Raw genomic sequence first — 55488 nt, 5'->3', positions numbered from 1 at the left:
GGTGAGGGGCGGGCGGGTGCCGAGGAAGTCGCCGACGACGGTGGGCGGGATGCCCAGGGCGTCGAAGAGGGTGCCGAAGCGCGGCCGGTGGGGGCGGTGGACCCGGTGTTCCGTGAAGTCGGCCAGGAAGCGCAGGAAGCCCGCGCTGTCGCCGCTGCCGGGCCAGCCCTCGGGGCGCGGCGGCAGGGCCTCGGCCGGTACGGCGGCCAGCCGGGCGAAGAAGCCGGCCAGTTCCGCGATCCGCGCCTCGTCCAGCGGATGCCCGCCGGGCTCCTCGGACAGGGCCCAGCCCGTGACGTAGGCGTGCAGTGACCAGGCCCCGAAGTCCCGCAGACAGCGCGGTACGTCGTCCAGCCAGGGGCGCACCGCGTGCAGCACCTCGGACTCCCGCCAGATCCGGGGCACGACCTCGACCGTCTCGCACGGCACCCGGAACTTGGCCCGCGCCCGCCCGGAGTCCAGCCCCAGCAGATAGGCGAGGGGCTGGCCCAGCGGGAGGACCCGGTTGCTGTTGTGGTGGCCGGCCACCACGTCCCCGACGGCCCGCTCGCGGCGGCGCTCGGCGAAGAAGCGCACCAGCGCTTCCTGTGCTTCGTGTGCCCGGGGTGACAGACGGGACAGTCCGGCCTGAGGGGACAGCCGCGACTGATAGCACTGATGGGGCTGATGGGACTGATGGGACAGGGGGTGCCGCATGGGCGCAGAGCGTACTGAACACCGTGCCGGCTCCCTCCGGTCCGCCCGCCATGCGGACACCGGACACCGCACAGGGGCGTGGAGGGGCCGTGAGCTGAGGGTTCTTCGGTCTTCTCAGCCGGTCCGTACGGCGTGCAGGAGGGGTTCCAGCGAGCGCAGGATGCGGCGCTCCGGCACCCCGTCCGCCAGCAGCCGCCGGAGCACCGCGTCGTTGCCCGCGTACCCGAGGAAGGGGACACCGGCGGTGCGCGCGGCGGTGTAGTCGGTCTGGCTGTCGCCGATCATCAGGGAGGTCCGGGGGGCCGCCCCCATCGCGCGCAGGGCCTTCAGCAGCAGGTCGGGGTTGGGTTTCAGCAGCCGCAGATCGGCGGTACGGCCGTAGATGTGGGGGGCGAAGCAGGCGTACAGGTCCCTGCCGCGGAGGTATTTCTCCACGGAGCGCGCGGAGTTGTTGGTGACGATGGCGAGGCGGGCGCCGACCGCCACCCAGGTCCGGACAAGGGCGTCCGCGTAGGCCGTCGGCCAGGCGTCGGGGGCGGCTTCCAGTTCGGCGCGGGTGAGCCGCTCCTCCAGGTCGAGGACCAGGTCGCTGCCGGGGTGGCGGGCGGCGAAGGCCATCAGCACCCCGTGCGGGTCGGGGCTGGCCCGCTCCGCCTCGGTGAGCAGCCCGGCGAGGCCCTGCTCCTCCAGCCACAGCACCTGTTCCCTGGCTATGCGCACGGCCGGGTGGCCGGCGAACAGACGGCAGATGGGTCCGTCGAAGTCGAAGAGGACATTCCTCGTGCCCGCGACCAGTCGGGCAAGTTCCTCGGCGTCTCGCGCCACCAGGTCGGTCCGTCCCGTCTCAGGAGTCACGAGCCGAGTGTCGACCTCGGCGGGCACAATTCCCAGAGGGCCTCGAAGCATTTCCTGGTGTCGTCGACGAGCGCCTCGTCCTGTCCGCCCCGGTCCCGGCGGAATTCGAACAGCGAGGAGGCGAACCCGCTGACGTCCATGACCTGGATCTCTCCGGCGCCCGGCGCGACCTCGTAGGGGCGCAGACCGACCCGGTAGTTGCCCTGGAGGACCAGCGTGCCGTTGAGCACGTACTGCTTCACCGACGGCACGAACGGCAGGGCCCTGAAGACGACCTTCGCGTCGATGCCGTAGCCGGCCATCATCTGGGCCAGGGAGGCCATGACCTCCATCTGGTTCGTTATCTGCCGCTTGATCCGCTGGTCGATCCGCTGCCGCAGCGCCGGTTCGTCGTCGGCCGGGACGGGGACCGGGTAGGGCAGCGCGACCCCGGGTCCGGGCAGCAGGCAGCGCACCTCCACGGTGTCCGGGCGCACATCGCCCTGGGCGACCAGCCGGCACACCTCGCCGATCGCCCACAGCAGGGTCTCGGCGGTGAAGCAGACGGCGTCGATGCGTACGTCGGGTTCCCGGAACGCCTCGGCCAGATAGGAGCTGAGCACCACCCGTGCGGCCCGGGAGCGCCCGGGGTCGGGGCGGGACCCGGCCACCCGGGGCGGGCTGCCCTTGCTCACATGGGTGAGCAGCCCGTCGGCCTGGAGGGCGCGCAGCGCCTCGCGCACGGTGCCGCGCTCCACCCCGTAGGTCTCGGCGAGGACGGCCTGGGTGGGCAGCCGCTCGCCCGCCTTCAGCTCGCCGGCGCGGATCCGCTCCCGCAGCGTGTCCGCGATCTCGCCGGACGACTTCTTGTTGCCGTTCACTGCTTCTTCCTGCCGTTCACTGCCACGCTCTCCTGGTTCGCGGCCACGCTTCGAGTGATGCGGGGGGCCGTGGGGCATTCGGTCAGCCGAGGGTCAGGTCCGTCGTGATGGTCCCCCACAGGGCGTCGAACCACTTCTGGGACTCGTGGACGAACGTGGCGTCGCGGTGGCCCGTCCGTTCGGCGGAGGGGGCCGCGGAGTCGAAGGAGAAGAGGAGGGACTCGGTGCCGACGGTGTCGTACAGGTCCCGGGTGCCGGACGCGGTGGGTTCCTCGCGGCGGGTGATGGTGTAGTACGCGATCAGCGCCTCGGTGCCGTTGAGGAGGTACAGCTTGACGGGCGGGGTGAAGGGCAGGGCGCGGAAGCGGACGGTGACGTCGATGCCGTGGGAGGCGCGCAGGGCGCGCAGATTGTGCCGCAGCACCTGGCCCTGGGCGTTGCGCCGGTCCAGCCAGCGGCGGTGCACGTCGTCGTCGTCGCCCTGGACCGGGACGGGGAAGGCGAGGGCGATGTCCCGGGAGGGCAGCAGGACCCGTACGTCGATGGACTCGGGGCGCAGGGTGCCGTCGTGGATCCGGCGCAGCGGCTCGCCCAGGGCCAGCATCAGGGTGCCGGAGGTGAGACAGGCGGCGTCGATGTGGACGTGCGGCGCGCGGAAGGCTTCGGTGAGGCGGGGGGCGAGGCCGACCATGGCCGACTGGGGTTCGTCGCCGGGGAGCGCGGGGCGGGCGACCCGGGGCGGGCTGCCCTTGCTGACGTTGCTGAGCAGGCCGTCCTGCTGGAGCGAGCGCAGCGCCTGGCGCACGGTGCCGCGTTCGACGCCGAACTGGTCGGCGAGTTCGGCCTGGGTGGGCAGGCGGTCGCCCGCCCTCAGCTCACCGCGCTGGATGCGCTCGCGCAGGGCGTGGGCGATGGACTCGGCTGTGGGTCTTCCGCCGTCGTTCACTGCCACGTTCTCCCGGGTCACGACCAAACGCTACAACTTCATTCCATCTCATGGGGGTTGCCGAGAAGTTGTTGATGACCATTCGCCAAGCGAGGACATCATAGCCAGAGTTGGCAACCAACTTGAGGGAGTTGGACGAGGTGATCAGTTCGCCAGGACCAGCTCCGAGCTGATCGTCCCCCACAGGGCGTCGAACCACAGGTACGACTGTTCCACGAAGGTGGTGTCCCGCAGCCCGGCGCCCTGCTCGAAGGGGAACAGCATCGAGCGGGTGCCCTCGGTGTCGTACAGCTCCAACCGCTCGTCGTCGATCTCCTCCGCGTGCCGCCGCAGGGTGTAGAAGGCGAACAGCGCCTCGGTCCCGTTGAGGAGGTACAGCTTGACGGGCGGGGTGAAGGGCAGGGCCCGGAACGAGACCCGGACGTCGATGCCGTGCGTGGAGCGCAGGGTGAGCAGATTGTGCCGGAGCACCTGGCCCTGGGCGTTGCGCTGGGCCAGCCAGCGCGGATGGACCGGGTCGGCGGCGCCCCGGCCCCGCACCGGCCGCGGAAAGGCCAGCGTGATGTCCCGCGACGGCAGCAGCACCCGTACGTCGACCTTGGCCGGTTTCAGCTCACCGGCGTGGATCCGGCGCAGCGGCTCACCGATGGCGAGGGTCAGGGAGATCGAGGTCAGGCACAGTGCGTCGATGGCCACATGGGGTGCGGCGAACGCGTCCGCGATCCTCGGCGCGAGGGACACCGTCGTCGGCTGCGGCTCGGTGGACGGGACCGCCGGTCTTCCGTGGCGGTCGGGGGCGACGGTCGCCGGAGCCCCCTTGGACACATTGGTCAGCAGCCCTTCCGCCTGGAGCGCGCGCAGTGCCTCGCGCACCGCGCCCCGCTCCACCCCGAACTCCTGCGCGAGCCGGGCCTGGGTGGGCATGCGCTGCCCCGGCCGCAGCTCCCCGGAGCTGATCCGGGCCCGCAGTTCCTCGGCCACCTGGCGGTGCGTCCGACGGGTCACAACCAAAACGGTACAACTTCCCGCCATCTCCGGGCAGTTCATGGGCAGGTGGTTATAAGACTCATCCAAGTGGAGATAAGTACTGTGAAGTTGGTCGCCAACTTCTACAACCGACCATAAGCTGGTCAGGCTTTCTGGGCGTTGGCCACAGGGGGGTCACCGCCCAGTACACCGACCGGGCTTCCTTCCGGAGGGGAGCCGGAGGTCCGGCGGACCGCACAGCCACAACCGAATCGCACAGCCACAACTGAACATCCACAACTGAACATCGACAACTGAACATCGACAACTGAACATCGACAACCGCATAGCTGCTACGGACGCACAGCCACAACTGAACAGCAGACAGCTGGACAACAGACAGCTGGACAACAGACAGCTGGACAACAGACAGCTGGACAACAGACAACTGAACAGCTGGACAACTGAACAACACGCCACGGATGCGTGGTCCACCGTCACCGGCAGGAGGGATCCCTCAGAAGATGTCCGGGCACCAGGCCCGCCCGGACGTGCGCAGCAGGGCGTCGGCCGACCGGGCGGCGCCCTGTCGTTCTTCCCGGACCCGGCCGAGCGCCGCCAGCCGGACCGCCGAGGTCTCGCCCGTCCACAGCGGGGCCAGGTCGGCGATGTCCAGGGCGAGGTCGGCGCGCTCGGTGGTCGGCGCGCACGACGCCCCGTCCGCCGACGCCTCCAGCCGGAACCGCCCGCCCGCGAGCCCGGCCCGGTCGGCCACCTCCAGGACCAGCGCGCCCTCGGTGTCGTACGTCCGCGCTTCGAAGGCCCGTACGACGTCCAGGATCCGCACCCACAGCCAGTCGGAGTGACTGACCAGCTGGGCCGCGCGGGCGTCGGGGACGAGGTCGGGGAACAGGTCGTCGGGGGCCCGGCCGCCGCTCTTCACCTGGGTGACCCAGTCGATGGAGAAGAGGTGCCGCCACAGCGCGCGCTCGGCGTCCGGGGTCACCGCGATCAGATCGCGCACCGAGACCGTGTTCCGCGGCTGCAGATTGTCGCCCCAGGTGCCGTCGAAATCGTAGGAGGCGTACCCCTCCACCTCGCCGTCCGGCGAGCGGTACACGGCGTAGTAGGGCATCTTCCAGTCGGCTTCGGGCCGGACCGCGCCCGTGGCCACCCGCCACCAGCGCTCGTTGCGGTCGATCACCCCGTGCCGCTGCCGGCGCAGCCGCTCGTGCAGTTCGGGGCCGAGCTTGCGGACGTCCTCGCCTTCGACCAGGTCGATCCGGCCGCCGATCCCGTCCAGCGGCGACTGCCGCTTGTCCAGTCCGGAGCGGGTCAGGTCGAGCTTCCACTCCGAGCGCCAGGTGGCGGGGCCGAAGCCGAAGCGGCCGTAGATCGGGTACTCGGCGGCGATCAGGGTCGCCACCACGTCGCCGCGCTCCTTCGCGTCCGTCAGGTCCTGCCGCATCATCCGGCTGAGCAGACCGCGGCGGCGGTGGGTGGCCGTGACGGTGACGTTGGAGATGGCGTCGGCGGGGACGGACCGGCCGCCGACCGCCGTGACCTGCTGGTCGAAGGAGCGGAAGGTGGCCACGCACCGCCCCGCGTCGTACGCCCCGAAGGCGCGGTCCTGGTCGATGTACGAGGCCCGGTGGGCGATCTCCGCCTCGGAGACCTCGGGGCCGCGCAGGAATCCGGCGGCCAGGGCACGGGACCATTCGGCGGAGTCGGCGGAGGTGATCGGGCGTATGGCGATGTCGTCGCTGAAGCTGCTCATGACGCCACGGTAAAGGGCGGGCGCGCAGGTGTCCCCTTCCTTTTCCGAAAGCCCTGCTCCCGCCCCACACCCCTTACATCAGCAGGTCGTCGACCTGTGCCTCCCCGTCCCGGTAGCGGCGGCCGATCTCCGCGCTACATCCGTCCGCGGTCCGCTGCAACCGCTGGCGGCGCCGGGAGACCTGCTGCTCGTAGCGGACCAGGCGGACCATCGCCTGGGTCAGCTCCGGATCCGTCCGGGCGTCCAGCGCGGACAGCTCGACCTCGGCGAGCATCTCCGCGGCCAGCCGCCGGTACTCCTCGCCGCGCGGGATGCCCAGCGTGACATGGCGGGCGGAGGAGCGCTGGCGGGCGGGCGCGTCGGCGAGGATCTCGGAGAGCCGCGCCACCATCGACGCCTCTCCCCCCGGCTCGGCCACCACGGAGGCGGCACCGCGCCGGGCCAGTTCGGCGCGCAGGATGTCGATCCGGCCCTGGAGCAGCCGTCGTACGTAACTCAGATCCGCCTCGTCCCGCTGGGCGTCCCGCCGCAGCGTGCGCAGCTCGGGCAGGCTCAGCGCGGTCAGCTCGGGCCCGGGCGGTTTCAGCCGGGCCGGCTCGGGCTCGGCCGGGGCCGGGCGCAGGGCCGGGCTGTCGGTGCGCTGTGCGGGTGGCGGTGCCGCGCGGGTCAGTGAGACTGGCCCGGGCGGCTGCCCTGTACTCGGTGTGCTCATGTGCCTCAACCGTCCCCTCGACCGGCGTGTGGCAGCATCGTGCCACCCCCGGGGACCGCTATGTGACCGAGTGCCCCGATCGACCCCGGATGGGGGGTTGGTGAGAGCCCCGTGAAGGTACCGGCATGATGGTCGTATGCGAGCGGTGGTGCAGCGGGTGGACGGCGCGAGTGTCGTCGTGGACGGCGAGACGGTCGGCGGGATCAGCGGGGAGGGCCTGTGTGTGCTGGTCGGTGTCACGCATGACGACACCCCGCAGAAGGCGGCGCGGCTGGCCCGCAAGCTCTGGTCGATCCGGATGCTGGAGGACGAGCGGTCGTGCAGCGAGGTGAACGCCCCGCTCCTGGTCGTCAGCCAGTTCACCCTCTACGGCGACGCCCGCAAGGGCCGCCGCCCCACCTGGAACGCGGCGGCCCCGGGCGAGGTCGCCGAGCCCCTGGTGGACGAGGTGGTGTCCCAGTTGCGCGCACTCGGCGCGACGGTGGCGACGGGCCGCTTCGGCGCGAAGATGCGGGTGTCGCTGACCAATGACGGCCCGTTCACGGTCCTGCTGGAGATGTGAGAGCCGGGCGGACCCCTTGCCCGGGGCGCCCGGATGACCCTAGGGCTCGACCACGATCTCCTGGGCCGCCGCCGTGTCCCCCGCCAGCAGCGGGGCGTCCACCGGCACGTTCCGCTTCACCAGGGCCAGTGCCACCGGCCCCAGCTCGTGGTGGCGTACGGCGGTGGTGATGAAGCCGATCTTCCGGCCGTCGTCCCCGTCCGCCGCGAGCCGCAGTTCGGTGCCTGCCGCCGGGAGATGCACCTCGCTGCCGTCGAGGTGGAGGAAGACCAGCCGCCGGGGCGGCTTGCCGAGGTTCTGGACCCGGGCCACGGTCTCCTGCCCCCGATAGCAGCCCTTCTGCAAGTGCACGGCGCTGCCGATCAGGCCCAGCTCGTGCGGGATGGTGCGGTGGTCGGTCTCGAAACCGAGCCGGGGGCGGTGCTGCTCGACGCGCAGCGCCTCGTAGGCGAGCAGCCCGGCCGCCGGGCCGTACCGCTCGGCGTACGCCTCCAGCTCCGCGCGCGGGAGGAAGAGGTCACGGCCGTACGGGGTCTCGCGGACGGCCACGCCTTCCGGGGCCTCGGCGATGGAGCCGGCCGGGAGGTGGATCACCGCGAAGTCGTCCGTGCGGTCCTCGACCTCGACCCGGTAGAAGAACCGCATGGACTCCAGGTACGCGATCAACGCGCCCTCGGTGCCGGGCTCGACATGGGCCCAGACGGTCGTACCGTCATCGACCAGATACAGGGCGTGTTCGATATGGCCGTTGGCGGACAGGACCAGCGCCTCGGTCGCCTCTCCGGCGGGCAGGTCGGCGACATGCTGGGTCAGCAGCAGATGCAGCCAGCTCAGCCGGTCCGCGCCGGACACGGCGACGATCCCGCGATGGGAGAGGTCCACGAATCCCGCGCCGTCGGCCAGGGCGCGCTGCTCACGGAAGAGGTCGCCGTAGTGGGCGGCCACGCCTTCGTCCACACCCTCGGCGGGCACGGCACCGGGAAGGCTCAGCAAGGGGCTCTTCATATGCCTAGCCTACGACTCGGTACTTGAAGTCTTGGTGGTTGAAGACTTGGTAGTTGAATCTTTGAGCGTGCAGTCCTGGCAGCGGCCGAAGATCGCGAAGTGCTTCAGGTCGGTGTCGAACCCGAACTGATCGCGCAGCTTCGCCGTGAAGTCGGCGGCCACCTCGACCTCCGCCTCGATCACATTCGTGCAGTCCCGGCACACCAGGTGCAGATGGTGGTGCCGGTCGGCGAGGTGGTACGTCGGCGAGCCGTGCCCCAGATGGGCATGGCTGACCAGCCCCAGCTCCTCCAGCAGCTCAAGGGTCCGGTAGACGGTGGAGATGTTGATCCCCGACGCCGTCCTGCGCACCTCGCACAGGATGTCGTCCGGGGTCGCGTGCTCCAGGGTGTCCACGGCTTCGAGCACGAGTTGCCGCTGCGGGGTCAGCCGGTAGCCGCGCTGCCGCAGATCGCTCTTCCAGTCGGTGCTCACCACACCGGCAAGTGTATGACTACTTGAAAAACGCGATCCCGTCGTCAGGCATGTCGTCCGGCAGGGCCTTGGCCCAGCGCTCGACCTCTTCCGGCGTGACGACCTTCTTCAGGTGCGCCGACATGTAGGGGCGCAGCTCGACCTCCGGGGTCTGCTTCTCGCCGACCCACATCAGGTCGCTCTTCACATACCCGTACAGCCGCTTGCCGCCGGTGTAGGGGCGGGAGCCCGGCGTCCGCGCCACCGCGTCCGTGACCAGGTCGATCTGCGGCTTCTGGTGGGCCAGCTCGCCGTACCAGATCTCGATGACACCGTCGTCGCGGGTCATCGTCACCTCGATCTTGCGGGTGTCCTCGATCCGCCAGAAGCCGTGCTCGGTCTCCAGCGGGCGCACCTTGTTGCCGTCGTCGTCCAGCACCCAGGTGTGCGACTGGTACTCCAGGAAGTCCCTGCCGTCGTGGGTGAAGGTGACCTCCTGGCCGAAGTTGCACTTCTCGGAGCCGGGGAAGTCGTGCACACCCGCGCCCGCCCAGTTGCCGAGCAGGAAGGCGAGCGGGACGAGGTCCTTGTGGAGGTCGGACGGGATCTCGATCATGAGTGGCAGGTCCTCAGGAGGGGGGTCAGCGCTGGCCCTGGTACAGCTTCTTCACGGCCAGGCCGGTGAAGGCGAGAACGCCGACGCAGACCAGGACCAGCAGGGCTTCGAAGAAGATGATCACGGGGTGCTCCTCGGTGAGCGGAGTACGACGTAGTACGACTACGCAACAGGGCCGGGCCCCAGCTTACGCGGGCGGGGCCCGGCCTTCCTTACGAGGTCACCCCAGCAGCTGGCTCTGGAGCACCACCGTCTGCCGGAAGGGGACGGCGGGCACGCCGCCCGCACGGGACTGCACGATCACCGCGTAGACGTTCCCGGCGGACACGTACGCCGGCCGGACCTGCTCGGCACCGCAGGGCTCGGGCTCGGCGTAGGCGGTGCGCTCGATGCCGGAGACGGTGGCGGCATCTGACATCACCGGCTGGGACAGCGGCGGCGACGGATATCAGCAGGGTGGAACGCCGAAGCGACCGGTGTCCCACCCGTCTTTCAGAGTCTTCCATGAGGCGCGGATTCCGTTCACGCGCTTCACAGGTGACTCACGGGTCACACGGGGGGTGCGGAGAAGTCGATCACGATTCAGACATGACTTTCACCGAATCCACGAAGATGGCCCAGGCGGACGCGTCGAAGAGCAGGGCTCCGCGAGCGGTGTCCTTGCTGTCCCGCACGGGGACGACGGAGGGGAGGGCGGCGACCTCTACACACTGGCCGCCGTCCTGGTTGCTGTAGCTGCTCTTACGCCAGTCGGCGGTGCGGAGGAGGTCGTCGGAGACCTCCACGCATTCGCCGCCGTCCTGGTTGCTGTAGCTGCTCTTACGCCAGTCGGTGACGCGAAGGAGGTCGTCGGAGACCTCCACGCACGCGCCGCCGTCCTGGTTGCTGTAGCTGCTCTTACGCCAGGTGATGGCGCTCAGGTCGATGGCTCGCATGGCGCTTCCTCCAGCATCCGCTCGATGAACTGCCGCGATTTTTCTGGGGATAGGGCTAGATCGCGCACTCGATCGTACCGGAGCTGAAGTCGGTCGACAGCTGTTGGTTCCTGGACTAGTTCGCCCGAGTATCCCGTCTCGACCCAGGCCACGGTCTGACCATCTACGACCCGAAGAAAGATGGTGTCGGTGTTGGTGAGGGCGTGGAGTCCAGCGGACTGCGGCAGCACCTGCATGGTGACGTTGGAGTAGAGCCCCACTGTGTTGAGGTGCTCCAACTGTTCACGCCAGCTCTCCGACTTCTGAAGAGGCGTGCTCAACGCCGTCTCAGACACAATGACGCGGAGTTGGAGGGGAGACTCCCGCGTGAGCAGCCCTTGCCGTCCGATTCGCGCCTCGACCTGCGTCCTCAGCTCTTCTGCTGAGAGACCACCCTGTGCGAGCAGTTCCCCTGCATAGTCGCGAGTTTGCAGCAGGCCAGGAAGAACGCCCGCCGAGTACTGCCACATACTCAAGGCGCCCGCCTCCAGCGTCATGTACCGCCGATACCGCTCCCGGAACTGCGTTGGGTCCGACACCGCCAGTTCCCAGAGGGCGAGCAACAGTCCCGGTGTCGTGTCGTAGAACTGCTCCAGCGCCTCCACGACCTCCGGGCCGCCCAGCGTCTCGCCGCTCTCCATCTTGGCGAACTGGCTGCGGTCCCAGCCGAGCCGTTCGCCCAGTTCCCTGAAGGTCACCCTCTTCTGCGCCCTCAGCAACCTCAGTTCCTCCGCGAACCGACGCCTCGGCTCCTGGCTCCGGCCTGACACCACCCGCCTGTGCGGCATCCAGTCCTCCCTCGGGGAGTTGTTGAATTTACGCCGCGAGACGGGAAGCAGCGTCCGCCACCCGCCCGCCGGCCCACCCTTCCGGGCCATGCTCGCAGCACCTTCACCACGCAGAGTAGCCACAACTGCCGCTTTGCGTAGGAAACTTGGGAATTCTCGGCATATATCAGCAAAGACAGCCATACCTCCCTACACCGCCCGCGCAGCTACCATGCGGGCATGGCGAAGAAGCTCGTGATCAAGGTGACGGCGGGGGCGGACGCCCCCGAACGCTGCTCGCAGGCGTTCACGGTGGCGGCGGTGGCCGTGGCCAGTGGTGTGGACGTCTCCGTCTGGCTGACCGGCGAATCGGCGTGGTTCGCGTTGCCTGGGCGGGCGGCGGAGTTCGAGTTGGCGCACGCGGCGCCGCTGGACCAGCTCGTCGACGCGATCCTCGCCGACGGCAGGCTCACCCTGTGCACCCAGTGCGCGGCCCGGCGCGACATCACCGAGAAGGACGTCATCGAGGGCGTCCGGATCGCGGGCGCCCAGGTCTTCGTGCAGGAGGCCCTCGGCGAGGACACGCAGGCGCTCGTCTACTAGAACCCGCGCGCTACTCCGGGGTCTCCACCCACAGGCAGAACGGGTGCCCGGCCAGGTCGAACAGGACGCGGACGTCGTCCTGCGGCTGGTGGTCGGCCGGGCGCGCGCCCTCCGCCACCGCCCGCGCGGTCTCCGCCGCCAGGTCGTCCACCTGGATGTCGAGGTGGAGCATCATCCGCTGCTCGCCGGGCGACCGGGAGGGCCAGGCCGGGGGCACGTACTCCGGCTCGGCCTGGAAGGCGAGGGCGATGCCGGGGGTGCCCTCGGGGGGTCCGGTCAGGACCCAGTCGGGCTCCTCGGCGCGGACGACGTAGCCGAGGAGGCGGACGTAGAAACCGGCGAGTTCATGGGCGTCGGAGCAGTCGAGGACGACGGTGGAGAGTCTCGTGGGCGACATGGGGACTTTCTATTGATGCCGCTTCTTGCCGTCCAGCTCGTCCCACCACTCGTCGGACTTCGGATCCCCTGACGGGTCGTCCCACCAGCGGTCCTCGGGACCCCGGCGATTGGCGACGATCGCGGCGAGCGGCGGGATCACCATGGCGACCACGCACAGGCCCACGGCGGCCGGTACCGACCAGATGCGCACGACACCCCAGGCCAGCACGAAGAGGCCGATGCACGTACCCATCATCGCGAAGTAGAGGTGACGCCTGCGCGCGTACATATGTCCAGCTTAGGCCCGTACGAGCACAAGGGCCGCGTCCCGGGAGTCCAACCCGTGGGACGCGGCCCTTGTCACCGCACACCGTCCGTCACAGCGCGGCGCGCGGTCCGTCACACACCTCGCGCGGCCGTCAGACCGCGATCGCGACCTCCGCGAGACCGCCCTGCTGGGCGACGACCGTGCGGTCGGCGGTGCTGCCGCCCGGCACCAGCGCACGGACGGTCCAGGTGCCCTCGGCCGCGTAGAACCGGAACTGGCCCGTCGCGGACGTGGGGACCTCGGCGGTGAACTCACCCGTCGAGTCCAGCAGCCGGACATAACCCTGGACGGGCTCGCCGTCGCGGGTCACCTGGCCCTGGATCGTGGTCTCACCGGGCTTGATCGTCGAGGCGTCGGGGCCGCCGGCCTTCGCTCCACACATACTGTCTCTCCAGAAAGGTCGGTCGGGAGGGTCGGAAAAGGGTTGGTTCGGTCGCTCGGGTCGCTTACTTGTTGGCGCCCAGCTCGATCGGCACGCCGACGAGGGAGCCGTACTCGGTCCACGAGCCGTCGTAGTTCTTGACGTTCTCGACACCGAGCAGCTCGTGCAGCACGAACCAGGTCAGGGCCGAGCGCTCACCGATGCGGCAGTACGCGATGGTGTCCTTGGCGAGGTCGACGCTCTCCTCGACGTACAGCTCCTTCAGCTCGTCGTCCGACTTGAAGGTGCCGTCGTCGTTGGCGTTCTTCGACCACGGGATGTTGCGGGCGCTCGGCACGTGGCCGGGGCGCTGGGACTGCTCCTGCGGCAGGTGGGCCGGGGCGAGCAGCTTGCCGGAGAACTCGTCGGGCGAGCGGACGTCGACCAGGTTCTGGGAGCCGATGGCCGCCACGACGTCGTCGCGGAACGCGCGGATCGAGGCGTCCTGGGGCTTGGCCTTGTACGCGGTCGCGGCGCGCTGCGGCACCTCGTCACCGGCGACCAGCTCGCGGGCGTCCAGCTCCCACTTCTTGCGACCGCCGTCGAGCAGCTTGACGCTGTCGTGGCCGTAGAGCTTGAAGTACCAGTAGGCGTAGGACGCGAACCAGTTGTTGTTGCCGCCGTAGAGGATCACCGTGTGGTCGTTGGCGATGCCCTTCTCCGACAGCAGCTTCTCGAAGCCGGCCTGGTCGACGAAGTCACGGCGGACCGGGTCCTGGAGGTCCTTGGTCCAGTCGATGCGAACCGCGTTCTTGATGTGGTTCTTCTCGTAGGCGGACGTGTCCTCGTCCACCTCCACGATGACGATGGACGAGTCATCGAGGTGCTCCTGAAGCCAATCGGCGTCGACCAGGACGTCGCTGCGGCTCATGGTTCTCTCCTCCGGGGCAGTTACGGCGGGATGTGTGCGTGGTGCGGTGCGTACGCGGTGCGCTCGGGACGGCGCACGAATGCCCTGAGCAGGGCGGTGCGGGAAAGACGGAAGGGGTCAGGGCTTCCGGTCAGAACGAGCGACAGAGCATGGCGGCAACGCGGCAGAGGTCCACTGCCCGCCGCTTGGTGAGATCCGCCTGTCGCTTCATGCGGTCGATCGTAGGGACGGCAGGGCGCGCATGTCACCGGCGTGTCGGATTATGAGACGCGATCGTCCGTATTGTGGGAAGGGGGAAGGGTGGGTCGGTCCCTCCCGGGGGTTCCGCGCGGGGGGTGGCGGTGCATATCTGCGGTACGGACTGCGCCGTCTCGCCCCTCGGACATCGCAGGTGGCCGGCGCGCGCACTCCGGGCGGTCTACCCGGCGAGCCGTACGTCGGAACCCTTCACCGAGATCTCGACACCGTTCTTCGCCGCCTGCACCTGGTCCAGGTCGAAACCGCCGGGGAGGTCGTCTATGGCCTGCTGGAAGTCGGCGATCTTCCGGACCGCGCTCTCGGCGAGGTCCAGGCCGTCCAGCTGGGGCAGGGAGTCGGTGCGGACCTCGACCTTGTCGCCCTCGACGCTGACCCTGCTCAGCACCGACATCTGCTGGGTGCCGATGGCGGGGGCGTCGATCTCCAGGCCGACCTTGATCCGGCCCTCACCGCCGTCGGAGAGGCTCACCACCCGGGCGGTCACGCCCGGCGCGATCTCGGTGGGCTCGGAGTTGGCGGCCTTCAGCAGCTCGTCGTACGCGATGATCGCGCTGCCGGTCGCGCTGGCCGCGGTCGCGGAGCTGTAGTCGCCGGAGAACTCGACGCCCTTCATGTCGGCGCGCAGATCGTCGATCCGGATCCGCTCACCGTTGCCCGCGGACGCCTGGTAGCCGTCGATGCCGACCTCGACCTCGTCCAGCGAGCCGCCCATGAGCTGGGTGAGGAAGGGGAAGCCGTTGATCGACACATCCGGGGTGCGCGCGAGGTTCTCGGTGCTCTTCAGCTTGCTCGCGGCCTCGTCCTCGGCGAAGTTCACGGCCAGCCGGTCGGCGGCGACGAACAGCCCGCCGAGGATCACGACGACGATCAGAAGTATTCGTAGCGCGCGCATCTTCCCCACCTCGGCGGACTCACTTCAAGGACGGCAGTCACCGTAACCCCGGCGGAAGGGCCGACCGGGGTTTGTCGATCACCTGTGACGAAGCCGGGGCGGTCGTGTGGATCCCGGCTCAGCGCCAACGCCCGGCTCAGCCCCGGCGCCCGGCTCAGCCCCGGCGCCCGGCTCAACCCGGCGCCCGGCTCAACCCGGCGCCCGGCTCAGCCCGGCGCCCGGCTCAGCCCAGGACCCGGCTCAGCCCAGGACCCGGCTCAGCCCAGCGCCCGGCCCACCACCCACACCGCCGGGGCCGCCGCCGCCAGCGGCAGGGCCACGCCCGCGGTGAAGTGCACGAAGCGGGACGGGTAGTCGTACCCGGCCGCCCGGTGGCCGATCAGGGCACAGGCCGCCGCCGCCGCACCCAGCAGCGCGCCCTTCGCGCCGAAGTCCGTCATCCCGCCGACCGCGACCCCCGCCCCGGCCGCCGCCAGCAGGGACACGACCACCGAGGCCGGGGTCGGCAGCGGCATCGCGCGGGCCAGCAGCGCGACCGCCACGGCGACCGCGCCGACGCTCACCGCCTCCGGGTCGGCCGCGAGATACCCCGCCGCCACGATCGCCAGCGCGGCCGAGACGACCGTCGCCATCAGGCCGTACATCCGTTCGTCCGGGTCCGCGTGGGAGCGGAGCTGGAGCACCAGCGTCAGCAGCACCCACACGCCCAGCGTGCCCAGGATCGCCGCCGCGCCGTGGTCCCGGCCGACCGCCAGCAGCGCCACGTCCGCCGACACGGCCCCGAGGAACGCCAGCGCGATGCCCTGCCGGGCCGGCCACATCCCGTTCAGCCGGAACCATCCCGCGGCGGTCACCGCCTGGAGCGCCACGGCCGGGACCAGCAGCGCGTACGATCCCGCCGCCGCGCCGACCGCCAGCAGCACGCCGAGCAGCGCGGTCAGCGCCGCGGGCTGTCCACCGGGCTCGATGATCGGCGACCGCCCTTCGAGGCGGGCCCGCTGGGCGTCGGTGATCCGGGCGTTCCCGGCGAGGGTGGCGGGGCCGTAGGAGGAGTCACCGTCACCGCCGTCCGGTGCGATGGGTACGCCGGGTGCGTTCGGTACGCCGGGTGCGTTCTGCGCGCTCTGGGGGGGCTGCGGGACCTCGGGAGGCAGGTGCGGCTGGTGCTGGTGGGGTTGCTGGTGCTGGTGCTGGGATTGCTGGTGCTGTTGCTGGGGTTGTTGCTGTTGTGCCTGCGGGGGCATCCCGTACGCCTGGGGCGGCAGATACGCCGTCTGCGCCGCGTCGGCCTGCGGCGGCACGGGCGGCTGGATCGACGTCTCCCAGGTCTGGCCCTGCCACTGCTGGGTGTGCGGCTCCTCGTACGCCGGCGGCTGCTGTTGCTGCCACCGGGGGTCATAGCCCTGCTGCTGGTACTGACCGTCGTAGTACTGCTGGTACTGCGGCGGGTACGGCTGCTGGTCCTGCGGGTGTTGCTGGTACGGCTGCTGGTCCTGCGGGTAGTGCTGTCCGTCGTACGGCTGGTCGCTCATCCGTCATCCTCCTGCGAACGGCGGGAGCACCTCGACCGTGCCGCCCTCGGCCAGCCGTACCGTCTCATGCGCGCGGGTCCCGACGGGATCGCCGTCGACCAGGAACGAGCAGCGCCGCAGCACGTTCGCCAGCTCACCGGAGTGCCGTGCGCGCACGGCGGCGAGCGCCTCGGCGAGGTCGGCCGCGTCGTACGGCTCCTCGGCGGTCCCGGCCGCGGCCTTCGCGGCGGCCCAGTAGCGCACCGTGACCTTTGCCATCTCGTCCCTCTGTCGGTCCCTGAGTCCTTCGGGGCCAGGCTAGCCCGCCCCGCCGACCGCCCAGCCCCCGATCCGGGCGAGCAGGGCGTCGTCGGCGGCGTGCTCGGCATGGCCCATCCCGGGCTCCAGCCAGAGTTCACCGTGGTCACCTGCGGCGCAGGCCAGCATGCGGGGGTGGTCCACCGGGAAATAGCCGTCCCGGTCGCCGTGGACGATCAGCAAAGGAGTGGGCGCGATCCTGGGCACCGCCTCCACCGGGGACAGCGGCACCGGGTCCCAGCCGCCCTGCTGGATCCGGGTGCGCAGCCCGTAGCGGCCGACGAGGCGGCCCTCGGGCCGGGTCACCAGCCAGTGCAGCCGCCGCATGGGCGCGGTGCCCCGGTAGTACCAGCGGGCCGGCGCGCTGACCGAGACCACCGCCGCGCTCCGCCCCGGGTACAGCGCCGCGTGCCGCAGCACCACCGAGCCGCCCATGGAGAACCCCACGGTCACGACCCGCCCGTGGCCCCGCTCCCGCGCCCAGTCGACCGCCGCCGCCAGGTCGAGCACCTCCCGGTCACCGACCGTGGAGCGCCCGCCGGAGGCCCCGTGGCCGCGGAAGGAGAAGGTGACGACAGCCCCGTAGCGGGCGAACACGCGTGCGATCCGTCGCACGTGCGGCTTGTCCACGTCACCGGTGAAGCCATGGGCCACGACGAACACCGTTCGTCCGGAGGATGGCATCAAGGTGTCGTATACGACCTCACCCCGCTCGTGGACGGCGTCGATCCGCACACCGTCCGCGGCCTGCAGAAACGTCCGCAGCCGCGCTGAACTGGACGTCTCCGGCGTCTCAGAGTGCGGACAGACGGTGGTGGCTCGTGCCACATGACCTGCCGGACCGTTGCTCATGTCGGCTATTCTGCTCGGCAGAGGACTCGGGCAGCGACGCCCCCGAGTCCTTTTGTGCTTTCGGACGCGTTGTATACGAAGCGGGAAACCCCAGGTGACCGCGGGAGTGTACGGGCCCCCCGGGATCGCAGAGCAGTGAATGCGCAGTAGCGACGCGCAGTGACGCACCGCACACGTCCTCGCAGGGACCGAGGAGGAACCAGACGTATGAGTTCTCTGCTGCTCCTGACCAATGCCCTCCAGCCGTCGACGGAGGTGCTGCCCGCGCTCGGCCTGCTGCTGCACAACGTGCGGGTGGCTCCCGCCGAGGGCCCCGCCCTCGTCGACACCCCGGGTGCCGACGTCATCCTCATCGACGGCCGGCGTGACCTCCCCCAGGTCCGCAGCCTGTGCCAGCTGCTGCGCTCCACCGGGCCCGGCTGTCCCCTCGTCCTGGTGGTGACGGAGGGCGGGCTCGCCGCCGTCACCGCGGACTGGGGCATCGACGACGTCCTGCTCGACACCGCCGGACCGGCCGAGGTCGAGGCCCGGTTGCGGCTGGCCACCGGCCGCCAGCAGCTCGTCAGCGACGACTCCCCCATGGAGATCCGCAACGGCGATCTCTCGGTGGACGAGGCGACCTACAGCGCCAAGCTCAAGGGCCGGGTCCTGGACCTGACCTTCAAGGAGTTCGAGCTGCTGAAGTACCTCGCCCAGCACCCGGGCCGGGTCTTCACCCGCGCCCAGCTCCTCCAGGAGGTGTGGGGCTACGACTACTTCGGCGGCACCCGCACCGTGGACGTGCACGTACGGCGGCTGCGGGCCAAGCTCGGCCCCGAGCACGAGTCGCTCATCGGGACGGTCCGCAACGTCGGTTATCGATTCGTGACACCCGAGAAGGTGGAGCGGGCCGCCGACGAGGCGAAGGCCAAGGCGGCCCGGCCGAAGCCGGAGCACGCGGACCCGTCCGCGCCCACCCAGGCCACCACCCAGGCCACCGCCCCGGCCACCACCCAGGCCGCCACCCCGGCGCCCGCCCACACCCCCGCGCCCGGCGCCGAGGCGCCGGTCACGGCGTGACGGGCGGCTGACGGACTCGGCAGGGTCCGGCTCCGTTGCGGAGCCGGACCCTCGCATGCCCTGCCCAGGGCGGGTCCATCCGCGTAGACTCCGCGCGTGGCCAAGGTGACAAGAGATGATGTGGCGCGGCTGGCGGGGACCTCCACCGCCGTCGTGAGCTACGTCATCAACAACGGACCCCGGCCGGTCGCCCCGGCCACGCGCGAGCGGGTGCTCGCCGCCATCAAGGAGCTGGGGTACCGGCCCGACCGGGTGGCGCAGGCCATGGCATCGCGCCGTACCGACCTCATAGGTCTGATCGTGCCGGACGCGCGCCAGCCGTTCTTCGCGGAGATGGCGCACGCGGTCGAGCAGGCCGCCTCCGAGCGCGGCAAGATGGTCCTGGTCGGCAACTCCGACTACGTCGGGGAGCGCGAGGTCCACTATCTGCGCGCCTTCCTCGGGATGCGGGTCTCGGGCCTGATCCTCGTCAGCCACGCCCTCAACGACCTGGCCGCCGCCGAGATCGACGCGTGGGACGCCCGGATCGTGCTGCTGCACGAACGCCCCGAGGCCATCGACGACGTCGCCGTCGTGCTGGACGACGTCAGCGGCGCCCGGCACGCCGTCTCGCATCTGCTGGAGCACGGCTACGCCTACGTCGCCTGCATGGGCGGCACCGCCGAGACCCCCGCGATCGGCGACCCGGTCTCCGACCACGTGGAGGGCTGGCGGCGGGCGATGACCGAGGCCGGGCTGCCCACGGAGGGCCGGCTCTTCGAAGCGCCGTACAACCGCTACGACGCCTACCGGATCGGCCTCGACATCCTCTCCGGGCCCGACCGGCCGCCCGCGATCTTCTGCTCCACCGACGACCAGGCGATCGGCCTGCTCCGCGCCGCCCGCGAACTGCGCCTCGACGTCCCCGGCGAGCTGGGGGTGATCGGCTTCGACGACATCAAGGAAGCCGCCCTGGCCGACCCGCCCCTGACCACCGTCGCCTCCGACCGCTCGGCCATGGCCCGCGCCGCCGTCGACCTGGTCCTCGACGACGCCCTGCGCGTCGCCGGCTCCCACCGCGAACGCGTGAAGGTCTTCCCGACCCGCCTGATCACCCGCACGTCCTGCGGCTGCCCCTGACCCCGGGGCCGGGAACGCCCACGTCACGACGCCCGCACCCCGTCCGACCGGGCCGGGTGCCCGGGGCTGCCGGGGCCGGCCGGAGAGTGGTCAGGTTTCCGTGCGGTACATCAGGTCCGTCTCGTACGTCGTGAAGCCCAGGCGTTCGTACACCGTGACCGCCGCCTTGTTGTCGGCGTCCACGTAGAGCATCGCCGTCGGCAGGCCCTGGGCGGCGAGGTGGCGCAGGCCGACGGTGGTGAGGGCCTTGCCGAGGCCGCCGCCCTGGACGCCGGGGGCGACGCCGACGACGTACACCTCTCCCAGTTGTTCCGCCGCGTGGACCTTCGTCCAGTGGAAGCCGACGACCTTGCCCTCGCGTTCGGCCAGGAAGAAGCCCGCCGGGTCGAACCACGGCTGCGCCATACGGTCGTCCAGGTCGCGCTGGGTGAGCGAGCCCTGTTCGGGGTGGTGGGCGAAGGCCGCCGCGTTCACGGAGAGCCACGCCGAGTCGTCCTGGCCGGGCACGAACGGACGGACCGTCACCCCGGCGGGCAGCACCGGGTCCGGCAGCTCCAGGCCGCTCAACGGACGCCGCATCTGACGCAGTTCGCGGAACAGGGTGAGGCCGAGGACCTGCGCCAGATGGCGGGCCGCCGCGTGGCCGCCGTGCGCCCAGATCCGCAGCCGCTTGCCGGAGGCGGCGAGCAGCGCGGAGCCCAGGGCGCGGCCATGACCCCGGCCGCGATGCTCGGGGTGCACGACCAGCTCGGCGGCGGGCGCCTCCACCGGATCGGTGTCCTCCAACTGGGCGTAGCCGACGAGTTCGGGACCGACGGTCAGGAGCAGATGCGAGATCCCCGCCCGCTCACCGCCGCTCAATTGCAGCCTGCCCTGCTCGGACACCGCCTGCTGGCCGTCGTGGCGCGCGGACGCGGCGAGCAGGTCGAGCACCGCCGCACTCTGCTCCGAAGTGAGCGCGGCAAGGGTCTCGATGGTCCGGGACTGTCCGTGGCGTGCGCTGTCGTCGCTGGTCATGCCTACGAGGGTACGGGGCCGCGCCCATCGGGCGGCCGTGCGGCGGAAACCAAGAAGTAACCCATTACCCCCTGTCGCGCTACGCGCGTTGACTCTAGGCTGCGCCCGGGCGGGGCACTCCTCAGCCACACCCACACCCACTCCCACTCCCGGCCGGAACCAGGCCAGACCCACAGGGGGGCGCATGCCACTCACATCCCAGCCGCCGCGCCGCGGCAGACGCCGCTCGACCCGGCTGCTCGCCGCCGTCGCCGGCCTGACCACGGCGGGCGCACTCGCCGCGGCGGCCCTGCCCGGCACCGCGAGCGCCGGTGAGGACCACCGCCACGGCGGCGACCGGCACAAGCCGGGCCGCTACCAGGACGTGCAGTTGCTGTCCTTCAACGACCTGCACGGCAACCTGGAGCCGCCGGCCGGCTCCTCCGGCCGGGTCACCGAACTCCAGCCCGACGGCAGCACGAAGACGGTCGACGCGGGCGGCGTCGAGTACCTCGCCACCCATCTGCGCGAGGCCCGCGCGGGCGAGAAGTACTCCGTCACCGCCGCCGCCGGCGACATGGTCGGCGCCTCCCCCCTGATCTCCGGTCTCTTCCACGACGAGCCCGCCATCGAGGCGCTCAACAAGCTCGACCTCGATGTGTCCTCGGTCGGCAACCACGAGTTCGACGAGGGTTCCAAGGAACTCCTCCGGCTCCAGAACGGCGGCTGCCACCCCACCGCGGGCTGCTACACCGACAAGAAGTTCAAGGGCGCCGACTTCCCCTACCTCGCCGCCAACGTCACCGTCGACAAGACCAGGAAGCCGGTCCTCAAGCCGTACTGGGTCTGGAAGAAGGGCGGCGTGAAGATAGGTTTCATCGGCGTCACCCTGGAGGGCACGCCCGGTATCGTCTCCGCCGACGGGATCAAGGGCCTCTCCTTCAAGGACGAGGCCGAGAGCATCAACAAGTACGCCCGGGAACTCCAGCGGCAGGGCGTGAAGTCCATCGTCGCCCTGATCCACGAGGGCGGCGCCCCGGCCTCCACGTCGTACAACTACGACTGTGACTCACCGGGCGCGGGCGACGGCATCTCCGGCCCGATCGTGGACATCGCGAAGAACATCACGCCGCAGGTGGACGCGCTGGTCACCGGCCACACCCACCAGGCGTACGCCTGCACCATCGACGACCCGGCGGGCAACCCGCGCACGGTCACCTCGGCCTCGTCCTTCGGCCGGCTCTACACCGACACCACGCTGACGTACGACCGCCGCACCGGCGACATCGCGCGCACGGCCGTGCGATCCGCGAACCACGTGGTGACCCGTGACGTCGAGAAGGCGCCGGACATGACGGCCCTGATCGGCAAGTGGAACGCCCTCGCCGCCCCGATCGGCAACCGGGCCATCGGCCACATCGCCGGCGACATCGGCAACACCGGCACCGAGTCCCCGCTCGGCGACCTGATCGCCGACGCCCAGCTCGCCCACGGCAAGGAGCTGGACCCGGAGACCGACCTCGCGCTGATGAACCCGGGCGGCGTCCGGGCACCGCTGACCTACGCGTCCAAGTCGGGTGAGGGCGACGGTGTGGTGACCTACGCCGAGGGCTTCACGGTCCAGCCGTTCGCCAACACCGTCAACCTCAAGAACCTCACCGGCGCCCAGCTCGTGCAGCTGCTCAAGGAGCAGGTCAGCGGCGTGAACACGGCCTCCCCGAAGATCCTCCAGCCGTCGGCGGGGCTGACGTACACCCTCGATCTGACGAAGACCGGCGCGGACCGGGTGGTCACCGACTCCATCAGGCTGAACGGCGCCGCCATCGACCCGTCGGCGGTCTACCGCGTCGCGAGCAACAGCTTCCTCGCGGGCGGCGGCGACGGCTTCCCGACCCTGGCCCAGGGCACCGGCGAGCTGGTCGGCTCGGACGACCTGACGGCCCTGGAGAAGTACCTCACCGCCAACTCCTCGGCGACGAACCCGATCGCCGTCCCGGCGGCCGACCGGATCACGGTCGTCCGCTGACACCTTCCGCACCACCGTGAGCCGCACCTTCAGTACCGGGGCGGGCTCCGGACCTCAGGGTCCCGGGGTCCGCCTCACGGTGTCTCCGGCGGCGGGGTCGGCGCCCCGGGCAGCCGGACCGTCGCGACCGTGCCGCCGCCGGGCGCGTGGTCCAGGGTGACCACACCGCCGGCCTGGTGGACCGTACGCACCACGATCGACAGACCGAGACCCGAACCGGGCAGGGCGCGGGCGCTCGGGGAGCGCCAGAAGCGGTCGAAGACGTACGGGAGTTCCTCGGCCGGGATACCGGGGCCGTGGTCGCGGACGGTGAGGACCCCGTTGTGGAGGACCACCTCGATGGTGCCGCCCTCGGGGCTGAACTTCACCGCGTTGTCCAGGATGTTGACGATCGCCCGCTCCAGCGCGGCGGGCTCCGCCCGGGCGTACCAGGGCTGGAGATCGGCGGTGATCGTCAGCTCCGGGCCACGCAGCCGGGCCCTGCGCAGGGCCGACTCCACGGTGTCCGCCAGCGACACCACCTGGACCCGCTCCCCGCGCTGCCCCTCCGACCGGGACAGCTCCTGGAGGTCACCGATCAGTGCCGCCAGCTCGGTCATCTGCGCCTTCACCGAGGCCAGCAGCGCCTTCCGGTCGGCCTCCGGCAGCGGGCGGCCGGTCTCCTCGCTGCGGGTGAGGAGTTCGATGTTGGTCCGCAGCGAGGTCAGCGGGGTGCGCAACTCGTGCCCGGCGTCCGCGATGAGCTGCTGCTGGAGCGCCTTGGAGCTGGCCAGGGCGGTGGTCATGGAGTTGAAGGAACGCGAGAGCCGGGCGATCTCGTCGTCGCTGTCGTCGTCCAGCGGGATACGGACGGTGAGGTCCTCGGTGCGGGCGACGTGTTCCACGGTCTCGGTGAGCCGGTCGACGGGGGTCAGCCCGGTACGGGCCACCGCGCGCCCGGCGACCCCGGAGAGCACCACGCCGATGCCGGAAACCACCAGCAGCAGCAGCGCCAGATCGCTCAGGGTCTTCTGGGTGTCCTCCAGCGGCAGCGCGACCAGCAGCGCGGTGTCGGGGTAGACCGTTTCCGGGGCGGGCGGCTGCCTGATCAGGAGCGGCAGGGTGAGCACCCGTACGGGGTTGCCCTTGCTGTCGGTGCCGTTGCGGTAGATGCCTGCCCCGTCGGAGGCCGCGTCCCGCGCGACCTGCTCGTCCTTCTCGCTGACCTTGACGAACTCACGGCGGGAGTTGGGCGCCAGGCACCGGGTGCCGTCGGCCCGCACCAGCTGGAGGTAGTAGACGTCCGGCTGCTTGATGATGTTGTCACCGTTGTTGGACAGGGGCGGCGGCTCCTGGGGGCAGGCCGTCAGCACCGCCTCCACGGTGGCCAGGCGCTGCGGGCTCTGCGCCGCCGCCAGTTCGTTGTCCAACTCCTCGTACAGCTTCCCGCGGACCACGAACCAGCAGCTCACCGACACCGCGGCCACCGCGAACGCCACCGCAGCCGCCACCAGCAGAGCGAGGCGGGAGCGGATCGGCAGGGCGCGCAGCCGACGGGGCAGCCGACGGGGGGTGCCTTGGGATGGCCCTTGGGGTGGCGCTTGGGGCGACCCTTGAGATGGCCCTTGGGATGGCCCTTCGGGTGACGGCTGAGGTGACCGCTGGGGTGACCGCGGGGGAAATCCGCTCACTCGGCGCCGCCCGGCCGCAGCACGTACCCCACACCCCGCACCGTGTGCACCAGGCGCGGCTCACCGCCCGCCTCGGTCTTGCGGCGCAGGTACATCACGTACACGTCCAGCGAGTTGGACGACGGCTCGAAGTCGAAGCCCCAGACCGCCTTGAGGATCTGCTCGCGGGTGAGGACCTGGCGCGGGTGGGCCATGAACATCTCCAGGAGGGTGAACTCGGTCCGGGTCAGCTCCACCTGCCGGCCGCCACGTGTCACCTCCCGGGTCGCCAGATCCATCCGCAGGTCGGCGAAGGTGAGCGCCTCGTCCTCGGGCACCCCGCCACCGGCCGCCGCGTAGGAGATGCGGCGCAGCAGCGCGCGGATCCGGGCGAACAGCTCGTCCAGCTCGAACGGCTTGACGAGGTAGTCGTCCGCCCCGGCGTCCAGGCCGGTGACCCGGTCGCCGACGGTGTCGCGGGCGGTGAGCATCAGGATCGGGGTGGTGTCGCCCGACCCGCGGATCCGGCGGGCGGCGGTGAGACCGTCCATGCGGGGCATCTGGATGTCGAGGACGACCAGGTCGGGCCGGTACGCGGCGGCCTTCTCCAGCGCGTCCGCGCCGTCGACCGCGACCTGGGTGTCGTAGCCCTCGAAGGCGAGGCTGCGCTGGAGCGCCTCACGCACGGCGGGCTCGTCGTCGACGATCAGGATGCGCTGGGGGTCGCGGTCGCCATCGGCGGGGCTCATGCTCGTGTCCTCAGGTGCGGTGGGAAGGGGCCGGTCCGACGTTCTCAGCATTCAGCCTCGCACGTCAGCCGGTCGTACCGGAAAGGCGTCACAGGGGTACGGAACCGTCGTCACAGAGGTACGGAAGGTACGGAAGGTACGGAACCGTCCTCGGCGAGGGGCTCAGCCCCGCAGGACCCGCTTGCGGCGGGCCGTGACCCGGTGGGTGCCGGGGCGTCCGGCCGGTGGGAGGTGGTCGGTCCGCCGGTTCGTGCCGTCCATGCCGTCCCCGCCCCCCTACTTGTCGCCGCCCGCCCGCAGCGACGCCAGGTCCGCCTTGACCGTGTTGATCGGGATGGCGAAGCCGAGACCCACGCTGCCCGCGTCGGAGGCCGAACCCGCCGCCGAGTACATCGCCGAGTTGATGCCGATGATGTTGCCGTTCATGTCGATCAGCGCGCCGCCGGAGTTGCCGGGGTTGAGCGAGGCGTCGGTCTGGAGCGCCTTGTACGTCGTCGTGGACGACCCGGGGTTGCCGTTGTACTGCTCGCCGCCGTACTCGAACGGCCAGCCGCCGCCCGGGGAGCGCTGCGGCTGCTGTCCCTCACCGGTCGAGACGGTCACATCGCGGTCGAGGGCGGAGACGATTCCGCTGGTCACCGTGCCGGTCAGGCCCTCGGGGCTGCCGATCGCCACGACCCCGTCGCCGACCTGGACGCGGTCGGAGTCGCCGAGGGTGGCCGCCTTGAGGCCGGACGCGTTGTCCAGCTTGATCAGGGCCAGGTCCTTGGCGGGGTCGGTGCCGACGACCTTCGCGGAGTAGGTCTTGCCGTCGGCGGTGGTCACCTTGATCTGGGAGGCGCCGGTGATCACATGGTTGTTGGTGATGATCTCCCCGTCACCGGAGATGATCACTCCGGAGCCGGTCGAGGCGCCCGCGCTGCCGTTCGCGCTGATCTCCACGATGCTCGGGCTGACCGCCTTGGCGACCCCGGAGACCGTGCCCTGCCGGCTGGAGGGGACGACATTGGTGCTGGTCGAGCTGGAGGCGACGGTGTCGCTGCCGGTCAGCTCCTGGATGCCGTACGCCGAGGCGCCGCCGATCGCCGCGGCCACGATCGCCACGGCGGCGATCAGGGCGACCGGGCCCCGGACCCGCCGCCTGCGCGGCGCCGGGTGGGCCACCGGCTCGCTGAGCAGCCCGGCCGGTCCGGCGGGACCGACGGCATCGCTGGTCCCCGCGGGTCCGGGGGGTGAGGGCTGGTACGCCGGCGGCGGGGGCCACTCGGGGTCGACGGGTGAGGCCGCGTGCTGCCCGGCGGCCGGCTGCGGGCCCGCGGGGGACGAGGCGTGCTGCCCGGCGCCCTGGTGCGGGGTCGTGTACTCGTTGTCGTACTCGCCGCTGCGGCGGAAGCTCTCGGTCATGTCCATGAGCTTCCCGCCGGTGTATGAGACCTTCCTGAGTGCTCGCTGAGAAGCCCGGCAGAAGCTTGTTCGCCCGCTGTAAGGCGCTCCCTCGGCCTGGGCGGGGGGTTCTCAGAAGCGCCTCAGAAACGGGCCCGGACGTACTCCGTCAGCGGCCCGGTGACGCCTCCCGAGCACCTCCCGAGCGCATCCGAGCACCTCCGAGCGCCTCCGAGCACCTCAAGATTGCCGCACGGGCGCCTCCGAGCACCTCCGAGCACCTCAAGATTGCCGCACGGGCGCCTCAGAAGCGCCCCGCCACCGGCTCAAGGGCGCTCCATCGCGCCGGACGGGGCACAGACGGACGTATTCATGAACGTATGTTCGATATCAGATCGTGCGCCCCCGGGAAAGTGTCGGTCACGCTGCGCGGGTCCCCTGCGGTCCGCCCCCCGATATCCCGCACGTCATGTCTCCGTAACCATTGATTCAGACAGTCTTGCGACGCTCGGCCAATGAACCCCGCCGTGCCCGAGCCCTCGCCGCCCCGCAACGGGACCGTCGCCGCGCTCCCGCCCGCGCTCTCCGACGCGCCCGTTGTCATCGGTGCGCGGAACAATGGGTCCATGAGCCAGCACATCACGCCCAAGGCCGAGGTCCAGCACCAGCAGCCCTCCGTGGGCTCCATCGCCGCGCACCGCCCGCACACGGTCGCGGCGACGGTCTCCGACCTGGAGCCCGACATCGACGCGGATCTCGACGCGTACGAGGAGTCGACCGAGGGCGACCAGCTCCCCCAGGGCCGCTTCCTCGACCGGGAACGCAGCTGGCTCGCCTTCAACGAGCGCGTCCTCGAACTCGCCGAGGACCCGAACACCCCCCTCCTGGAGCGGGCGAACTTCCTCGCGATCTTCGCCAGCAACCTGGACGAGTTCTTCATGGTCCGGGTGGCCGGACTGAAGCGCCGGATCGCCACCGGCGTCGCCACCCGCTCCGCCTCCGGCCTCCAGCCCACCCAGGTGCTGGAGATGATCTGGGCCCGCTCCCGCGAGCTGATGGCCCGGCACGCCGCCTGCTTCCACGAGGACGTCGCCCCCGCCCTCGCCGAGGAGGGCATCCACCTGGTCCGCTGGGCCGAGCTGACCGAGAAGGAACAGGCCCGGCTGTTCACCCTCTTCCGGCACCAGATCTTCCCGGTCCTCACCCCGCTCGCCGTGGACCCGGCCCACCCCTTCCCGTACATCTCCGGGCTCTCCCTCAACCTCGCCGTGGTCGTCCGCAACCCGGTCAGCGGGCACCGGCACTTCGCCCGGGTGAAGGTCCCGCCGCTGCTCTCCCGCTTCCTGGAGAGCAGCCCGGGCCGGTACGTCCCCATCGAGGACGTCATCGGCGCCCACCTGGAAGAACTGTTCCCCGGCATGGAGGTGCTGGAGCACCACGCCTTCCGCATCACCCGCAACGAGGACCTGGAGGTCGAGGAGGACGACGCCGAGAACCTCCTCCAGGCCCTGGAGAAGGAACTCATGCGGCGCCGCTTCGGGCCGCCCGTCCGCCTGGAGGTCGAGGAGTCCATCCACCGCGAGGTGCTCGACCTGCTGGTGCGCGAACTGAAGATCACCGAGGCCGAGGTCTACCCGCTGCCCGGCCCCCTCGACCTCACCGGCCTCTTCCGCATCCACGGCCTGGACCGGCCCGAGCTGAAGTACCGCAAGTTCATCGCCGGTACCCACCGCGACCTGGCCGAGGTCGAGTCCGCCTCCGCGCCCGACATCTTCGGCGCCCTGCGCCAGCGCGACGTCCTCCTGCACCACCCGTACGACTCCTTCTCCACCTCCGTGCAGGCGTTCCTGGAGCAGGCCGCCAAGGACCCCGACGTCCTCGCCATCAAGCAGACCCTGTACCGCACCTCCGGCGACTCGCCCATCGTGGACGCGCTGATAGAAGCCGCCGAGGCCGGGAAACAGGTCCTCGTCCTGGTGGAGATCAAGGCCCGCTTCGACGAGCACGCCAACATCGAGTGGGCCCGCAAACTGGAGGAGGCCGGCTGCCATGTCGTCTACGGCCTCGTCGGCCTCAAGACCCACTGCAAGCTGTCGCTGGTGGTCCGCCAGGAGGGCGAGACCCTGCGCCGCTACTGCCACGTCGGCACCGGCAACTACCACCCCAAGACCGCCCGCCTCTACGAGGACCTCGGCCTGCTCACCGCCGACCCCCAGGTCGGCGCGGACCTCTCCGACCTCTTCAACCGGCTCTCCGGCTACTCCCGCCGCGAGACCTACCGCCGGCTCCTCGTCGCCCCCCGCTCCCTGCGCGACGGACTCATAGCGAGGATCAACAAAGAGGTCCAGCACCACCGTGCCGGACGCCCCGCCTACGTCCGTATCAAGGTCAACTCGATCGTCGACGAGGCCCTCATCGACGCCCTGTACCGGGCGTCCCAGGCGGGCGTGCCCATCGACGTCTGGGTGCGCGGCATCTGCGCGCTGCGCCCCGGGGTGACCGGCCTCTCGGAGAACATCAGGGTCCGCTCGATCCTCGGCCGCTTCCTGGAGCACTCCCGGGTCTTCGCCTTCGGCAACGGCGGCGAACCCGAGGTGTGGCTGGGCAGCGCCGACATGATGCACCGCAACCTCGACCGCCGCATCGAGGCCCTGGTGCGGGTCGTGGACCCGGCCCACCGCGCCGCGCTCAACCGGCTGCTGGAGACCGGCATGTCCGACGCCACCGCCTCCTGGCACCTGGGCGCGGACGGCGAGTGGACCCGGCACGCGACCGACGCGGACGGCGGGCCCCTGCGGAACGTCCAGGAGACGCTCATTGACGCCCGGAGGCGCCGGCGTGGCACAGCAACACCTTGACCCGACGGACCCGATGGCCGGCGCGGTGACCGGGGAGGCCCTCGCCGGCTACCTCCGCGCCCAGGCCATGGAGTTCCTCCGTGCCCTGCGGCAGCACCGGGAGACCGGCGCCGGGGCGCACACCAACGGCTCGGAGGAGTCCGTCGACGCGGCGCGCGCCCTGCGCCGCTCGGCCCGCCGCATCAGCGGCAGCCTGCACACCTTCCGTCCGCTGCTGGACCCCGACTGGTCCGAGGGCATGCGCCCCGAACTGGCCTGGCTCTCCGGCACCCTCGCCCTCGAACACGCCTGCGCTTCCCGCCTCGACCGCCTCCTCGGCGCCCTGCACCGGCTGTCGGGCACCCCACCGCTCCCGGGCCAGACGGCCCGCCCGGCGAAGACGCCCCGGACAACGACGGCCACGGCGACGGGGACGGCGACGGGGACGGCGACGGCGACGGCCACCGACACCGCCGGGGATGCCCCGGGAGACCCGGGAGACCCGGGCGGCGGGGGCGGCGCGGGCGGCGGGGGCGCCCTCTCGGTGGAGCGGTCACCCGCGGCCCGCCCGGCCCCTGCCCACGCCGTCCACGCCGTCCACGCGGTCCACACGGTCCCCGCGGTCCCCGCCGTCCCCGCCATCCACGCCGCCCGGGACCGCGGGGGCAACCTCACCGTCGGCGCGGCCAAGGCGGGCGCGCTGCTGGACCGACAGCTCACCCTCGCCCGCACCCGCGCCCACTCCACCGCCCTCCAGGCCCTCGGCTCCTCCCGCTTCCACGCCGTCGCCGACAAGGTCGCCGTCCTCGCCAGCGAGGTCCCCCTCACCGCCACGGCACCCGGCACCCCGCTGCACCCGCTGGCCGACGCCGCCCGGGAACGGCTCGCCGACGCCGTCAGCGCCCTCCCCCTGGTCACCGCGGGCCACCCCTACAACGCCGAGGCGCTGGTCCACGGCCTCTCGCCCGACCCCGCCCCGCACCCCCAGGACACCCCCTGGCACCAGGTCCGGCTGCTGCTGCGGCTGCACCGGTACGCCCTTGAGGCACTGACGGGCCGCACCGGGACGGACGTACGGCTGCTGGACGCGGGCCGGGCGCTCGACCGGCACCGGGACGCCTCGGAGGCGGCGGCAGCGGCGGCACAGGCGGCGCGCACCCCCCGGATCGCCCCCGCCACGGCGTACGCCCTCGGCGTGCTGCACGCCGATCAGCGTCATGAGGTGGAGGCGGCCAGGTTCTCCTTCCAGCAGGCGTGGCAGAAACAGACCGTGGCCACGTCCTGACCGTCGGCCCGAAGGACGGTGATCACGGGTGACTCCCCCGACCTCCCCGGATGCCCCGCAGGACACCCCGATCCGCGCGGCGGGCTGTGTCCTGTGGCGCCGCACGGCGTCCGACGGCGCCCTGCGCGTCTGTCTCGTCCATCGCCCGAAATACGATGATTGGTCGCATCCCAAGGGCAAGCTGAAGCGGGACGAGGACGCGCTGGCCGGGGCGTTGCGCGAGGTGGCCGAGGAGACCGGTTACACGGCGGAGCCCGGCACCGAACTGGCCACGCTGCACTATCCGGTGGGCGACCGCCCCAAAGAGGTCCGCTACTGGGCGGCCGAGGCCCGCACCGGCGGCTTCGCCCCGAACGACGAGGTCGACCGCATCCTCTGGCTCACCCCCGCCGAGGCCCGGCTACGGCTCACCCAGCCCCGTGACCAGGACCTGGTGGACGATCTCGTACGCGCCCTGGAGCGGGCGTAGCGACTCCGCGGCGGGATCAGCAGCCCGTCAGATGGCCCTGCGCGTCCGTCCGGGCCAGGCTCCGCGCCCGGCGGGCCGGACCGCGCCAGCCGCAACTGCACCGGGCCACACAGAACGGGCCCTGCTCGACCGTACGGGTGTGGTGTTCCGGGGGGTCCTGAGGGGCGGCGGACCGGTCCTGCGGTGTCACGACGACCACGGTACCGAGCGCGGGTGAAGGGTTCGTGGGCCGGGCGTCAAGACATGGTCAGGACCCTTGCGCGACAGCGCGTGCACCCCCCGCCCCCGCCCCGCCCCCGCTCCGTCCCGGGCGCCCGGGCGTGACGGCGTCGCCCACCCCGTCGTTATCCGGGACGGACCGGGTCATCGTCCGGGACGGACCGGGTCGATATCCGGGACGGAACAGGACGACAAGGGCCAGGCACGGCGGCACAGCGGCACAGCGGCACAGCGGCACAGCGGACGACGGCTGGGGGCAGTCAGATGAGGCGGCGCGAGCTAGGCAGGACGGGCGGGACGGGCGGGACGGCCGTCGCGGGACTCATGGCCGGTGTCTGCGCCTGTCTCGCGCTGGCGGCCGGCGGCTGCACCGACGGCCGTTCCGCCGTCGCCGACGACGCCCGCCCCGCCGACCCGGTCCCCGCGCTGCACCGGGCGGCCGAGGCACTGGTGGAGGCGGGCAGTTCCAAGGCCCGTACGTCGATGGAGATGGCCACCGGCGGCACCCGGGTGACCATCCATGGCGAGGGCGTCTACGACTACACCCGGCAACGGGGCGAGCTACGGGTACGGCTGCCGCGGGACCCGGCGGGGCACAGTGCCCGCGCCCCGATCACCGAGTTGCTCGCGCCCGGCGCGCTGTTCATGAAGAACCGGGGCGCCGGGGTGCCCGCCGACAAATGGGTCCGGGTGGAGACCGCGGGCCTGTCCGACGGCAATCTGGTCACCGGCGGCGCCACGGACCCGTTCGCCGCCGCCGAGGTGCTGCGCGGGGCGCGGTCGGCGACGTACGTCGGCCGCGACGAGGTCGGTGGCACGGCGGTACGGCACTACCGGGGGACCGCCGATCTGACGCTGGCCGCGCGGCACGCCTCCGAGGGCGGCCGGCAGGCACTGGCGGCGGCGGCGAAAGGGTTCGCCAGCCCCGAGGTGCCGTTCGAGGTGTTCCTGGACGAGGCGGGCCGGGTCCGCAAGGTCGAGCACCGGTTCAGCTTCTTCGGGGGCCGCGACCGGGGCACCGTGGCGGTCGCGTCCACGACCCTGCTGTACGACTTCGGCACCCCCGTCGACGTACGCCTGCCGAAGCGGGCGGACATCTACGCCGGGAAGATCGCCGAGCAGTGAGGCACTTTCCGGATCCGTGCGGAGCCCGCGCATCCGTGCGGAGCCCCCGCACCGGTGCGGAGCCCCCGCACCGGTGCGGAGCCCGCGCACCCGGGCGTAGACGCGCACCGACCGGCGTAAGGGGCGCACGGGGGCGCAAGAACTAGCCCTTCCGTGCCATGCGCGTTGTGTAGACCTGTCCCTACTCTAGGAAGTCGGTGACGGCAGAGACGAGGTGACGCGCGTGGCTCCGGTCGGCGGTACGGCAGTTCAGGACCACGTGGCCCTCGCCGAGATCGAGCTGTGCGGCGAGCTGATCATCGCGGCTTCGACGGCGGACGAGGACCGGCTCAGTCTGGAGAGCATCGACGCGGTGCTGCGGGTGGCGGAGGAGCGGGTGGCGCGCGGCGGCTGAGCGCGCACCGGGCTCGTGCCGACGGCGCGGGGAGGGCGCACGGACAGCGGGCGGGCTCCCCGGGAGCGCCGCCCGCCCGTTTCGGTCACCCCAGGCCGGTCAGGTGCGCAGCAGCCGGCCGATCGCCTTCGTGGCCTCCTCCACCTTCGCGTCGACCTCACCGCCGCCCTTCAGCGCGGCGTCGGCGACACAGTGGCGCAGATGCTCTTCCAGGAGTTGCAGCGCGAAGGACTGGAGCGCCTTGGTGGAGGCCGAGACCTGCGTGAGTATGTCGATGCAGTAGACGTCCTCGTCCACCATCCGCTGGAGGCCGCGGATCTGGCCCTCGATCCTGCGCAGCCGCTTGAGGTGCTCGTCCTTCTGTTTGTGATAGCCGTGCACCCCGCGGTCGTGGTCCGTGACCACCTCTGCCCCCGTCGCGGCGAGGGAGGGCGCCCCTGCACCGGCTTCTGTGGTCGCCATCGCGTCCTCCAGCCTCCAGATATACCCCTACTGGGTATATGGTAGCGAATTTCCTGGGTATACGGCCCTTGGCCGACGCCGTCGGTCGACGCCACCGGTCAAAGCGGGGTCACGGCCTGCTGCCGCCCCCCTGCCGACAAGTCTCCTTCATGGGCGACACTGGGGGACGGCCCGTTAGCCGTGGCCGGATGATGCGCCTAGCATCAGCCTGACCGAAACCGAAGCCTCTAGAGGACCCCACGTGCGATTTCGTCTGACCCCCAGGGAGACGAGCTTCTACGACATGTTCGCCGCGTCCGCGGACAACATCGTCACCGGCTCGAAACTCCTGATGGAACTGCTCGGGGCGGACGCCTCGGCGCGGGCCGAGATCGCGGAGCGGATGCGGGCAGCGGAGCACGCCGGTGACGACGCGACACACGCGATCTTCCACCAGCTGAACTCCTCGTTCATCACGCCGTTCGACCGCGAGGACATCTATTCCCTCGCGTCCTCCCTCGACGACATCATGGACTTCATGGAAGAGGCCGTCGACCTTGTCGTCCTCTACAAGATCGATGAGCTTCCGAAAGGCGTCGAGCAGCAGATCGAGGTACTGGCGCGGGCGGCCGACCTCACCGCCGAGGCGATGCCTCATCTGCGCACCATGGAGAACCTCACCGAGTACTGGATCGAGGTCAACCGCCTGGAGAACCAGGCCGACCAGATCCACCGCAAGCTGCTCGCCCATCTCTTCAGCGGCAAGTACGACGCCATCGAGGTGCTCAAGCTGAAGCAGATCGTGGACGTACTGGAAGAGGCCGCCGACGCCTTCGAGCATGTGGCGAACACGGTGGAGACCATCGCCGTCAAGGAGTCCTGAACCCGGCGATGGAGACCTTTGCCCTGGTCGTGACCATCCTGGTCGCGCTGTTCTTCACCTACACCAACGGTTTTCACGACTCGGCGAACGCCATCGCCACCTCCGTCTCCACGCGGGCGCTGACCCCGAAGGCCGCGCTGGCGATGGCCGCCGTGATGAATCTCGCCGGGGCGTTCCTGGGCAGCGGTATCGCCAAGACCGTCTCCGAGGGCCTGATCGAGACCCCCGAGGGCTCGACGGGGATGGGGATCCTCTTCGCCGCGCTGCTCGGCGCGATCACCTGGAACCTGATCACCTGGTACTTCGGCCTGCCCTCGTCCTCCTCGCACGCCCTGTTCGGCGGTCTGGTGGGGGCGGCGCTGGCCGGCGGCACACAGGTGTACTGGAACGGGGTCGTCGACAAGATCGTCATCCCGATGTTCGTCTCACCGCTGGTGGGGCTGCTGGTCGGCTATCTGGTGATGACGGCCATCATGTGGATCTTCCGCCGCACCAACCCGCACAAGGCCAAGCGCGGCTTCCGGATCGCCCAGACCGTCTCCGCCGCCGCGATGGCCCTCGGCCATGGGCTCCAGGACGCCCAGAAGACCATGGGCATCGTGGTGATGGCCCTGGTCATCGCCGACGTGGAGGACTACGGCGACCCCATCCCGATCTGGGTGAAGATCGCCTGCGCGGTGATGCTGTCGCTGGGGACGTACGCGGGGGGCTGGCGCATCATGCGCACCCTGGGCCGGAAGATCATCGAACTCGACCCTCCGCAGGGGTTCGCCGCGGAGACGACCGGGGCGGCGATCATGTTCACCACGGCGTTCCTGTTCAAGGCGCCGATCTCCACGACCCATGTGATCACTTCGGCGATCATGGGGGTGGGGGCGACGAAGCGGGTGAACGCGGTGCGGTGGGGTGTCGCGAAGAACATCGTCCTCGGCTGGTTCATCACCATGCCTGCGGCGGCGCTGGTCGCCGCGGGCGCCTTCGGCGTCGTACACCTGGCCTTCTTGTAGCCCGGGGCCACCCCGAGGACGGGGGCTGAGCCCCGCGTTCCCCCGCGGCCACGTCGTGGCTGGTCGCGCAGTTCCCCGCGCCCCTGAGGGAGTGGGCGCTTGCGTCTGTTACCGACTGAAGGCGTCGAGGCTCCCCTGCTCACCAGAGCCCTTCAGAGGCACGAGAAACTGCGCAACAAGCCACAACACACCCACACCCGACAACGAACCGGGACCCCCCAAGGGGCGCGGGGAACTGCGCGACCAGCCACAACCCACCCGCACACCACCACGAACCGGAAGCCCCCCAAGGGGCGCGGGGAACTGCGCAACAAGCCACGAACCACCCGCACACCACCACGAACCGGAAGCCCCCCAAGGGGCGCGGGGAACTGCGCGACCAGCCACGGACCACCCGCACCCGACGACAAGACCGGAATCCCCCAAGGGGCGCGGGGAACTGCGCAACATGTCACAACACACCCGCACCCGACGGCGGAGCCGCATGAGATGGGCCGCCTGTTCCCGGGGGAACAGGCGGCCCTCTTTCAACCTCGCGGTGGCACCGCCATGCAGCACCGCGAGGAGCCTGTCAGCCGAACCGCCCCGAGATGTAGTCCTCGGTCGCCTGAACCGACGGGTTGGAGAAGATCCGCTCGGTGTCGTCTATCTCGATGAGCTTCCCCGGCTGCCCCACCGCGGCGAGATTGAAGAACGCCGTACGGTCGGAGACCCGCGCCGCCTGCTGCATGTTGTGCGTCACGATGACGATCGTGAACCGCGCCTTCAGCTCCCCGATCAGATCCTCGATCGCGAGCGTCGAGATCGGGTCGAGGGCCGAGCAGGGCTCGTCCATGAGCAGTACGTTCGGCTCCACAGCGATCGCCCGCGCGATGCACAACCGCTGCTGCTGCCCGCCCGAGAGCCCGGACCCCGGCTTGTTGAGGCGGTCCTTCACCTCGTTCCAGAGGTTCGCGCCCCGCAGGGACTTCTCGACGATGTCGTCCAGCTGGGACTTCTTGTACGAGCCGTTCAGCCGCAGCCCCGCCGCCACGTTGTCGTACACCGACATGGTGGGGAAGGGGTTGGGCCGCTGGAAGACCATGCCGACCTCGCGCCGCACGGCCACCGGGTCGACCCCGGCGCCGTAGAGGTTCTCGTCGTCCAGCATGACCTTGCCCTCGACCCGGCCGCCCGGCGTGACCTCGTGCATCCGGTTGAGGGTGCGCAGGAAGGTGGACTTGCCGCAGCCGGAGGGGCCGATGAAGGCCGTCACGGAACGCGGCTCGACGGTCATCGAGATGTCGTCGATGGCCCGGAAGGACCCGTAGTAGGCGCTGAGGCCGCTGACATCGATGCGCTTGGCCATGAGAATCACTGCTTCTTTCGGGAATTCGGTCGCTTCATGGCCGCGTCAGCGACCGGTCTTCGGGGCTTTCCAGCGGGCGATGCCGCGGGCCGCCAGGTTCAGGATCATCACGAACGCGATCAGCGTCAGCGAGGCCGCCCAGGCCCGGTCGTACGCCGCGTTCGACCCGGCGCTGTTCGCGTACTGCTGGTAGATGTACAGCGGCAGCGACGCCTGTGCGCCTTCGAAGGGGTTGGCGTTGATGAAGGGGTTACCGAACACCAGCAGCATCACCGGCGCGGTCTCGCCCGCGATGCGGGCGACCGCGAGCATGATGCCGGTGGTGATACCGCCGACGGCGGTCGGCAGGACCACCTTCAGGATGGTGCGCCACTTGGGCACGCCCAGCGCCAGCGAGGCTTCGCGCAGCTCGTTGGGGACGAGCTTGAGCATCTCCTCGGTGGAGCGGACGACCACGGGCATCATCAGGATGGCCAGGGCGAGCGAGCCGGCGAACCCGAAGGGCTGCATGTCGAAGATCAGCATGATGCTGAGGATGAACAGACCGGCGACGATCGACGGGATGCCCGTCATGACGTCGACGAAGAAGGTGATGGCCTTGGCGAGCCTGCCCCGCCCGTACTCCACCAGGTAGATCGCGGTGAACACCCCGATCGGGGCGCCGATCAGGGTGGCGAGGCCGACCTGCTCCAGGCTGCCGAGGATGGCGGCGTACGCGCCACCGCCCGGCTCGGTGTCGGCCACCACGCCCATGGAGTGGGTGAGGAAGTAGGGGTCGAGGACCTTGATGCCGCGCTCGACGGTCTCCCAGACCAGGGAGGCCAGCGGCACCACGGCGAGCAGGAACGCGACCCACACCAGCGCGGTCGCGATCCGGTCCTTGGCCTGCCGCTTGCCCTCGACCTTGGCGGCGATGGCGAAGGACAGGACGAGGAAGAGGATCGCGGCGATCAGGCCCCACTGGATCCGGCTGTGGAGGCCGGCCACCAGGCCGATGCCGATGCCGAGCGCGGCGGAGCCGGCGGCGATGGCCCAGGGGCTCCACTTGGGCAGGCTGCCGCCCTGGAGCGAGCCGGGCTTGGTGTCGGTGACGACGGCTGCGTGGCTCATGCGTTGGCCCCCGAGTACTCCTTGCGGCGGGCGATGATCGCGCGGGCCGCGCCGTTGACCAGCAGGGTGATGACGAACAGGACCAGACCCGAGGCGATGAGCGCGTCCCGGCCGTACGGGGTGGCCTCGTTGAACTTGCTGGCGATGTTCTGGGCGAAGGTGCCGCCGCCCGGGTCGAGGAGGCTGGCCCCGATGGTGAAGCTCGGGGAGAGCACGGTCGCGACGGCCATGGTCTCGCCGAGCGCGCGGCCGAGGCCGAGCATGGACGCGGAGATCACTCCGGAGCGGCCGAAGGGCAGCACGGCCATGCGGATGACCTCCCAGCGCGTGGCGCCGAGGGCCAGGGCCGCCTCCTCGTGCATCTGCGGGACCTGCCGGAAGACCTCGCGGCTCACATTGGTGATGATCGGCAGGATCATGATGGCGAGCAGGATGCCGACGGTGAGCATCGAGCGCGGGGCGCCGCCCGACCACTCGAAGATGCCGGTCCAGCCGAAGAACTGGTCGAGCCAGCCGAAGAGACCGTCCATGTAGGGGACGAGGACCAGGGCGCCCCACAGGCCGTAGACGATGGACGGCACGGCGGCGAGCAGGTCGATCACGTACGCGATGGGGCCGCTGAGCCGGCGCGGGGCGTAGTGGGTGAGGAACAGCGCGATGGCGACGGCGATCGGGACCGCGATGACCATGGCGATCACCGAGGAGACCACCGTGCCGAAGGCCAGCACCGCGATGCCGAAGACCGGCGGATCGAGGTTGGCGTTCCACTCGAAGGTGGTGAGGAAGTTGCCCTCGTCCTGGCTGATCGCGACCGTGGCCCGCCAGGTCAGGAAGACGGCGATGGCGGCCATGACGATCAGCAGCAGGATGCCGGAGCCACGGGTGAGGCCGAGGAAGATGCGGTCCCCGGGGCGGGTGGCGCCGCGGGCGGTGCGCTTCTGCTCGGCGGGGGAGGGCTGGGGGGTGGGGGGAGGTACGTCTGTGGTGTTCTTCGTCGTTATGTCCATCGGGTTCTCCGGTCTGCGGAACCCTCCCTCACGGGCGGCTCCGTGGAGCCGTGCCAGGGGAGCGGCTCCGGGCGGCGGTGCACCGGACGGTGCGGCCCGGCCCCGGACGGGGACCGGACCGCACACTCAGGTCAGCTCAGTTCGTCGATGGTGGTCCGGACCTTGGTGATGATGTCGGCCGGCATCGGGGCGTAGTCGTTGTCGGCGAGGACCTGCTGGCCGTCCTCGCTGGCGATGTAGCGCAGGAACGCCTTGGTGGCGGGCAGGCTGTCGCCCTTGTTGCCCTGGTCGCAGACGATCTCGTAGGTGACCAGGGTGATCGGGTAGGCGCCGTCGGCCTGGGTCTTGTAGTTCAGCTCCAGGGCCATGTCCTTGCCGGTGCCGACGACCTTGGCGTCGGCGATGGCCTTGGTGGCGCCGTCGACGCTGGCCTTGACCGGCTCGGCCGCGCCCGTGTCGATGGAGACGACGCTCAGGCCCTTGGCGTACGACAGCTCCATGTAGCCGATGGCACCGGAGTTCTGCTTGACCTGCTGGGCCATCCCGGAGGAGCCGGAGGCCGCCTGGCCGCCCTTGGCCTGCCACGCCTTGCCGCCCTCGTACTTCCAGTTGTCGGGCGTGGTCTCGATCAGGTACTTGGTGAAGTTGTCCGTGGTGCCGGAGTCCTCGGAGCGGTGGAACGCCTGGATCTTCAGGTCGGGCAGCTTCGCGTCGGGGTTGAGCTTCGCGATGGCCTCGTCGTTCCAGTTGGTGATCTTGCCGTCGAAGATCTGGGCGAGGGTCGGGGCGTCCAGGACCAGGTTGTCGACACCGGGGACGTTGTAGCCGACGGCGATCGGGCCGCCGACCATCGGCAGGTCGATGCCCTGGCCGTTGGAGCAGACCTTCTTGGACGCCTCGACCTCGGCGGGCTCCAGCGCGGAGTCCGAACCGGCGAAGGCGACGGTGCCCTGGGTGAACGCGGTGACACCGGCGCCGGAGCCGCCGCCCTTGTAGTTGATCTGCACGCCCTTGCACGCCTGCGTGAAGTTCTTGACCCATGCGTCGATGGCGTTCTTCTGCGCGGAGGAGCCGTCGGCGAGGATCTGGCCCTTGGCGTCGTCGCACTGGATGTCACCCGCCGCGGCGGCGGCCGACGAGTTGCTGTCGCCGCTGCCCGCGCCGGTGTCGTCGGAGCCGCACGCCGTGAGGGCCAGGGCGCCGGAGACGGCGAGAGCACCGAGGGTGAGGGCCCGCCGGTTCATGCGCTGAAGCTTCACTTTCGGGAGTTCCTTCCAGGAGCCGCCGGTCTTGCTGGGCGGCGTGCGAGGTCTGGGTGACACGGACACGCTTTCGAGCGCACTCGCGTCGGTAAGGCCGAAATTAGGCAGATCAGGTGACGACGCCTATGGCCGGAAGTGAACGGGGAGTGAACCCATAGAGACGTTGTGGTTAGGTCACGGAATGCTCACGGGGAGAGCACGCCCCGATCCCGACAGTCACCAAAAGGAACATTACGGACCGAGCCCCGAAAACAAAAAACGCCCCCAGGGAGAACTCCCCAAAGGCCCACCACACCAGAACCCCGCCACCCAGCCCCCACCCCCCGGGCGCGCGGGCAACCCCGGGGGCGCGTGCCACCCCGGGGGGCGGGGCAACCCCGGGCGGGGGGGCAACCCCGGGCGGGGGGGGCAACCCCGGGGGCGCGGGCCACCCCAGGGGCGCGTGCCACCCCGGGCGCGAGGGCAACCCCGGGGGCGCTGGCAGGGGCGCGGGGAACTGCGCGACCAGCCACACACAAGCCGCACCCACCCACTCGCCACACCACCCCAGGGGCGCGGGGAACTGCGCGACCAGCCGACCACCACCCGCACCGTCGCCCCGACCGCAACCGACCCGACCCGCCCCGGACACCCCGGACACCCTGGAGCCCTAGACGCCCCGGACACCTAGACGCCCCGGACGCACCGGACCCCTAGACGCGCCCGGGGCGCCCGGGGCGCCCCCGGAAACTACGCCGCCAGATCCCGCTCCCGCGCCCCCGCCCCCGCGTCCGCCCCGTCCCGCCGCGCCCCCGGAACCACCGCACCGACCTCACCCGAAGGCCGCCACACCAGGAACCCGACCCGCGGCGACCCCTGGATCGCCCGTACGACCGGCGTCAGCAACGCCATCGCCACCGGCGACAGCAGCAGCGCGACCGCCGTACCGAGGGCCAGCCCGCCCACCACGTCGGTCGGGTAGTGCACCCCCATGTAGACCCGGAGGACCCCCTCGACCAGGGCGACGCCGATCGCGATCAGCCCGAACTTCCGGTTGGCCACGAACAGCCCCACCGCCAGCGCCATCGCGATGGTCGCGTGGTCGCTCACGAACGAGTAGTCCGTCTTCCCGGTGACCAGGACCTCAAGTCCCTCATGGTCGTTGAACGGCCGGGGCCGCTCCACGAATCCCCGGATCGGCACATTGACCAGCACCGCCACACCCGCCGCGAGCGGCGCCCAGAGCAGCGCGCTGACCCCCGAGACGGCCTCCTCCGCACTGGCCGACCGCCGCCGCACCGACCACCAGCACCACAGCCCGATCAGCGCCAGCGCGAGCAGCATCCCGTACTCACCGACGTACGCCATCACCTGGTCGAGCCAGCCCGGCGCATCCTTGGCCAGGCCATTGATGTCGTACAGCAGCTCGACGTCAGGGTTCGACCCGGATTGCGCGAGTCCAGCCATCTGCAGCGGCCCCTTCGTCGTCTCTTCTTCCCGGCACGCCTCATGCGTACCGCTGTCCCACCCCGTGTGCCCCCGTGGTGTCAGGAACGCACGACCCCCATGGCAACGTTCCGCACTCCACCGAATGATCACCCAGACGTTACCGAAGAGAGATACATCGTCGCAGCTCAGGGGAGAGTTTTACGCTCTGTTCGAACCGGCCGCGGACCGGCCCGGTTGTCCGTTTCGCCCCGTCTCAGACATCCGTGGGGAGGGCCTTCGCGCCCTCCTCGGTGACCCGGGTCGCCCCGAAGTAGTCCGGGGTGTCGATCGGAGTGAAACGGATCACGGCCCCGGTCCGCGGGGCGTCGATCATGTACCCACCGCCCACGTAGATCCCGACGTGCCGGATCGCACGGGAGTTGGTGAGGTCGTCGGAGAAGAACACCAGGTCCCCCGGGAGCAGTTCGTCCCGGTCCGGATGCGGGCCCGCGTTGTACTGGTCGTTGGCCACCCGGGGCAGGGTGACCCCGACACTCTCGTACGCCGCCTGCGTCAGCCCCGAGCAGTCGAACCGCCCGCCCTGCGCCGCCGTACCGGTGCCGCCCCACAGATAGGGCGTACCGAGCTTCTGCTGGGCGTAGTGGATCGCGCCCGCGGCCTGCTCGGAGGGATCGACCCGGGTGGCGGGCGCGGCGAAGCTCTCCTCCAGGGTCGTGATGATCCGCACGTAGTTCTGCGTCTCGTCGTACGGCGGGACACCCCCGTACCGGATGACGGCGTACGCGCCCGCGTTGTAGGCGGCCAGCATGTTGTGGGTGGCGTTGCCCGGCACGTCCTTCACATAGCCGGCCAGCGTGCAGTCGTACGTGGCGGCCGAGGGGATCGCGTCCTTCGGGTCCCAGACGTCCCGGTCCCCGTCACCGTCCCCGTCGATCCCGTGCGCCGCCCAGGTGCCGGGGATGAACTGCGCTATCCCCTGCGCCTGCGCCGGGCTCTGCGCGGTGGGGTTCCAGCCGCTCTCCTGGTAGAGCTGGGCGGCGAGCAGCGCCGGGTTGATCGCGGGGCACAGGTTGCCCCACCGCTGCACCAGCGCCTGGTACGCGGACGGCACCGAACCCTTGGCCAACGCCTTGCCGCTGCCCGCGGCGCCGCCCGCCAGGTTCCCGGCGACCAGGTACACGCCCACGACGAGCACCATCATGAAGCCCAGCCCGAGCGCGAGCGCGATCCCGCCGCCGATCCACCATTTCCGCACGCCTCAACCCTGCCCCATCCACGCCCCGTTCAAGGCCACTTCGCCCGAGTGGCCGCCGAGTTCCCCTCATTATCCCGGCTCCCCCGGGTCCGCCACAGGGCGCCTGCGCGGGCCCGCCCCGCCCCCGGGGGCGCCCGCGGGGGTTCGCCATCGAGAACGCCCCGCGCCGGAGCCGCCCCGCGCCCCCGGCCGCGCACCGGACGGGCACCGGACGCCTCCTGACGGACCGCCATCTCCGTGAGGCATGCATTCCGGCCTTTTTCGAAGCCGCCCGAAGTGGCTCAACCGCCCAAAAGCCGCATCTGCCTGCCACCCCGCCGCGACCTGGCCCCCGGCCCCCGCACCGCCCCGCCACTGACCCCCCGTCACCACACCCCGGCCGCCCGGCGATAGCCTTCACCCGCCAGAACACGGGCGCGAGCCCTCACCCGGCCGCCCACCACGAACGGGCCCGGACCGTAAAAGGGCTCAACGACGGCACCACACGCAAGGTTCCGATCCCACTTCGTTGCCCGGCGTGACCTGCCGTGATACACAGAGTGACGATAAGTGGTATTCGTACGAAACCCGCCAACCGATGACGCCAAGTCGACATACGAGAGCGCCATCGTCGGCGAGAATGAGGTCTGACCTCTGCGCACCGCAGGGGGCTGCGGAACTACCCACCAGGGGCGGTGACTTACATGCTGTTTGCAGCCGAACAGGGCGACATCGACACCATCATCGGCGGGATCGCTCCCGACTGGGGTCCCTTCGGCGACCTAGGCAACGAGGCGCGGGTGATGATCGAGGTGGTGATGGCGGTCGCCATCCTCATCTGCCTGGGCATCGCGATCTGGGGCGCGGCGAAGCAGCGCATCGGCGCCACGGCGCTGCGCGACACCTTCAGCGCCGAACAAGGCAAGGGCCTCATCATCGCCGGTCTCACCGGCGTCTTCATCATCGGCTCCCTGGGCACGCTCTTCACGATCGTGTACGGCATGGCCGTCTAGCCGCGCCCGCGCCCCGGGGCCGCGCCAGGCCCCCGGGTCGCCGCACGCACCGCCCGTCCCCCAGTCCCGTCCGGGCACGCCCGGCACACCTCCCCCACCCACCCGTCGTGCCCACCGGCTGAGGTTGCGTTTCCCTGATGTCGAGTCACCACACCGCGCCCGCGCCGGAACCCGCCCGGCTACCGTCGTACTGCGGCACCCGGTTCCGGCCCGCCCGGAACGGCTCCATCCGGTACGACTTCTTCCGGTACGGCTTCATCCGGTACGACGGGTCGCGCTACGACGCCGAGGGGGCGCAGGCGGTATGAGTCTCGGGGACGATCACGGTTACGGCGACTCCGCACGCACGGACGCCTCCGGCGAGTACGGCGGCACCGGCACCACCCGCACCCGGCTGCCCGAGAGCGGCCCCTACGGCGGCGCCCGCCGCGGTCGCTCCTCCTCCAGAAGCCTCGTCACGGTCGTCGGCGTGGTGGTCCTGCTGATCGCCGCGATCGCCTTCGCGAACCGCGGGGACGGCGACTCCGGGGGCGCCCCCGACACGGCGGACAAACCAGACACAGTCCCGACCGCGGCCTCCGGCACCGCCCCGGTCGGCACCAAGACCGCCGGCATCCCCACCGGCCACGCCCGCACCAAGCAGGGCGCCCAGAGCGCGGCGGCCAACTACGCGGTGTCGCTCGGCTCCACCGGGATGTACGCCACCACCACCCGGCACCAGATCGTGAACACGGTCTACGCACCCGACGTCGCCGAGAACCAGCGCGCCGACATCGACGCCGCCTACTCCGACGAGTCCTTCCTGACCAACATCGGACTGGAGAAGGACGGCAAGGCCCCCGACGGGCAGACCTTCGTCTCCCGGGTCATCCCGGTCGGCACCAAGGTCACCGAGTTCAGCCAGAACACCGCCACGGTCGAGGTCTGGTACTCGTCCCTGTTCGGGCTGTCGGGCGAAGCCTCCACCAACCCCGTCTCAGAGAGCTGGTTCACCACGACGTACCAGCTCACCTGGGCCGACGACTGGAAAGTCACCGACTTCCAGCAGAAAGACGGTCCGGTGCCGGTGGCACGCGATCAGCGGGCCTCCACCGCCGAGGACATGACGAAGGCCGTCGAGGAGTACGGAGGGTTCACCTATGCGCGCTAAGCACCTCCCCCTCAAGGTGACGGCCACCGTCGCCGCCGTCCAGACCGCCCTGGTGCTGCTGGCCACCCGTGCCGTCGCCGCACCCACCCCGAGCCCCAGCCCGAGTCCCAGCCCCAGCGGCTCGCAGTCCCCCGGCGCCGAGAACTGCGATCTCATCCGCGGCCCCGCGGCGGAGTACTGCGAACGCGACGAAGAAGCCACCAACTCCCCCTCCCTCGAAGTCGACACCACCGGCGACCCCCTCTCCTCCCTCGCCAAGGGCTGCGCCGACGCCGCCTCCTGGACCGTGAAGAAGCTGAGCGCCGCCGTCGAGGACACGGCGAACGTGGACTTCACCAACCCCCAGTTCCTCCAGCAGTACGCCGTCGTCTTCGCCGCCTCCACCATCCTCACCCTGCTGCTGTGGCTCCTCGCGGTCGCCAAGCGCGCGGTGCGCGGCGTGCCCTTCACCACCGCCGTCAGCGAAGCCATCGGCTTCCTCTGGCTGACCGTGCTGGCCTCCGCCTTCACCCCGCTGATCCTCTACACCGTCGTCTCCGCGACCGACGGCGTCAGCGAGGTCCTCGCCAAGGCTACCGGCGACCAGACCGACGTCTTCTTCGGCAACTTCGCCGCCGCCCTGGAGAAGGGCGAGGACATCGGCGGCGGCCCGATCATGCTGATCGTGGTCTCCCTGGTCTCCATCGTCGCCGCCGGAGTCCTCTGGCTGGAACTGGTCATCCGCGCCGCCCTCCTCTACGTCGGCGCCCTCCTCGGCACCGTCGTCTACGCCGGACTGGTCGACAAGAGCCTGTGGAGCCATGTCCGCCGCTGGGCCGGCATCATGATCGCCGTCATCCTGGTCAAACCGGTCATCGTGATCGTCCTCGGCCTGGCCGGCGCGCTCTCCGCCGACGACGGCCCCGACGCCTTCTCCGCCGTCGTCTCCGGCCTCTCCATCATCCTGCTGGCCATCTTCGCCTCCGCGATGATCTACCGCTTCGTCCCCGGCTTCGGCGACGAGATCGCCGGCTCCCGCAGCAACCGGATCATGCAGGGCGCCGAAGGCAAGGCCGCCGCCGTGATCAGCTCCCCCGCCACCCTCGTCGCCCAGGGCATCAAGACCCACAGCACCCGCGCCGACCAGGGCGGCGGCCCGTCCTCCTCCGCCGGCCCCCGCCCGGCCAACACGGCCGCCGGCGGCGTCGCCGCGCACAGCACCCGCACCCCCGGCGGCGGAGGCGGAGCGGCCCCGGCCGCCGCGCCCGCCCCCCGCTCGGCCAGCCCGGTGAACACCCCGCACGCCAGCAACACCCGCAACAACCGCACGGGAGGTGAAGGGCGTTGACGACCGAATCCCATCTGTCCCATCCGGTCACGCCCCGCCGTACGTATCTCATCGGCCGAGCCCGGCCGAACGCGATCGTCGGCCGCAACCGGGAGACCGGCGAGATCGTACTGATCGTCGCCGGCGCCTTCCTCGGCATGATGTGCGGGCTCCTGGTCCCCGTGCTCTCCCTGCGGATCGTGCTGCTCATGGGCTTCCCCATGATCGCCTTCGCCGCGGTCTACGTGCCCTTCAAGCGCCGCACGTTCTACAAGTGGTTCGAGATCAACCGCAGCTACAAACGCACCCTGCGCTCCGGCACCACCTACCGCTCCGGCGTCGTGGAGGCCGGCACCCGCCTCGACGGCCGCGAGGTCGAGATCGGCCCGCCCCCCGGCATCGGCCGCATCACCTGGCTCGCCGCCCCCTTCGGCCCCGACGAGATCGCCGTCCTGCTGCACGCCGACCGCAAGACCGTCACCGCCGCCATCGAGATCGAGGGCCCCGGCGTCGGACTGCGCGACAGCGAGGACCAGGAAGCCCTCGTCGACCGCTTCGGCACCCTCCTCAAGCATGTGGCCAACGGCGACGGCTTCGTCACCCGCCTCCAGATGCTCGCCCGCACCCTGCCCGCCGACCCCGACGCCCACGCCAAGGACGTCTCCGTCCGCGGCGACGAGAAGGCACCGGGCTGGCTCCAGGAGTCGTACGAACAGCTCCAGTCCATGGTCTCCACCAGCAGCGAGCAGCACCGCGCCTACCTCGTGGCCTGTATGCACTACACCCGCGAACTGGCCGCCGAGGCCCAGGCCATGGCCCGCGCCGCCCGCCCCCGCGGCGGCAAGGCCGACCGGGACGCCGGACTCGCCGTCGTCATGGCCCGCGAGCTGACCGACATCTGCTCCCGGCTCCAGGAGGCCGACATCCGGGTCCGCCAGCCGCTCGGCCAGGGCCGGCTCGCCTCCCTCGTGCACTCCATGTACGACCCGGACCACCCCATCGACCACATCCAGGCCATGACCAAGCGCAACGCCTGGCCCGCCGAACTGGACGCCATGGAGCCCAACTACCTCCAGGCCAAGACCCGCGAGTCCACCACCCGCGCCCCCTGGTGCCACGCCACCGCCTGGGTCAAGGAGTGGCCGATGACCCCGGTCGGCGTCAACTTCCTCGCCCCGCTCCTCGTCCACACCCCGGACGTGATCCGCACCGTCGCCGTCACCATGGACCTCGAACCCACCGAGGTCGCCATCGAGCGGATGCTCACCGAGAAGACCAACGACGTCGCCGAGCAGTCCCGCGCCGCCAAGATGAACCGCACCGTCGACCCCCGCGACATCGCCGCCCACGACCGCCTCGACCAGCGCGGCGAAGACCTCGCCAGCGGCGCCGCCGGAGTCAACCTGGTCGGCTACATCACCGTCTCCTCCCGCTCCCCGGAGGCCCTCAACCGCGACAAGCGGACCATCAGGGCCTCCGCCGGCAAGTCGTATCTGAAGCTGGAGTGGTGCGACCGCGAGCACCACCGCGCCTTTGTGAACACCCTCCCGTTCGCCACCGGCATCCGAAGGTAGGGCCATAGATGCGGGACCCGATGTCCGTCCTCACCGACGCCTTCACCTCCTTCCTCTTCGGAAAGGTGGAGACCACCCGGCCCCCGGTGCGCACCTCCACCGGCCAGGCCCAGGCGGTCTACCTGCCGACCGCGGCCCCCGGCCTCGGCGACTCCGGTGTGATCATCGGCCGCGAGGTCTACTCCGGCAAGGGCTACATCTACGACCCCTTCCAGCTCTACGGCCAACAGCTCCCCGCCCCCCACTGGCTGGTCCTCGGCGAGTCCGGCAACGGCAAGTCCGCGCTGGAGAAGACGTACGTCCTACGGCAGCTGCGCTTCCGTGACCGCCAGGTCGTCGTCCTCGACGCCCAGGGCGAGGACGGCGTCGGCGAATGGAACCTCATCGCCCAGGAGCTGGGGATAACACCCATCCGCCTGGACCCGATGGCCGCCCTCGACCACGGCATCCGGCTCAACCCCCTCGACCCGTCCATCACCACCACGGGCCAGCTCGCCCTGCTGCGCACCATCATCGAGGTGGCCATGGGCCACGGCCTGGACGAACGCTCCGGCTTCGCCCTCAAGGTCGCCCACGCCTACGTCAACGAGACGATCGTGGAGCGCCAGCCGGTCCTCACCGACATCGTCGAGCAACTCCGCCACCCCGAGCCGGAGTCCGCCGAAGCGATGAACGTCGACATAGACGACGTAAGGGCCTGGGGCCTGGACGTCGCCCTCGTCCTGGACCGACTGGTCGACGGCGACCTGCGCGGCATGTTCGACGGCCCCACCACCGTCGGTATCGACCTCGACGCGCCCCTGATCGTCTTCGACCTCTCCCACATCGACCGCAACTCCATCGCCATGCCCATCCTCATGGCGATCGTCGGCGTGTGGCTGGAGCACACCTGGATCCGCCCCGACCGCAAGAAGCGGATCTTCCTGGTCGAGGAGGCGTGGCACATCATCAACAGCCCCTTCGTCGCCCAGTTGTTCCAGCGGCTGCTGAAGTTCGGGCGCCGCCTCGGCCTCTCCTTCGTCGCCGTCGTCCACCATCTTTCCGACGTGGTCGACGGAGCGGCGGCCAAGGAAGCCGCGGCGATCCTCAAGATGGCCTCCACCCGCACCATCTACGCCCAGAAGGCCGACGAGGCCCGCGCCACCGGCAAGGTGCTGGGCCTGCCCCGATGGGCCGTGGAGATCATCCCCACCCTCACCCCCGGCATCGCCGTCTGGGACGTCAACGGCAATGTCCAGGTCGTCAAACACCTGGTCACCGAGAGCGAACGCCCCATCGTCTTCACCGACCGCGCGATGACCCAGTCCTCCGCCGAACAGGCCGACGACGTCCTGCGCGCCGCGGAACTGGAGGCGGAGGAGCGGGCGGCGGCCTTCGTGGAACACCACCTCGGCGACTCCGAGTCGACGGTGGCGTGACCACGGGTCGGACAGAGCAGGCACAGACAGGCGCGAGCGAGGGAGCGGCGGCGTGCGACGGGACGATCATCCCCAGAACGGCCAGGGCGGCATCCCCGACGGCCTCCTGGTCGGCGTCCTCGCCTTTCTGCTGGGCATGACCGTACTGGTCTGGTCCGGCACCGGACTGGCCGGCTGGTTCGCCCAGGGCGCCTGGCCGCAGGGCGTCACCTTCGGCCGTACGCCGATGGCCATACGCGAACTGGTCTCCCAGCCCCATGACCTGGCCGGCGCCTGGCCCGGGACCCCGCCCTCCCAGCTCTCCGGCTGGGGCCTGTTCTGGGGCCTGTTCATCGGCCAGATGATGATCCTGCTCGTCCTCACCGTCTTCGCCCTCGGCACCGCCGCCCGCTGGCGGGCGAGCCGCGACCGCAGACGCGGCGAACGCGCGGAACGCACCGAGGCGGCGCGAGAAGCGGCCCGCGAGGCAGCCGCGGCCCGCAAGCGCGCGAAGAAGGCCAAGGGCCTGCCCCCACTCCCACACCAGCCACCGGCACAGGCACAGGCACCAGCACCGGCACAGGCACAGCCACCGGCACCAGCACCGGCACCAGCACCGGCGGAACAGCAGCAGCCCGCGCCCACCGCCCAGATGCCCGCCCAGCCCCCGGCCCCCACCACCCCCCACCCCTACGACGTCCCCACCCCCCGCTCCGCCACCACCGAACCCCCGAACCCCGAACCCCCGGCCCCGTCCCCGGCCCCCGCTCCGACCCCCGCCCCGCCCCTCTCCGCCGTCCCCTCCCCGGCGCTGGAGAAGCCGGCCCCCCAGCCCACCTGGGAGCAGCCCCGCAGGGAAGCCGTGCTCTTCGAGCCCCCCGAGCGCCGCCACACCACCGCCGCCCAGGCACTCCGCGACGCCGAGGGCCCCGCCGTGGTCGTCACCTCCAACCCGGCCCTGTGGCAGGACACCAAGGACGCCCGCGCCAAACTCGGCCCGGTCCTCCTCTACGACCCCACCCACCGCTGCGACACCCCGGCCCGCCTCCACTGGTCCCCCACCGGCGGCTGCGAGGACAGACAGACCGCCGCCACCCGGGCCGCCGCCCTGCTCGCCCCCGTCAGGCCCACGGCCAAGCTCGACCAGGCCGTCGCCGACACCGCCGAGACCCTGCTCCGCAGCTGTCTGCACGCCGCCGCGCTGGACGGCCGTACCGTCCGCCATGTCCACCGCTGGGCCCAGGGCAACCAGATCCAGGACGCCGTACGCACCCTCCGCACCCACCCCAAGGCCGCGCCCGGCGCCGCCGGTGAACTGGAGGCCGCCCTCACCGCGCACCCGGAACGCCGGGACATCGCGCAGGAGTTGACGGGCCGCGCGCTCTCGGCCCTCTTCACGGTCAATGTCCGTGAGGCGTGCACACCGAATCGAGCCGATGCGCTCTGCCTGGATTCCTTCGTGCATGAAGGGGGCACGCTCTATGTGGTCGGCGAATCCATCGAGGACCCCAGGGCGAACCCCGGTGCCATGCCCCTGCTGACGGCCCTCGTCTCCAGCGTGGTCGAGCGCGGCCGGCGCATGGCCGAACGGTCATCCTCCGGTCGGCTCGACCCACCACTGACCCTCGTCCTGGACGACATCGCCGCGGTGGCCCCCCTCCCGGCCCTGCCCGATCTGCTCGCCCACGGCACGGACCGCGGCCTGCCCACCCTGGCCCTGCTCCGCTCCCGCGAACAGGCCCGCTCCCGCTGGCCGGACCAGGAACTACCGGTCCACTGAACCCGGCCGACCCACAAGACACAAAAAGACGCAAAACAGGGCACAACACAGGGCACAGGCACAGGGCACAGGGCACAGGGCACAGGGCACAGGGCACAGGCACAGGCACAGCCCAGAGCACACCTCAGGGCCGCTCCAGCACATACTCCAACTCGGACTCCCCCGAGTCGCCCCCGTCCCGCCCCAACGGCACCCGCACCCCGCTCGGCACGAACCCCAACCGCCGGTACAGCGCCCGCGCCCGCCCGTTGTCCTCATGGACGATCAACCGCACCCGCTCCACCCCCTGCCGCCAGGCCCAGCCCAGCGCCTCGTCGAAGAGCAGCTCGGTCAGCCCGCAGCCCCGGTGCTCGGGCCGCATGAACACCCCGACGACATGCCCCTGACGCCGCTCGACGGTGAACCCGGCCCAGTCCGTCGTCCCCGCCTCCTCAAGCACCACGGTGACCGTGCCGACCCACTGCCCGTCCGGCCCCTGCGCGATGGTCTGCCGCGCCCCGGACGCCCCCTCGGCGCCCCTCTCGGCCCGCTCCCGCCAGTACGCCTCGGGCCGGGCCACGGCCTGCTCGTACGTCTCCAGGAACGCCAGATGCGCCACCGGATCCCGCAGCGCGGCCAGTCGCAGCTCCCGCAGCGCCGGCCACTCCCCGGCCCGGACGGCCCGGACGACGTACCGCTCTTCGATGTCGGTGTCGGTATCGGTGTCGGTGCTCATGCGGGTCACGGTAGTACCCGGGTACGACCCGCTCACCTGGAATACCTGCCACGGTCCGACGCGGCGGCGCTCCCCACGGCCGACGATCGAAGCATGATCGAGGCTCACCAGCTCACCAAGCGCTACGGCCCCCGCACCGCCGTGGCGGACCTCTCCTTCACCGTCCGGCCGGGCACCGTCACCGGCTTCCTCGGCCCCAACGGCGCCGGCAAGTCCACCACCATGCGGATGCTCCTCGGCCTGGACACCCCGACCCGGGGCACCGCCACCCTCGCGGGCCGCCCCTACGCCGCCCACCCCGCGCCGCTCACCGAGGCCGGCGCCCTGCTGGAGGCCCGCTCGGTCCACCCCGGCCGCACCGCCCACCACCACCTCATGGCCCTCGCCCACACCCACGGCATCCCCCGCACCCGGGTCACCGAGGTCCTGGACCTCGCCGGTCTGACGGACGTGGCCCACCGCCGGGTCAAGGGCTTCTCCCTCGGCATGGGCCAGCGCCTCGGGATCGCCGCCGCCCTGCTCGGCGACCCCGGCATCCTGATCCTGGACGAGCCGGTCAACGGCCTCGACCCCGAGGGCGTCCTGTGGATCCGCACCCTCCTCAAGTCCCTGGCGGCGGAGGGCCGTACGGTCCTCGTCTCCTCCCATCTGATGAGCGAGATGGCGCTGACCGCCGAGCACCTCATCATCATCGGCCGCGGCCGGCTGCTCGCCGACACCACGGTCGAGGCGTTCGTCCGCAGCTCGGGAGCCGGTTCGGTCAAGGTCGTCACCCCCGAGCCGAGCGCTCTCGCGGACGCGCTCTCCGCACCCGGCGTGGACATCACCACGGACGCCGACCCCGGCACCCTCCGCGTCCACGGCACCGACGCCGGTCACATCGGCCGCACCGCCGCCGCCCACGGCATCCCGCTGCTCGAACTCACCCCGCAGACCGCCTCCCTGGAGCAGGCGTTCATGGACCTCACCCGCGACGCGGTCGAGTACGCCCCGACCCGGACCCCGCAAGGAGCGGCGGCATGACCACCACGACACCCCCCGCCCCGGTCCCCACCCCCACGCCCACCCCGACCCCGTACCGGGTGACCCCGGCCCGTGTCCTGCGCGCCGAATGGCACAAGCTGTGGACGCTCCGCTCGACCTGGACCAGTCTGATCCTGACCGTCGTCCTCACCCTGGGCACCGGCCTGATCATCGCCTACGCCTACACCCCCGGCGACGCCACCGAGCTGGACAGCGTCCTGATGGTCCTGATCGGCATGCAGTTCTCGCAGATCATCCTCGGCGTCCTGGGCATCCTCGCCACCGCCGGCGAGCACTCCACCGGCCTGGTCCGCTCCACCATGACGGCCGTCCCGCGCCGGCTGCCCGTCCTGTGGTCGAAGGCGGGCATCGTGGCAGCGGTCGCCTTCACCACCGTCCTGCTCACCAACTTCCTCACCTTCTCCCTCGCCCAGACCTTCCTCACCGGCACCGACCAGGCCACCTCCCTCGGCGACCCGGGCGTCGTCACGGCCCTCGTCGGCAACGCCGCCGGCCTCGCCCTCCTCGGCGTGACGGCCCTCGCCATCGGCTCCATGGTCCGCTCGGTCCCGGCCGCCATCGGTGTCCTCATCACCACCGTCATGGTCCTCCCGGAGATCCTCGCGATGCTCCCGTACGACGTCATGGACGACATCTCCCGCCACTTCCCGGCCAAGGCCCTGGAGGCCCTCACCCAGGCCGACCCGGCGGCCGGTTCCGCGAGCCCCGGCGCCGCCCTGCTCGCCCTCGCCCTGTGGGCGGCGGCCGGACTGGGCGCCGCGGGCCTCCTGCTGCGCCGCAGGGACGTGTGACCGCACACCGGCCGGCCGCACCCCGCGCGACCCGAACCGTCACCATGGACCCCGTGACACAGGACCGGACCACGGACCCCCTCACCGAGTACGTCCACCGCGTCGTCCAGCGGGTACGCGCCTTCGACCGGCGCCATCCGCTGGTCTGGGACGTCCACCTCACCGCGTTCTGGGTGACCGCCGCCCTCATCGACTACCTCGGTGACGGCTGGCGCAACATCGCGCACAACCTGGGCACCCCGGGCTGGCTGGTCCTCACCATGAGCCTCGGCCTGTCCGTGCCTCTCCTGTGGCGCCGCAGCCACCCCGGGGCGGCCTTTCTCGCGACGGCCCCCTTCGCCCTGGCCAACGCCTGGACCGGCGCCATCCTCCAGGCCGCCCTGCTCCAACTCCTGGTGATCTTCCATATCGCCCTACGCCTGCCCCTGCGCACCCTGTGGTGGGCGGCAGCGGCGACGACGGCCCCGGTCGTCGTCGTGGCCGTCCGGTACACCGAGAGCGAGTGGGACCAGCTGATCGTCCCCCAGGTGATGGCTCTCACCGTGGCCGCCGCCATCGGTATCGCCGTCCGCACCCGCCGCGACTACACCGAGGCCCTGGTGGACCGGGCCCGCCGTCTGGAGATCGAACGCGACCAGCAGGCCAGACTGGCCACCGCCGCCGAACGCAGCCGTATCGCCCGCGAGATGCACGACATCATCGGCCACAACCTCTCCGTCATCACGGGGCTGGCCGACGGGGGCCGCTACGCCGCCGCGAAGAACCCGGACCGCGCCGCCCAGGCCCTCCAGGCGATCGGCGCCACCAGCCGCCAGGCCCTCGACGAACTCCGCCGCCTCCTGGACATCCTGGACGAGGAGCAACCCGGCGAGGAGCAGGACCGCACCCCCCAGCCCACCCTCAAGGACCTGCCCTCTTTGGTGGAGCAGGTCCGCAGGGCGGGCCTTCCCGTCACCTTCACCACCGAGGGCACCACGGACGCCCTCCCCCCGGGCCGCCAGCTCACCGTCTACCGGGTGGTCCAGGAGGCCCTCACCAACACCCTGAAACACGCGGGCCCGAACGCCACCGCCCGCATATCCCTTTCTTACGATCCCCAGGGCGCGGTCACCGCCACGGTCACCGACACCGGCAGCGGCGGCGGCCTCCCCTCCACCGCCCCGGAGGGCAGGGGCCTGCCCGGAATGCAGGAGCGGACGGCGATGTACGGCGGCACACTTGAGGCCGGCCCCCGCCACCGCCCGGACCGGGGCTGGCGCGTCCATCTGCATCTCCCGGAGGAACCCGCACCGTGACCACCGTCCTCATCGCCGACGACCAGCCCCTCCAGCGCCTCGGCTATCGCATGCTGCTGGAGAGCCAGGACGACATGACGGTCCTCGGCGAGGCCGTCAACGGCACGGAAGCGGTCCGGATGTCCGCCGAACTGAGCCCCGATGTCATCCTCATGGACGTCCGCATGCCCGGCCTGGACGGGATCGAGGCGACCCGCCGGGTCACAGCGAGCGGCCACCGCACCCGGGTACTGATCCTCACCACGTTCGACATGGACGAGTACGCCTACGCGGGTCTGCGCGCCGGCGCCTCCGGATTCCTGGTCAAGGACGCCCAGCCCGAGGAACTCCTCTCCGGTATCCGTGCCGTGGCCACCGGGGACGCCGTGGTGGCTCCCGCCCTGACCCGCCGGCTCCTGGACGCCTACGCCCATCATCTGCCGACGGGCCGGGAGACGGAGGCGGAGGAGTTGGACTCGCGGCTCCTCCCGCTCACCGACCGGGAGCGGGAGATCCTCACGGTGGTGGGGCAGGGCTGGACGAACACCGAGATAGCCGAACGTCTCCACCTCGCCGAGTCCACCGTGAAGACCCACGTCAGCCGGGTTCTGGCGAAGACGGGTTCGAGGGACAGGGTGCAGGCGGTGATCCTGGCGTACGCCACCGGACTGGTGAGCCCGGAATAGGAATTCCCCGAAAGGGGCCCTGAACGCAGAAAACCCCCGCACCGTCAGGTGCGGGGGTTCCCCCAATAATTGTTCGGCGGCGTCCTACTCTCCCACAGGGTCCCCCC

The 55488-nt window shown here is 71.0% G+C and carries 58 protein-coding genes (1 of these 58 only partly in view); 23 read left to right on the top strand and 35 right to left on the bottom strand.

What is annotated here, in order from left to right:
• From ACIQNG_RS36040 to ACIQNG_RS36010, 7 genes are all read right to left on the bottom strand, one after another.
• Positions 1-576, bottom strand: partial view of a phosphotransferase family protein gene (locus ACIQNG_RS36040; RefSeq protein ID WP_401491061.1) — the 5' portion only. The gene continues 726 nt to the left of window position 1, outside the view; only the first 576 of its 1302 coding nucleotides appear in the window; the start codon lies at positions 574-576; the stop codon falls past the left edge of the window.
• Between the two features lie 234 nt (positions 577-810).
• The gene (locus tag ACIQNG_RS36035) at positions 811-1551 is read right to left on the bottom strand and encodes an HAD family hydrolase (RefSeq protein ID WP_401491059.1); all 741 of its coding nucleotides are present in this window, start codon (positions 1549-1551) and stop codon (positions 811-813) included.
• Positions 1548-2411 carry a FadR/GntR family transcriptional regulator gene (locus ACIQNG_RS36030; RefSeq protein WP_401491057.1) on the bottom strand — a complete coding sequence of 288 codons (864 nt, stop codon included), beginning with the start codon at positions 2409-2411 and terminating at the stop codon, positions 1548-1550. Before ACIQNG_RS36030 ends, ACIQNG_RS36035 begins: the two co-directional genes overlap by 4 nt.
• A gap of 82 nt (positions 2412-2493) precedes the next feature.
• A complete protein-coding gene (locus tag ACIQNG_RS36025) occupies positions 2494-3384 on the bottom strand; it encodes a GntR family transcriptional regulator (protein ID WP_401427970.1) in 891 nt (296 codons plus the stop codon).
• 117 nt (positions 3385-3501) lie between these two features.
• Positions 3502-4338, bottom strand: coding sequence for a winged helix-turn-helix domain-containing protein (locus tag ACIQNG_RS36020; RefSeq protein ID WP_401428680.1), 837 nt, complete (start codon positions 4336-4338; stop codon positions 3502-3504).
• A 502-nt stretch (positions 4339-4840) separates the two neighbouring features.
• Entirely contained in the window at positions 4841-6100 is a 1260-nt protein-coding gene (locus ACIQNG_RS36015; RefSeq protein WP_401491055.1) for a GNAT family N-acetyltransferase, read from the bottom strand.
• 73 nt (positions 6101-6173) lie between these two features.
• Positions 6174-6812: an aerial mycelium formation protein gene (locus ACIQNG_RS36010; RefSeq protein WP_401491053.1), complete on the bottom strand. Its 639-nt coding sequence runs from the start codon at positions 6810-6812 to the stop codon at positions 6174-6176.
• Positions 6813-6948: 136 nt separating this feature from the next.
• Here ACIQNG_RS36010 and dtd point away from each other — a divergent pair, with 136 nt between their 5' ends.
• Positions 6949-7374, top strand: a complete 426-nt coding sequence (gene dtd, locus ACIQNG_RS36005; protein ID WP_401427964.1) for a D-aminoacyl-tRNA deacylase — start codon at positions 6949-6951, stop codon at positions 7372-7374.
• Between the two features lie 39 nt (positions 7375-7413).
• Here the strand turns inward: dtd and ACIQNG_RS36000 are convergent, their stop codons facing one another.
• The 6 genes from ACIQNG_RS36000 to ACIQNG_RS35975 all read right to left on the bottom strand — a co-directional run bounded on the left by ACIQNG_RS36000 (position 7414) and on the right by ACIQNG_RS35975 (position 11210).
• A complete protein-coding gene (locus ACIQNG_RS36000; RefSeq protein ID WP_401491051.1) occupies positions 7414-8379 on the bottom strand; it encodes a YgfZ/GcvT domain-containing protein in 966 nt (321 codons plus the stop codon).
• Between the two features lie 9 nt (positions 8380-8388).
• Positions 8389-8856 (bottom strand): Fur family transcriptional regulator, encoded by a 468-nt coding sequence (locus tag ACIQNG_RS35995; protein ID WP_401491049.1) that lies wholly within the window; start codon positions 8854-8856, stop codon positions 8389-8391.
• Between the two features lie 16 nt (positions 8857-8872).
• Positions 8873-9448, bottom strand: a complete 576-nt coding sequence (locus tag ACIQNG_RS35990) for an FABP family protein (protein WP_401427957.1) — start codon at positions 9446-9448, stop codon at positions 8873-8875.
• Between the two features lie 220 nt (positions 9449-9668).
• Positions 9669-9866 (bottom strand): hypothetical protein, encoded by a 198-nt coding sequence (locus ACIQNG_RS35985; protein ID WP_401491046.1) that lies wholly within the window; start codon positions 9864-9866, stop codon positions 9669-9671.
• Between the two features lie 157 nt (positions 9867-10023).
• On the bottom strand, positions 10024-10383 hold the full coding sequence (locus tag ACIQNG_RS35980) for a DUF397 domain-containing protein (protein WP_401491044.1): 360 nt from the start codon (positions 10381-10383) through the stop codon (positions 10024-10026).
• Complete coding sequence (locus ACIQNG_RS35975; RefSeq protein WP_401491118.1) at positions 10365-11210, bottom strand: helix-turn-helix domain-containing protein; 846 nt, start codon at positions 11208-11210, stop codon at positions 10365-10367. Before ACIQNG_RS35975 ends, ACIQNG_RS35980 begins: the two co-directional genes overlap by 19 nt.
• A gap of 219 nt (positions 11211-11429) precedes the next feature.
• Here ACIQNG_RS35975 and ACIQNG_RS35970 point away from each other — a divergent pair, with 219 nt between their 5' ends.
• Positions 11430-11792, top strand: coding sequence for a DsrE family protein (locus tag ACIQNG_RS35970; RefSeq protein WP_401427952.1), 363 nt, complete (start codon positions 11430-11432; stop codon positions 11790-11792).
• Positions 11793-11802: 10 nt separating this feature from the next.
• Here ACIQNG_RS35970 and ACIQNG_RS35965 read toward each other — a convergent pair whose 3' ends face one another.
• The 9 genes from ACIQNG_RS35965 to ACIQNG_RS35925 all read right to left on the bottom strand — a co-directional run bounded on the left by ACIQNG_RS35965 (position 11803) and on the right by ACIQNG_RS35925 (position 17621).
• Complete coding sequence (locus tag ACIQNG_RS35965; protein WP_401491042.1) at positions 11803-12189, bottom strand: VOC family protein; 387 nt, start codon at positions 12187-12189, stop codon at positions 11803-11805.
• Between the two features lie 9 nt (positions 12190-12198).
• Complete coding sequence (locus ACIQNG_RS35960; protein ID WP_401427947.1) at positions 12199-12459, bottom strand: DUF3099 domain-containing protein; 261 nt, start codon at positions 12457-12459, stop codon at positions 12199-12201.
• Between the two features lie 130 nt (positions 12460-12589).
• A complete protein-coding gene (locus ACIQNG_RS35955) occupies positions 12590-12880 on the bottom strand; it encodes a DUF1416 domain-containing protein (protein WP_401427945.1) in 291 nt (96 codons plus the stop codon).
• 64 nt (positions 12881-12944) lie between these two features.
• A complete protein-coding gene (locus ACIQNG_RS35950; protein WP_401427944.1) occupies positions 12945-13790 on the bottom strand; it encodes a sulfurtransferase in 846 nt (281 codons plus the stop codon).
• A 130-nt stretch (positions 13791-13920) separates the two neighbouring features.
• On the bottom strand, positions 13921-14001 hold the full coding sequence (locus ACIQNG_RS35945) for a putative leader peptide (RefSeq protein ID WP_351515640.1): 81 nt from the start codon (positions 13999-14001) through the stop codon (positions 13921-13923).
• 207 nt (positions 14002-14208) lie between these two features.
• Positions 14209-14940, bottom strand: coding sequence for a DUF2993 domain-containing protein (locus tag ACIQNG_RS35940; protein WP_401427942.1), 732 nt, complete (start codon positions 14938-14940; stop codon positions 14209-14211).
• Between the two features lie 257 nt (positions 14941-15197).
• Positions 15198-16472 carry a hypothetical protein gene (locus ACIQNG_RS35935; protein WP_401491039.1) on the bottom strand — a complete coding sequence of 425 codons (1275 nt, stop codon included), beginning with the start codon at positions 16470-16472 and terminating at the stop codon, positions 15198-15200.
• Between the two features lie 3 nt (positions 16473-16475).
• Complete coding sequence (locus ACIQNG_RS35930; protein WP_401427937.1) at positions 16476-16730, bottom strand: MoaD/ThiS family protein; 255 nt, start codon at positions 16728-16730, stop codon at positions 16476-16478.
• 39 nt (positions 16731-16769) lie between these two features.
• A complete protein-coding gene (locus ACIQNG_RS35925; RefSeq protein WP_401427935.1) occupies positions 16770-17621 on the bottom strand; it encodes an alpha/beta hydrolase in 852 nt (283 codons plus the stop codon).
• A 207-nt stretch (positions 17622-17828) separates the two neighbouring features.
• On the opposite strand from ACIQNG_RS35925, the gene ACIQNG_RS35920 reads away from it, so the two are divergent.
• A complete protein-coding gene (locus tag ACIQNG_RS35920; protein ID WP_401491037.1) occupies positions 17829-18680 on the top strand; it encodes a winged-helix domain-containing protein in 852 nt (283 codons plus the stop codon).
• A 96-nt stretch (positions 18681-18776) separates the two neighbouring features.
• Positions 18777-19799: a LacI family DNA-binding transcriptional regulator gene (locus ACIQNG_RS35915; protein ID WP_401427930.1), complete on the top strand. Its 1023-nt coding sequence runs from the start codon at positions 18777-18779 to the stop codon at positions 19797-19799.
• Positions 19800-19889: 90 nt separating this feature from the next.
• Here the strand turns inward: ACIQNG_RS35915 and mshD are convergent, their stop codons facing one another.
• Positions 19890-20816 carry a mycothiol synthase gene (gene mshD / locus ACIQNG_RS35910; RefSeq protein WP_401491035.1) on the bottom strand — a complete coding sequence of 309 codons (927 nt, stop codon included), beginning with the start codon at positions 20814-20816 and terminating at the stop codon, positions 19890-19892.
• A 184-nt stretch (positions 20817-21000) separates the two neighbouring features.
• Here mshD and ACIQNG_RS35905 point away from each other — a divergent pair, with 184 nt between their 5' ends.
• On the top strand, positions 21001-22821 hold the full coding sequence (locus ACIQNG_RS35905) for a bifunctional metallophosphatase/5'-nucleotidase (RefSeq protein ID WP_401427925.1): 1821 nt from the start codon (positions 21001-21003) through the stop codon (positions 22819-22821).
• A gap of 74 nt (positions 22822-22895) precedes the next feature.
• Here the strand turns inward: ACIQNG_RS35905 and ACIQNG_RS35900 are convergent, their stop codons facing one another.
• From ACIQNG_RS35900 to ACIQNG_RS35890, 3 genes are all read right to left on the bottom strand, one after another.
• On the bottom strand, positions 22896-24311 hold the full coding sequence (locus ACIQNG_RS35900) for a sensor histidine kinase (RefSeq protein WP_401491032.1): 1416 nt from the start codon (positions 24309-24311) through the stop codon (positions 22896-22898).
• A 176-nt stretch (positions 24312-24487) separates the two neighbouring features.
• Positions 24488-25219, bottom strand: a complete 732-nt coding sequence (locus ACIQNG_RS35895) for a response regulator transcription factor (protein ID WP_401427920.1) — start codon at positions 25217-25219, stop codon at positions 24488-24490.
• Positions 25220-25495: 276 nt separating this feature from the next.
• The gene (locus tag ACIQNG_RS35890) at positions 25496-26623 is read right to left on the bottom strand and encodes a S1C family serine protease (protein WP_401491030.1); all 1128 of its coding nucleotides are present in this window, start codon (positions 26621-26623) and stop codon (positions 25496-25498) included.
• A 494-nt stretch (positions 26624-27117) separates the two neighbouring features.
• On the opposite strand from ACIQNG_RS35890, the gene ACIQNG_RS35885 reads away from it, so the two are divergent.
• Genes ACIQNG_RS35885 through ACIQNG_RS35875 form a run of 3 tightly spaced genes read left to right on the top strand, consistent with a single transcriptional unit; the run spans position 27118 to position 31193 of the window.
• Positions 27118-29460, top strand: coding sequence for an RNA degradosome polyphosphate kinase (locus ACIQNG_RS35885; RefSeq protein ID WP_401427916.1), 2343 nt, complete (start codon positions 27118-27120; stop codon positions 29458-29460).
• Positions 29441-30724, top strand: a complete 1284-nt coding sequence (locus tag ACIQNG_RS35880; RefSeq protein ID WP_401491028.1) for a CHAD domain-containing protein — start codon at positions 29441-29443, stop codon at positions 30722-30724. Before ACIQNG_RS35885 ends, ACIQNG_RS35880 begins: the two co-directional genes overlap by 20 nt.
• A 28-nt stretch (positions 30725-30752) precedes the next feature.
• On the top strand, positions 30753-31193 hold the full coding sequence (locus tag ACIQNG_RS35875) for an NUDIX hydrolase (RefSeq protein ID WP_401427911.1): 441 nt from the start codon (positions 30753-30755) through the stop codon (positions 31191-31193).
• 16 nt (positions 31194-31209) lie between these two features.
• Here ACIQNG_RS35875 and ACIQNG_RS35870 read toward each other — a convergent pair whose 3' ends face one another.
• Positions 31210-31383 (bottom strand): hypothetical protein, encoded by a 174-nt coding sequence (locus tag ACIQNG_RS35870; RefSeq protein WP_401491026.1) that lies wholly within the window; start codon positions 31381-31383, stop codon positions 31210-31212.
• 293 nt (positions 31384-31676) lie between these two features.
• Here ACIQNG_RS35870 and ACIQNG_RS35865 point away from each other — a divergent pair, with 293 nt between their 5' ends.
• The gene (locus ACIQNG_RS35865; RefSeq protein WP_401491024.1) at positions 31677-32537 is read left to right on the top strand and encodes a hypothetical protein; all 861 of its coding nucleotides are present in this window, start codon (positions 31677-31679) and stop codon (positions 32535-32537) included.
• A 214-nt stretch (positions 32538-32751) separates the two neighbouring features.
• Positions 32752-32931: a hypothetical protein gene (locus tag ACIQNG_RS35860; protein WP_401427906.1), complete on the top strand. Its 180-nt coding sequence runs from the start codon at positions 32752-32754 to the stop codon at positions 32929-32931.
• Positions 32932-33030: 99 nt separating this feature from the next.
• Here ACIQNG_RS35860 and ACIQNG_RS35855 read toward each other — a convergent pair whose 3' ends face one another.
• Positions 33031-33393 carry a metal-sensitive transcriptional regulator gene (locus tag ACIQNG_RS35855; protein WP_401427904.1) on the bottom strand — a complete coding sequence of 121 codons (363 nt, stop codon included), beginning with the start codon at positions 33391-33393 and terminating at the stop codon, positions 33031-33033.
• 241 nt (positions 33394-33634) lie between these two features.
• On the opposite strand from ACIQNG_RS35855, the gene ACIQNG_RS35850 reads away from it, so the two are divergent.
• Positions 33635-34255: a DUF47 domain-containing protein gene (locus ACIQNG_RS35850; RefSeq protein ID WP_401427901.1), complete on the top strand. Its 621-nt coding sequence runs from the start codon at positions 33635-33637 to the stop codon at positions 34253-34255.
• A gap of 8 nt (positions 34256-34263) precedes the next feature.
• Positions 34264-35262 carry an anion permease gene (locus ACIQNG_RS35845; RefSeq protein ID WP_401491021.1) on the top strand — a complete coding sequence of 333 codons (999 nt, stop codon included), beginning with the start codon at positions 34264-34266 and terminating at the stop codon, positions 35260-35262.
• A 571-nt stretch (positions 35263-35833) separates the two neighbouring features.
• On the opposite strand, the gene pstB is transcribed toward ACIQNG_RS35845, so the two are convergent.
• The 6 genes from pstB to ACIQNG_RS35815 form a co-directional block, all read right to left on the bottom strand.
• Positions 35834-36610 (bottom strand): phosphate ABC transporter ATP-binding protein PstB, encoded by a 777-nt coding sequence (gene pstB / locus ACIQNG_RS35840; RefSeq protein ID WP_401427896.1) that lies wholly within the window; start codon positions 36608-36610, stop codon positions 35834-35836.
• Positions 36611-36655: 45 nt separating this feature from the next.
• On the bottom strand, positions 36656-37720 hold the full coding sequence (gene pstA, locus ACIQNG_RS35835) for a phosphate ABC transporter permease PstA (protein WP_401427894.1): 1065 nt from the start codon (positions 37718-37720) through the stop codon (positions 36656-36658).
• Entirely contained in the window at positions 37717-38727 is a 1011-nt protein-coding gene (gene pstC / locus ACIQNG_RS35830; RefSeq protein ID WP_401491019.1) for a phosphate ABC transporter permease subunit PstC, read from the bottom strand. Before pstC ends, pstA begins: the two co-directional genes overlap by 4 nt.
• A gap of 131 nt (positions 38728-38858) precedes the next feature.
• Positions 38859-39986 (bottom strand): phosphate ABC transporter substrate-binding protein PstS, encoded by a 1128-nt coding sequence (gene pstS, locus ACIQNG_RS35825; RefSeq protein ID WP_401427890.1) that lies wholly within the window; start codon positions 39984-39986, stop codon positions 38859-38861.
• Between the two features lie 732 nt (positions 39987-40718).
• Positions 40719-41435, bottom strand: a complete 717-nt coding sequence (locus ACIQNG_RS35820) for a phosphatase PAP2 family protein (RefSeq protein WP_401491016.1) — start codon at positions 41433-41435, stop codon at positions 40719-40721.
• 235 nt (positions 41436-41670) lie between these two features.
• Positions 41671-42618, bottom strand: coding sequence for an NlpC/P60 family protein (locus ACIQNG_RS35815; RefSeq protein WP_401491116.1), 948 nt, complete (start codon positions 42616-42618; stop codon positions 41671-41673).
• A 737-nt stretch (positions 42619-43355) separates the two neighbouring features.
• On the opposite strand from ACIQNG_RS35815, the gene ACIQNG_RS35810 reads away from it, so the two are divergent.
• From ACIQNG_RS35810 to ACIQNG_RS35780, 7 genes are all read left to right on the top strand, one after another.
• Entirely contained in the window at positions 43356-43664 is a 309-nt protein-coding gene (locus ACIQNG_RS35810) for a hypothetical protein (RefSeq protein ID WP_401427885.1), read from the top strand.
• Positions 43665-43801: 137 nt separating this feature from the next.
• Positions 43802-43972 (top strand): hypothetical protein, encoded by a 171-nt coding sequence (locus ACIQNG_RS35805; protein ID WP_401427882.1) that lies wholly within the window; start codon positions 43802-43804, stop codon positions 43970-43972.
• Positions 43969-44814, top strand: coding sequence for a hypothetical protein (locus ACIQNG_RS35800; RefSeq protein WP_401491014.1), 846 nt, complete (start codon positions 43969-43971; stop codon positions 44812-44814). Before ACIQNG_RS35805 ends, ACIQNG_RS35800 begins: the two co-directional genes overlap by 4 nt.
• The gene (locus tag ACIQNG_RS35795; RefSeq protein WP_401491012.1) at positions 44804-46141 is read left to right on the top strand and encodes a hypothetical protein; all 1338 of its coding nucleotides are present in this window, start codon (positions 44804-44806) and stop codon (positions 46139-46141) included. The genes ACIQNG_RS35800 and ACIQNG_RS35795 overlap by 11 nt, the downstream gene beginning before the upstream one ends.
• Entirely contained in the window at positions 46138-47694 is a 1557-nt protein-coding gene (locus ACIQNG_RS35790; protein ID WP_401427875.1) for an SCO6880 family protein, read from the top strand. The genes ACIQNG_RS35795 and ACIQNG_RS35790 overlap by 4 nt, the downstream gene beginning before the upstream one ends.
• 8 nt (positions 47695-47702) lie before the next feature.
• Positions 47703-49112 carry an ATP-binding protein gene (locus ACIQNG_RS35785; RefSeq protein WP_401427873.1) on the top strand — a complete coding sequence of 470 codons (1410 nt, stop codon included), beginning with the start codon at positions 47703-47705 and terminating at the stop codon, positions 49110-49112.
• Positions 49113-49164: 52 nt separating this feature from the next.
• On the top strand, positions 49165-50871 hold the full coding sequence (locus ACIQNG_RS35780) for a type VI secretion protein (RefSeq protein WP_401491010.1): 1707 nt from the start codon (positions 49165-49167) through the stop codon (positions 50869-50871).
• Positions 50872-50995: 124 nt separating this feature from the next.
• Here the strand turns inward: ACIQNG_RS35780 and ACIQNG_RS35775 are convergent, their stop codons facing one another.
• The gene (locus ACIQNG_RS35775) at positions 50996-51586 is read right to left on the bottom strand and encodes a GNAT family N-acetyltransferase (protein ID WP_401491009.1); all 591 of its coding nucleotides are present in this window, start codon (positions 51584-51586) and stop codon (positions 50996-50998) included.
• A gap of 93 nt (positions 51587-51679) precedes the next feature.
• On the opposite strand from ACIQNG_RS35775, the gene ACIQNG_RS35770 reads away from it, so the two are divergent.
• From ACIQNG_RS35770 to ACIQNG_RS35755, 4 genes are read left to right on the top strand one after another with little or no spacing between them, the layout of a single operon-like run.
• Positions 51680-52609, top strand: coding sequence for an ATP-binding cassette domain-containing protein (locus tag ACIQNG_RS35770; protein ID WP_401491007.1), 930 nt, complete (start codon positions 51680-51682; stop codon positions 52607-52609).
• A complete protein-coding gene (locus tag ACIQNG_RS35765) occupies positions 52606-53421 on the top strand; it encodes an ABC transporter permease (protein ID WP_401491005.1) in 816 nt (271 codons plus the stop codon). The genes ACIQNG_RS35770 and ACIQNG_RS35765 overlap by 4 nt, the downstream gene beginning before the upstream one ends.
• Before the next feature lie 44 nt (positions 53422-53465).
• A complete protein-coding gene (locus ACIQNG_RS35760) occupies positions 53466-54716 on the top strand; it encodes a sensor histidine kinase (RefSeq protein ID WP_401491003.1) in 1251 nt (416 codons plus the stop codon).
• Complete coding sequence (locus tag ACIQNG_RS35755) at positions 54713-55381, top strand: response regulator (RefSeq protein WP_401427860.1); 669 nt, start codon at positions 54713-54715, stop codon at positions 55379-55381. Before ACIQNG_RS35760 ends, ACIQNG_RS35755 begins: the two co-directional genes overlap by 4 nt.
• The last annotated feature ends 107 nt before the right edge of the window (positions 55382-55488 follow it).

The sequence above is a fragment of the Streptomyces sp. NPDC091377 genome (genome assembly GCF_044757045.1).
In the GTDB taxonomy this organism is placed as follows: domain Bacteria; phylum Actinomycetota; class Actinomycetes; order Streptomycetales; family Streptomycetaceae; genus Streptomyces.
The sequence above is the reverse complement of the archived record's forward strand: the minus strand, read 5'-3'. Positions and strand labels throughout refer to the sequence as shown.

Bases quoted from the DNA above. Each gene is read 5' to 3' on its own strand.
- ACIQNG_RS35955 (WP_401427945.1), bottom strand. From the start codon at position 12,880: ATGTGTGGAGCGAAGGCCGGCGGCCCCGACGCCTCGACGATCAAGCCC.
- ACIQNG_RS35865 (WP_401491024.1), top strand. From the start codon at position 31,677: ATGAGGCGGCGCGAGCTAGGCAGGACGGGCGGGACGGGCGGGACGGCC.
- ACIQNG_RS35765 (WP_401491005.1), top strand. From the start codon at position 52,606: ATGACCACCACGACACCCCCCGCCCCGGTCCCCACCCCCACGCCCACC.
- pstB (WP_401427896.1), bottom strand. From the start codon at position 36,610: ATGGCCAAGCGCATCGATGTCAGCGGCCTCAGCGCCTACTACGGGTCC.
- ACIQNG_RS35940 (WP_401427942.1), bottom strand. From the start codon at position 14,940: ATGCGCGCGCTACGAATACTTCTGATCGTCGTCGTGATCCTCGGCGGG.
- ACIQNG_RS35985 (WP_401491046.1), bottom strand. From the start codon at position 9,866: ATGTCAGATGCCGCCACCGTCTCCGGCATCGAGCGCACCGCCTACGCC.
- ACIQNG_RS35890 (WP_401491030.1), bottom strand. From the start codon at position 26,623: ATGACCGAGAGCTTCCGCCGCAGCGGCGAGTACGACAACGAGTACACG.
- ACIQNG_RS35885 (WP_401427916.1), top strand. From the start codon at position 27,118: ATGAACCCCGCCGTGCCCGAGCCCTCGCCGCCCCGCAACGGGACCGTC.
- ACIQNG_RS35935 (WP_401491039.1), bottom strand. From the start codon at position 16,472: ATGAGCGACCAGCCGTACGACGGACAGCACTACCCGCAGGACCAGCAG.
- ACIQNG_RS35800 (WP_401491014.1), top strand. From the start codon at position 43,969: ATGAGTCTCGGGGACGATCACGGTTACGGCGACTCCGCACGCACGGAC.
- ACIQNG_RS35775 (WP_401491009.1), bottom strand. From the start codon at position 51,586: ATGAGCACCGACACCGATACCGACACCGACATCGAAGAGCGGTACGTC.
- ACIQNG_RS35760 (WP_401491003.1), top strand. From the start codon at position 53,466: ATGGACCCCGTGACACAGGACCGGACCACGGACCCCCTCACCGAGTAC.
- ACIQNG_RS35950 (WP_401427944.1), bottom strand. From the start codon at position 13,790: ATGAGCCGCAGCGACGTCCTGGTCGACGCCGATTGGCTTCAGGAGCAC.
- ACIQNG_RS35795 (WP_401491012.1), top strand. From the start codon at position 44,804: ATGCGCGCTAAGCACCTCCCCCTCAAGGTGACGGCCACCGTCGCCGCC.
- ACIQNG_RS35815 (WP_401491116.1), bottom strand. From the start codon at position 42,618: ATGATGGTGCTCGTCGTGGGCGTGTACCTGGTCGCCGGGAACCTGGCG.
- ACIQNG_RS35905 (WP_401427925.1), top strand. From the start codon at position 21,001: ATGCCACTCACATCCCAGCCGCCGCGCCGCGGCAGACGCCGCTCGACC.
- ACIQNG_RS35845 (WP_401491021.1), top strand. From the start codon at position 34,264: ATGGAGACCTTTGCCCTGGTCGTGACCATCCTGGTCGCGCTGTTCTTC.
- ACIQNG_RS35810 (WP_401427885.1), top strand. From the start codon at position 43,356: ATGCTGTTTGCAGCCGAACAGGGCGACATCGACACCATCATCGGCGGG.
- ACIQNG_RS35930 (WP_401427937.1), bottom strand. From the start codon at position 16,730: ATGGCAAAGGTCACGGTGCGCTACTGGGCCGCCGCGAAGGCCGCGGCC.
- ACIQNG_RS35980 (WP_401491044.1), bottom strand. From the start codon at position 10,383: ATGCGAGCCATCGACCTGAGCGCCATCACCTGGCGTAAGAGCAGCTAC.
- ACIQNG_RS35820 (WP_401491016.1), bottom strand. From the start codon at position 41,435: ATGGCTGGACTCGCGCAATCCGGGTCGAACCCTGACGTCGAGCTGCTG.
- pstA (WP_401427894.1), bottom strand. From the start codon at position 37,720: ATGAGCCACGCAGCCGTCGTCACCGACACCAAGCCCGGCTCGCTCCAG.
- ACIQNG_RS36010 (WP_401491053.1), bottom strand. From the start codon at position 6,812: ATGAGCACACCGAGTACAGGGCAGCCGCCCGGGCCAGTCTCACTGACC.
- ACIQNG_RS35925 (WP_401427935.1), bottom strand. From the start codon at position 17,621: ATGAGCAACGGTCCGGCAGGTCATGTGGCACGAGCCACCACCGTCTGT.
- ACIQNG_RS36000 (WP_401491051.1), bottom strand. From the start codon at position 8,379: ATGAAGAGCCCCTTGCTGAGCCTTCCCGGTGCCGTGCCCGCCGAGGGT.
- ACIQNG_RS35945 (WP_351515640.1), bottom strand. From the start codon at position 14,001: ATGAAGCGACAGGCGGATCTCACCAAGCGGCGGGCAGTGGACCTCTGC.
- ACIQNG_RS36015 (WP_401491055.1), bottom strand. From the start codon at position 6,100: ATGAGCAGCTTCAGCGACGACATCGCCATACGCCCGATCACCTCCGCC.
- ACIQNG_RS35770 (WP_401491007.1), top strand. From the start codon at position 51,680: ATGATCGAGGCTCACCAGCTCACCAAGCGCTACGGCCCCCGCACCGCC.
- mshD (WP_401491035.1), bottom strand. From the start codon at position 20,816: ATGACCAGCGACGACAGCGCACGCCACGGACAGTCCCGGACCATCGAG.
- pstC (WP_401491019.1), bottom strand. From the start codon at position 38,727: ATGGACATAACGACGAAGAACACCACAGACGTACCTCCCCCCACCCCC.
- ACIQNG_RS35785 (WP_401427873.1), top strand. From the start codon at position 47,703: ATGCGGGACCCGATGTCCGTCCTCACCGACGCCTTCACCTCCTTCCTC.
- ACIQNG_RS35805 (WP_401427882.1), top strand. From the start codon at position 43,802: ATGTCGAGTCACCACACCGCGCCCGCGCCGGAACCCGCCCGGCTACCG.
- ACIQNG_RS35855 (WP_401427904.1), bottom strand. From the start codon at position 33,393: ATGGCGACCACAGAAGCCGGTGCAGGGGCGCCCTCCCTCGCCGCGACG.
- ACIQNG_RS35960 (WP_401427947.1), bottom strand. From the start codon at position 12,459: ATGTACGCGCGCAGGCGTCACCTCTACTTCGCGATGATGGGTACGTGC.
- dtd (WP_401427964.1), top strand. From the start codon at position 6,949: ATGCGAGCGGTGGTGCAGCGGGTGGACGGCGCGAGTGTCGTCGTGGAC.
- ACIQNG_RS35920 (WP_401491037.1), top strand. From the start codon at position 17,829: ATGAGTTCTCTGCTGCTCCTGACCAATGCCCTCCAGCCGTCGACGGAG.
- ACIQNG_RS35975 (WP_401491118.1), bottom strand. From the start codon at position 11,210: ATGCCGCACAGGCGGGTGGTGTCAGGCCGGAGCCAGGAGCCGAGGCGT.
- ACIQNG_RS35970 (WP_401427952.1), top strand. From the start codon at position 11,430: ATGGCGAAGAAGCTCGTGATCAAGGTGACGGCGGGGGCGGACGCCCCC.
- ACIQNG_RS35965 (WP_401491042.1), bottom strand. From the start codon at position 12,189: ATGTCGCCCACGAGACTCTCCACCGTCGTCCTCGACTGCTCCGACGCC.
- ACIQNG_RS35895 (WP_401427920.1), bottom strand. From the start codon at position 25,219: ATGAGCCCCGCCGATGGCGACCGCGACCCCCAGCGCATCCTGATCGTC.
- ACIQNG_RS35990 (WP_401427957.1), bottom strand. From the start codon at position 9,448: ATGATCGAGATCCCGTCCGACCTCCACAAGGACCTCGTCCCGCTCGCC.